The 55626-nt window shown below is 71.8% G+C and carries 58 protein-coding genes (2 of these 58 running past the window's edge); 36 read left to right on the forward strand and 22 right to left on the reverse strand.

The features are described 5' to 3' along the window. Positions 1-540 carry the final stretch of a leucyl aminopeptidase gene (locus ABT294_RS37585; RefSeq protein ID WP_350811174.1) on the forward strand. Its footprint begins 870 nt before the window's first position, so 540 of the gene's 1410 nt are visible here — the last part of the coding sequence; its start codon lies beyond the left edge, outside the window; its stop codon occupies positions 538-540. 52 nt (positions 541-592) lie between these two features. On the opposite strand, the gene ABT294_RS37590 is transcribed toward ABT294_RS37585, so the two are convergent. Beyond that, positions 593-1231 carry an O-methyltransferase gene (locus tag ABT294_RS37590; protein WP_350811175.1) on the reverse strand — a complete coding sequence of 213 codons (639 nt, stop codon included), beginning with the start codon at positions 1229-1231 and terminating at the stop codon, positions 593-595. 161 nt (positions 1232-1392) lie between these two features. Between ABT294_RS37590 and sigE the strand changes: the two genes are divergently transcribed. The 4 genes from sigE to ABT294_RS37610 all read left to right on the forward strand — a co-directional run bounded on the left by sigE (position 1393) and on the right by ABT294_RS37610 (position 5069). Next, a complete protein-coding gene (gene sigE / locus ABT294_RS37595; protein WP_350811176.1) occupies positions 1393-2037 on the forward strand; it encodes an RNA polymerase sigma factor SigE in 645 nt (214 codons plus the stop codon). 1 nt (position 2038) lies between these two features. Continuing rightward, the gene (locus tag ABT294_RS37600; protein WP_350811177.1) at positions 2039-2563 is read left to right on the forward strand and encodes an anti-sigma factor family protein; all 525 of its coding nucleotides are present in this window, start codon (positions 2039-2041) and stop codon (positions 2561-2563) included. A gap of 208 nt (positions 2564-2771) precedes the next feature. Then, positions 2772-4394, forward strand: a complete 1623-nt coding sequence (locus ABT294_RS37605) for a S1C family serine protease (RefSeq protein ID WP_350811178.1) — start codon at positions 2772-2774, stop codon at positions 4392-4394. A 315-nt stretch (positions 4395-4709) separates the two neighbouring features. Then, positions 4710-5069: a sec-independent translocase gene (locus ABT294_RS37610; RefSeq protein WP_350811179.1), complete on the forward strand. Its 360-nt coding sequence runs from the start codon at positions 4710-4712 to the stop codon at positions 5067-5069. Positions 5070-5301: 232 nt separating this feature from the next. On the opposite strand, the gene ABT294_RS37615 is transcribed toward ABT294_RS37610, so the two are convergent. Next, positions 5302-6441: an Mrp/NBP35 family ATP-binding protein gene (locus ABT294_RS37615; RefSeq protein ID WP_350811180.1), complete on the reverse strand. Its 1140-nt coding sequence runs from the start codon at positions 6439-6441 to the stop codon at positions 5302-5304. Between the two features lie 157 nt (positions 6442-6598). Here ABT294_RS37615 and ABT294_RS37620 point away from each other — a divergent pair, with 157 nt between their 5' ends. Beyond that, a complete protein-coding gene (locus ABT294_RS37620; RefSeq protein ID WP_350811181.1) occupies positions 6599-7054 on the forward strand; it encodes a MarR family winged helix-turn-helix transcriptional regulator in 456 nt (151 codons plus the stop codon). On the opposite strand, the gene ABT294_RS37625 is transcribed toward ABT294_RS37620, so the two are convergent. Together ABT294_RS37625 and ABT294_RS37630 are read right to left on the reverse strand one after the other, a co-directional pair. Next, entirely contained in the window at positions 7044-7505 is a 462-nt protein-coding gene (locus ABT294_RS37625; RefSeq protein ID WP_350811182.1) for a DUF1003 domain-containing protein, read from the reverse strand. The genes ABT294_RS37620 and ABT294_RS37625 overlap by 11 nt on opposite strands. Further along, positions 7495-8706, reverse strand: coding sequence for a magnesium transporter MgtE N-terminal domain-containing protein (locus tag ABT294_RS37630; protein WP_350811183.1), 1212 nt, complete (start codon positions 8704-8706; stop codon positions 7495-7497). Before ABT294_RS37630 ends, ABT294_RS37625 begins: the two co-directional genes overlap by 11 nt. 94 nt (positions 8707-8800) lie before the next feature. On the opposite strand from ABT294_RS37630, the gene ABT294_RS37635 reads away from it, so the two are divergent. Beyond that, positions 8801-9748: an EamA family transporter gene (locus ABT294_RS37635; RefSeq protein ID WP_350811184.1), complete on the forward strand. Its 948-nt coding sequence runs from the start codon at positions 8801-8803 to the stop codon at positions 9746-9748. Here the strand turns inward: ABT294_RS37635 and ABT294_RS37640 are convergent. Then, positions 9732-10100: a hypothetical protein gene (locus ABT294_RS37640; protein ID WP_350811185.1), complete on the reverse strand. Its 369-nt coding sequence runs from the start codon at positions 10098-10100 to the stop codon at positions 9732-9734. The genes ABT294_RS37635 and ABT294_RS37640 overlap by 17 nt on opposite strands. Before the next feature lie 23 nt (positions 10101-10123). Between ABT294_RS37640 and ABT294_RS37645 the strand changes: the two genes are divergently transcribed. Then, on the forward strand, positions 10124-10789 hold the full coding sequence (locus ABT294_RS37645) for a phosphotransferase (RefSeq protein ID WP_350811186.1): 666 nt from the start codon (positions 10124-10126) through the stop codon (positions 10787-10789). 17 nt (positions 10790-10806) lie between these two features. Here ABT294_RS37645 and ABT294_RS37650 read toward each other — a convergent pair whose 3' ends face one another. Then, a complete protein-coding gene (locus ABT294_RS37650; protein WP_350811187.1) occupies positions 10807-11649 on the reverse strand; it encodes an SMP-30/gluconolactonase/LRE family protein in 843 nt (280 codons plus the stop codon). A gap of 127 nt (positions 11650-11776) precedes the next feature. Then, the gene (locus tag ABT294_RS37655; protein WP_350811188.1) at positions 11777-12253 is read right to left on the reverse strand and encodes a nucleoside deaminase; all 477 of its coding nucleotides are present in this window, start codon (positions 12251-12253) and stop codon (positions 11777-11779) included. 118 nt (positions 12254-12371) lie between these two features. On the opposite strand from ABT294_RS37655, the gene ABT294_RS37660 reads away from it, so the two are divergent. The 3 genes from ABT294_RS37660 (at position 12372) to ABT294_RS37670 (ending at position 14924) form a co-directional block, all read left to right on the forward strand. After that, positions 12372-12968: an RNA polymerase sigma factor gene (locus tag ABT294_RS37660; protein WP_350811189.1), complete on the forward strand. Its 597-nt coding sequence runs from the start codon at positions 12372-12374 to the stop codon at positions 12966-12968. After that, positions 12961-13914, forward strand: a complete 954-nt coding sequence (locus ABT294_RS37665; RefSeq protein WP_350811190.1) for a CU044_5270 family protein — start codon at positions 12961-12963, stop codon at positions 13912-13914. The genes ABT294_RS37660 and ABT294_RS37665 overlap by 8 nt, the downstream gene beginning before the upstream one ends. Positions 13915-13976: 62 nt before the next feature. Beyond that, the gene (locus ABT294_RS37670) at positions 13977-14924 is read left to right on the forward strand and encodes an HpcH/HpaI aldolase/citrate lyase family protein (protein WP_350811191.1); all 948 of its coding nucleotides are present in this window, start codon (positions 13977-13979) and stop codon (positions 14922-14924) included. Here the strand turns inward: ABT294_RS37670 and ABT294_RS37675 are convergent. Both ABT294_RS37675 and ABT294_RS37680 read right to left on the reverse strand, forming a co-directional pair. Continuing rightward, positions 14899-15441 carry a DUF6529 family protein gene (locus ABT294_RS37675; RefSeq protein WP_350811192.1) on the reverse strand — a complete coding sequence of 181 codons (543 nt, stop codon included), beginning with the start codon at positions 15439-15441 and terminating at the stop codon, positions 14899-14901. The genes ABT294_RS37670 and ABT294_RS37675 overlap by 26 nt on opposite strands. Continuing rightward, positions 15438-16115, reverse strand: a complete 678-nt coding sequence (locus tag ABT294_RS37680; RefSeq protein WP_350811193.1) for a hypothetical protein — start codon at positions 16113-16115, stop codon at positions 15438-15440. The genes ABT294_RS37675 and ABT294_RS37680 overlap by 4 nt, the downstream gene beginning before the upstream one ends. A 98-nt stretch (positions 16116-16213) precedes the next feature. On the opposite strand from ABT294_RS37680, the gene ABT294_RS37685 reads away from it, so the two are divergent. Beyond that, entirely contained in the window at positions 16214-17203 is a 990-nt protein-coding gene (locus tag ABT294_RS37685) for a CPBP family intramembrane glutamic endopeptidase (RefSeq protein WP_350811194.1), read from the forward strand. A gap of 244 nt (positions 17204-17447) precedes the next feature. Next, complete coding sequence (locus ABT294_RS37690) at positions 17448-20300, forward strand: chromosomal replication initiator protein DnaA (protein WP_350811195.1); 2853 nt, start codon at positions 17448-17450, stop codon at positions 20298-20300. A gap of 11 nt (positions 20301-20311) precedes the next feature. Here ABT294_RS37690 and ABT294_RS37695 read toward each other — a convergent pair whose 3' ends face one another. Beyond that, positions 20312-20710 carry an NUDIX hydrolase gene (locus ABT294_RS37695; RefSeq protein WP_350811196.1) on the reverse strand — a complete coding sequence of 133 codons (399 nt, stop codon included), beginning with the start codon at positions 20708-20710 and terminating at the stop codon, positions 20312-20314. A gap of 74 nt (positions 20711-20784) precedes the next feature. On the opposite strand from ABT294_RS37695, the gene ABT294_RS37700 reads away from it, so the two are divergent. The 9 genes from ABT294_RS37700 (at position 20785) to pqqE (ending at position 27440) form a co-directional block, all read left to right on the forward strand. After that, positions 20785-21411, forward strand: coding sequence for a DUF6758 family protein (locus ABT294_RS37700; protein ID WP_502912197.1), 627 nt, complete (start codon positions 20785-20787; stop codon positions 21409-21411). 80 nt (positions 21412-21491) lie between these two features. Beyond that, positions 21492-22211 (forward strand): MBL fold metallo-hydrolase, encoded by a 720-nt coding sequence (locus ABT294_RS37705; RefSeq protein WP_350811197.1) that lies wholly within the window; start codon positions 21492-21494, stop codon positions 22209-22211. After that, a complete protein-coding gene (locus ABT294_RS37710) occupies positions 22189-23097 on the forward strand; it encodes a RecB family exonuclease (RefSeq protein WP_350811198.1) in 909 nt (302 codons plus the stop codon). The genes ABT294_RS37705 and ABT294_RS37710 overlap by 23 nt, the downstream gene beginning before the upstream one ends. A gap of 51 nt (positions 23098-23148) precedes the next feature. After that, on the forward strand, positions 23149-24324 hold the full coding sequence (locus tag ABT294_RS37715; protein WP_350811199.1) for an MFS transporter: 1176 nt from the start codon (positions 23149-23151) through the stop codon (positions 24322-24324). 101 nt (positions 24325-24425) lie between these two features. After that, positions 24426-24581, forward strand: coding sequence for a pyrroloquinoline quinone precursor peptide PqqA (gene pqqA, locus ABT294_RS37720; RefSeq protein WP_350811200.1), 156 nt, complete (start codon positions 24426-24428; stop codon positions 24579-24581). A 12-nt stretch (positions 24582-24593) separates the two neighbouring features. Then, positions 24594-25406: a pyrroloquinoline quinone biosynthesis protein PqqB gene (gene pqqB / locus ABT294_RS37725; protein ID WP_350811201.1), complete on the forward strand. Its 813-nt coding sequence runs from the start codon at positions 24594-24596 to the stop codon at positions 25404-25406. After that, positions 25403-26071 carry a pyrroloquinoline-quinone synthase PqqC gene (pqqC, locus tag ABT294_RS37730; protein WP_350811202.1) on the forward strand — a complete coding sequence of 223 codons (669 nt, stop codon included), beginning with the start codon at positions 25403-25405 and terminating at the stop codon, positions 26069-26071. The genes pqqB and pqqC overlap by 4 nt, the downstream gene beginning before the upstream one ends. Beyond that, positions 26071-26310 (forward strand): pyrroloquinoline quinone biosynthesis peptide chaperone PqqD, encoded by a 240-nt coding sequence (gene pqqD / locus ABT294_RS37735; RefSeq protein WP_350811203.1) that lies wholly within the window; start codon positions 26071-26073, stop codon positions 26308-26310. The genes pqqC and pqqD overlap by 1 nt, the downstream gene beginning before the upstream one ends. Further along, on the forward strand, positions 26307-27440 hold the full coding sequence (gene pqqE, locus ABT294_RS37740; protein WP_350811204.1) for a pyrroloquinoline quinone biosynthesis protein PqqE: 1134 nt from the start codon (positions 26307-26309) through the stop codon (positions 27438-27440). The genes pqqD and pqqE overlap by 4 nt, the downstream gene beginning before the upstream one ends. Here the strand turns inward: pqqE and ABT294_RS37745 are convergent. From ABT294_RS37745 to ABT294_RS37755, 3 genes are all read right to left on the reverse strand, one after another. After that, complete coding sequence (locus ABT294_RS37745) at positions 27391-28302, reverse strand: oxygenase MpaB family protein (protein ID WP_350811205.1); 912 nt, start codon at positions 28300-28302, stop codon at positions 27391-27393. The genes pqqE and ABT294_RS37745 overlap by 50 nt on opposite strands. Positions 28303-28315: 13 nt before the next feature. Beyond that, on the reverse strand, positions 28316-29206 hold the full coding sequence (locus tag ABT294_RS37750; protein WP_350811206.1) for an alpha/beta fold hydrolase: 891 nt from the start codon (positions 29204-29206) through the stop codon (positions 28316-28318). A 228-nt stretch (positions 29207-29434) separates the two neighbouring features. Then, positions 29435-31135: a DEAD/DEAH box helicase gene (locus tag ABT294_RS37755; RefSeq protein WP_350811207.1), complete on the reverse strand. Its 1701-nt coding sequence runs from the start codon at positions 31133-31135 to the stop codon at positions 29435-29437. 339 nt (positions 31136-31474) lie between these two features. Here ABT294_RS37755 and ABT294_RS37760 point away from each other — a divergent pair, with 339 nt between their 5' ends. After that, the gene (locus ABT294_RS37760) at positions 31475-32119 is read left to right on the forward strand and encodes a ferritin-like fold-containing protein (protein ID WP_350811208.1); all 645 of its coding nucleotides are present in this window, start codon (positions 31475-31477) and stop codon (positions 32117-32119) included. Positions 32120-32414: 295 nt separating this feature from the next. Here the strand turns inward: ABT294_RS37760 and ABT294_RS37765 are convergent, their stop codons facing one another. Next, positions 32415-33521: a hypothetical protein gene (locus ABT294_RS37765; protein WP_350811209.1), complete on the reverse strand. Its 1107-nt coding sequence runs from the start codon at positions 33519-33521 to the stop codon at positions 32415-32417. 93 nt (positions 33522-33614) lie between these two features. On the opposite strand from ABT294_RS37765, the gene ABT294_RS37770 reads away from it, so the two are divergent. Beyond that, complete coding sequence (locus tag ABT294_RS37770) at positions 33615-34862, forward strand: sensor histidine kinase (RefSeq protein WP_350811210.1); 1248 nt, start codon at positions 33615-33617, stop codon at positions 34860-34862. After that, entirely contained in the window at positions 34855-35514 is a 660-nt protein-coding gene (locus ABT294_RS37775) for a response regulator (RefSeq protein ID WP_350811211.1), read from the forward strand. The genes ABT294_RS37770 and ABT294_RS37775 overlap by 8 nt, the downstream gene beginning before the upstream one ends. Before the next feature lie 182 nt (positions 35515-35696). Here ABT294_RS37775 and ABT294_RS37780 read toward each other — a convergent pair whose 3' ends face one another. The 5 genes from ABT294_RS37780 to ligD (ABT294_RS37800) all read right to left on the reverse strand — a co-directional run bounded on the left by ABT294_RS37780 (position 35697) and on the right by ligD (ABT294_RS37800) (position 38721). Then, on the reverse strand, positions 35697-35927 hold the full coding sequence (locus ABT294_RS37780) for a DUF3107 domain-containing protein (protein WP_350811212.1): 231 nt from the start codon (positions 35925-35927) through the stop codon (positions 35697-35699). Between the two features lie 87 nt (positions 35928-36014). After that, positions 36015-36635 (reverse strand): TetR/AcrR family transcriptional regulator, encoded by a 621-nt coding sequence (locus tag ABT294_RS37785; RefSeq protein ID WP_350811213.1) that lies wholly within the window; start codon positions 36633-36635, stop codon positions 36015-36017. 63 nt (positions 36636-36698) lie between these two features. Continuing rightward, positions 36699-36917, reverse strand: coding sequence for a hypothetical protein (locus ABT294_RS37790; RefSeq protein ID WP_350811214.1), 219 nt, complete (start codon positions 36915-36917; stop codon positions 36699-36701). Between the two features lie 32 nt (positions 36918-36949). Continuing rightward, positions 36950-37822, reverse strand: a complete 873-nt coding sequence (gene ligD, locus ABT294_RS37795) for a non-homologous end-joining DNA ligase (protein ID WP_350811215.1) — start codon at positions 37820-37822, stop codon at positions 36950-36952. Next, positions 37819-38721, reverse strand: a complete 903-nt coding sequence (gene ligD, locus ABT294_RS37800; RefSeq protein ID WP_350811216.1) for a non-homologous end-joining DNA ligase — start codon at positions 38719-38721, stop codon at positions 37819-37821. Before ligD (ABT294_RS37800) ends, ligD (ABT294_RS37795) begins: the two co-directional genes overlap by 4 nt. A 61-nt stretch (positions 38722-38782) precedes the next feature. Between ligD (ABT294_RS37800) and ku the strand changes: the two genes are divergently transcribed. After that, positions 38783-39664, forward strand: a complete 882-nt coding sequence (ku, locus tag ABT294_RS37805; RefSeq protein WP_350811217.1) for a non-homologous end joining protein Ku — start codon at positions 38783-38785, stop codon at positions 39662-39664. Positions 39665-40072: 408 nt separating this feature from the next. Here ku and ABT294_RS37810 read toward each other — a convergent pair whose 3' ends face one another. Then, positions 40073-40459 carry a hypothetical protein gene (locus ABT294_RS37810; RefSeq protein ID WP_350811218.1) on the reverse strand — a complete coding sequence of 129 codons (387 nt, stop codon included), beginning with the start codon at positions 40457-40459 and terminating at the stop codon, positions 40073-40075. Between the two features lie 447 nt (positions 40460-40906). Here ABT294_RS37810 and ABT294_RS37815 point away from each other — a divergent pair, with 447 nt between their 5' ends. The 9 genes from ABT294_RS37815 to ABT294_RS37855 all read left to right on the forward strand — a co-directional run bounded on the left by ABT294_RS37815 (position 40907) and on the right by ABT294_RS37855 (position 50765). Further along, the gene (locus ABT294_RS37815; protein WP_350811219.1) at positions 40907-41806 is read left to right on the forward strand and encodes an alpha/beta fold hydrolase; all 900 of its coding nucleotides are present in this window, start codon (positions 40907-40909) and stop codon (positions 41804-41806) included. Positions 41807-41850: 44 nt separating this feature from the next. Next, entirely contained in the window at positions 41851-43032 is a 1182-nt protein-coding gene (gene moeZ / locus ABT294_RS37820; protein ID WP_350811220.1) for an adenylyltransferase/sulfurtransferase MoeZ, read from the forward strand. Positions 43033-43089: 57 nt separating this feature from the next. After that, positions 43090-43809, forward strand: coding sequence for a hypothetical protein (locus ABT294_RS37825; protein WP_350811221.1), 720 nt, complete (start codon positions 43090-43092; stop codon positions 43807-43809). Then, the gene (locus ABT294_RS37830; protein WP_350811223.1) at positions 43803-45017 is read left to right on the forward strand and encodes a S8 family serine peptidase; all 1215 of its coding nucleotides are present in this window, start codon (positions 43803-43805) and stop codon (positions 45015-45017) included. Before ABT294_RS37825 ends, ABT294_RS37830 begins: the two co-directional genes overlap by 7 nt. A 57-nt stretch (positions 45018-45074) precedes the next feature. Beyond that, positions 45075-45977 carry a hypothetical protein gene (locus tag ABT294_RS37835; protein WP_350811224.1) on the forward strand — a complete coding sequence of 301 codons (903 nt, stop codon included), beginning with the start codon at positions 45075-45077 and terminating at the stop codon, positions 45975-45977. After that, entirely contained in the window at positions 45971-47128 is a 1158-nt protein-coding gene (locus tag ABT294_RS37840) for a S8 family serine peptidase (RefSeq protein WP_350811225.1), read from the forward strand. Before ABT294_RS37835 ends, ABT294_RS37840 begins: the two co-directional genes overlap by 7 nt. Positions 47129-47150: 22 nt before the next feature. Continuing rightward, positions 47151-47507, forward strand: coding sequence for a hypothetical protein (locus ABT294_RS37845; protein ID WP_350811226.1), 357 nt, complete (start codon positions 47151-47153; stop codon positions 47505-47507). Then, entirely contained in the window at positions 47495-47809 is a 315-nt protein-coding gene (locus ABT294_RS37850; protein ID WP_350811227.1) for an MGMT family protein, read from the forward strand. The genes ABT294_RS37845 and ABT294_RS37850 overlap by 13 nt, the downstream gene beginning before the upstream one ends. Before the next feature lie 103 nt (positions 47810-47912). Further along, positions 47913-50765, forward strand: coding sequence for a CDP-glycerol glycerophosphotransferase family protein (locus ABT294_RS37855; RefSeq protein ID WP_350811228.1), 2853 nt, complete (start codon positions 47913-47915; stop codon positions 50763-50765). A 3-nt stretch (positions 50766-50768) separates the two neighbouring features. On the opposite strand, the gene ABT294_RS37860 is transcribed toward ABT294_RS37855, so the two are convergent. Both ABT294_RS37860 and ABT294_RS37865 read right to left on the reverse strand, forming a co-directional pair. Beyond that, the gene (locus tag ABT294_RS37860) at positions 50769-51341 is read right to left on the reverse strand and encodes an NUDIX domain-containing protein (protein ID WP_350811229.1); all 573 of its coding nucleotides are present in this window, start codon (positions 51339-51341) and stop codon (positions 50769-50771) included. A 153-nt stretch (positions 51342-51494) separates the two neighbouring features. Then, positions 51495-54821 (reverse strand): AfsR/SARP family transcriptional regulator, encoded by a 3327-nt coding sequence (locus tag ABT294_RS37865; protein WP_350811231.1) that lies wholly within the window; start codon positions 54819-54821, stop codon positions 51495-51497. A gap of 142 nt (positions 54822-54963) precedes the next feature. Between ABT294_RS37865 and ABT294_RS37870 the strand changes: the two genes are divergently transcribed. Then, a protein-coding gene (locus tag ABT294_RS37870; RefSeq protein ID WP_350811232.1) for an MFS transporter crosses the window boundary here: on the forward strand, positions 54964-55626 show its 5' portion. It continues 537 nt past the right edge of the window; 663 of the gene's 1200 nt are visible here — the first part of the coding sequence; its start codon is at positions 54964-54966; its stop codon lies beyond the right edge, outside the window.

Below are 55626 nucleotides of genomic sequence, written 5' to 3' on the forward strand. Positions count from 1 at the left end.
ATGCCGTCCGGCACGGCGCAGCGGCCCAGCGACGTCATCACGCACTACGGCGGGCGCACGGTCGAGGTGCTCAACACCGACGCCGAGGGGCGGCTGGTGCTCGCCGACGCGCTCGCCTACGCCGACGCCGAGCTGCACCCCGACGCGGTCGTCGACATCGCCACCCTCACCGGGGCGATCAGCGTCGCGCTCGGCCGCAACATCGGCGCCGTCTACGCCTCCGACGACGCGCTCGCCGGCCAGCTCGTCGAGGCGGGGCGCGACAGCGACGACCGGCTGTGGCGGATGCCGCTGATCGACGACTACGCGCCGGCGCTCGAGTCGCAGGTCGCCGACCTGAGCAACGTCGAGGCCGGGTCCACCTACGGCGCGGGGTCCATCACGGCGGCGCTGTTCCTGCGCGAGTTCGCGGGCAAGCGGCCGTGGGCGCACCTCGACATCGCGGGCGTCGGCAGGAGCACGGTCGACGAGGGCACGCTCAGCAAGGGCGCGACCGGGTTCGGAGTGCGGGTGCTGCTCGACTGGCTGACCCGCCGCTGAGGCGTCCCCGCCCAGGAATGCCCGCCCCGCGGTCAGGGGCGGGCAGGCCGGTTCAGTCGGCGGTCTTGACGGCGGCGAGCAGGCCGTCGCCCAGAGGGATGAGGAGCGAGCGCAGGCGGTCGTCCGCCTGCACGAGCTTGCCCACCTCGCGCAGCGCCACCGTGTCGGGGTCGCGCTGCGACGGGTCGGCGACCCGGTTGTGCCAGAGCACGTTGTCGAAGGCCACCACGCCGCCCACGCGCAGCAGCCTGACGGCCTCGGCCAGGTAGTCGGCGTACTCCTGCTTCGCGCCGTCGGCGAAGACCATGTCGTAGCCGCCGTCGGAGAGCCTGGGCAGCACGTCCAGGGCCCGGCCGGTGATGAGCCGGACCCGCCCGCCCGAGAACCCGGCCTCGGCGAAGGCCTGCCTGGCCAGGCGCTGGTGCTCGGGTTCCACGTCCACGCTGGTCAGCGTCCCGTCTGGACGCATGCCGCGCAGCAGCCACAGACCCGACACCCCGCACCCCGTGCCGACCTCCACGATCGACCTGGCGTTGACGGCCGTGGCGAGGAAGCAGAGCGCGGCCCCGCCTCCGGGAAGGATGGGCGGGGCACCCATCTCCAGCCCGCGCTGCCGCGCCGCGTGCAGGATCTCATCCTCATGATGGAACTGCTCCGCATAGGCCAGAGTGGCCTCTACCGGACTGGTCATCGGCCTCCTCCCCCCACTTTCGTGCGATTGGTCACCGATCGCAGCCTAGGGGAGTCACGCCGGGACGGGAACTCTGGAGCACCCCGAGGCGTTGCAGGTTTAAACGGGCTTTGCCGGTCCGGAAGGCAGTCAGTGCGCACGAAGGGACGAAACCAGGCACTATGGCGGTAGCGGTGGTCCCAGAGAGAGGAGTTCTGGTGGACGAAAGCGACCACCAGACCGATACTCCCGTGTCGTCCGAATGGACGCCTCCCACATGGGAGGAGGTCGTGCGGACGCACTCCGCACGCGTGTATCGGCTTGCCTACAGGCTTACCGGCAACGTCCATGACGCCGAAGACCTCACACAGGAGGTCTTCGTCAGGGTTTTCAGGTCCTTGTCGAGTTACACCCCCGGCACGTTCGAGGGGTGGCTGCACCGGATCACGACCAACCTGTTCCTCGACATGGCGCGGCGCAAGCAGCGCATCAGGTTCGAGGGGCTGGCCGACGACGCCGCCGAGCGGCTGCGCGGTCGTGAGCCGTCGCCGCAGCAGGCGTTCGACGACGCCCATCTCGAACCGGACATCCAGGCGGCGCTCGACGCGCTCGCGCCTGAGTTCCGGGCCGCGATCGTGCTGTGTGACATCGAGGGCCTGTCGTACGAGGAGATCGCGGCCACGCTCGGCGTCAAGCTGGGCACGGTCCGGAGTCGTATCCATCGTGGCCGGGCGCAGTTGCGGGAGGCGCTCGATCATCGGGCCCCCCGTAGTTCCCAGTTCCCCCCGCCAGCATTCCCGTCGGGGACCCGTGGGGAGGAAGTCTGATATGTCGCATCTTGGTGAACGTGTATCCGCGCTCGTCGACGGTGAACTCAATCACACCGAACGCGAGCGCGCCCTGGCCCATCTGACCTTCTGTGGCGACTGCAGGCGTGAGGTGGAGTCGATGCGGGCGCTGAAGTCGCGCCTGCGGTCGCTCGACGGCCCGGCGATGCCGGCCGACCTGACGATGTCGCTGCTGCGGATGGCCGAGCCTGGTGGCCCGCTGCCCCCTCGGGAGCGGCCTTTCCCTACCAGGACGTTCGGAGGGGTGCCGCTCCCAGGGCCGCACAGCATCGCCCCTTTGGACAACCGCCCTCGCAGGGACGCCACTGGTGGAGCATCGGGCCCTGGTCGAGGGGGTAGACGGCGCAGCACGTACGTGGCGGTCGGCGTGGTTTCGGCGGCCGTCGCGCTCGGCACCTTCTTCGCGGCCTCCGGGGTCGGCCAGACCACGAACGCTCCGCCGGTCGAGCTGTTCCACCCGGCGCCGCGCACGCCCGCGACGCCGCCCCCGACCGCCACGCCCTGACGCAGGCACGCGCGGGGTGCTCTCGCCTGGGATACTCGGGATGGCGTAGTCGCCGACGTCAGGGGCATACGATCTGGGTTCGGGATTTGTCAGGAGATTGTGGCAGGTTTTCCTACCTGTCCGGAATTTCGTTGACAATCGCTTTACGACTCTCGTATGCCGCCGACGCCAGGATTGCGGTGTCCGAGCAAGGAGTGGTGAGATCTAGATGACCGACGAGACGCGCCCCGACGATGGACGCACGCCGTCGGACTTGCCCGAGCCACAGGGGCGGCCGGACTTCCTGCCCTCGGACGAGCAGCGAGAGCAGCCCGGCCGGCGGTCCGAGACGGTCTCGTCCGAGTGGGGCGACCCGTCGGGCCGTCCCGCCTTCGGCGCCCAGGGCTCCCCGGACGACCGCACACGCCCGTCTGACGACCCGCACCGCGGCAGGCCGCCCTACGGCGCCCCAGACTCGTTCAGCGCTCCCGGTTCCTTCAGCACTCCGGACTCCTTCGGCAGGCCGGACTTCGTCGGGCACACGCCCGGTGACGCCGCCCGCGGGAACCCTCCCCACGACAACTCGACACGCGTGTTCGAGAACCCGTCCTTCGGCGGTCCCGCCGGGCCGCCGCCTCCGAGCAACGCGCTCGGGATGGGCGCGGGCTGGGCGCCGCCTCCCGCGCACGGTGCAGGCCCGTCCGGGGCCGCGGCCGGCCGCCGGGGGCCCAGCACCGGAGTGCTGGTCGTCGTTGCCGTCATCATCGCCCTGGTGGCCTCGCTGGCGGGCAGCCTCGGCACGTACCTGCTGACCAGGTCGTCCGGCAGCACCGACCCGAACTACAGCCTCGGGCCCGCCCCCACGGGCGCCACGAACCGGCCGCCGGACTCGGTGGCGGGCGTCGCAGCCAGGGTGCTGCCCAGCGTGGTCTCGCTGGAGGTCGGCAACGGCAGCAGCACCGAGGGCGCGACAGGCTCCGGCTTCCTGATCAAGGACGGTTACGTGGTGACCAACAACCACGTGGTCGTCATGGCCGCCAAGGGCGGCGAGATCCGGATCATGTTCAACAACCGCAAGACCACCACCGGGCGCATCGTCGGCCGCGACCCCGGCTCCGACCTGGCCGTGGTCAAGCCCGAAGAGACCTTCGGCACCCCCGAGATCACGCTCGGCAACTCCGACCAGGTGGTCGTCGGCGACCCGGTCATCGCGATCGGCTCCCCGCTGGGCCTCACCGGCACGGTCACCACGGGCATCGTCAGCTCGCTCAACCGTCCCGTCATCGCGGGCGACGAGAGCGGCACCAGCACCGAGGAACCCGCCTACATCAGCGCCATCCAGACCGACGCCGCCATCAACCCGGGCAACTCGGGCGGCCCGCTGGTCAACGGCCGAGGCGAGGTCGTCGGCGTGAACTCCGCGATCGCCACCCTCAGCCGCAGCGTCACCAGCCAGAGCGGCAGCATCGGCCTCGGCTTCGCGATCCCGGTCAACCAGGCCCGGCGCGTCGCCCAGGAACTCGTCACCACCGGCAAGGCCAAGCGTCCCAAGATCGGCATCGTCCTCGACAAGGACTACAAGGGGCCCGGCGTCCGCATCGCGTCCGACTCGGTGGAGGGCCGCCCGCCCGTCGACGCCAACGGGCCCGCCGCCAAGGCCGGGCTCAAGGGCGGCGACGTCATCATGGAGCTCGACGGCCTGCGCCTGCAGGACGGCAACGAGCTCATCGCCCTGATCCGCAGCAAGGCGCCCGGCTCCAAGATCAGTGTGAAGTACCAGCGAGCAGGCCAGGAACGCACCGCCACCCTGACCGTCACCGCCGAAGGCGACCCGGCCCCCACCCCGTCCTGATCCCTTGTGCCCGGTGGGGGTTCTGCGAGCTGAGTGGTCCTTGCGGCGGTGAGGGGTCTTGCGGGCGGGCTTTCCGTTCCGGCGTGAAGATCTTTTACGGCAGGCAGGGGAAGACCCGCCCGCCGACCGTGGCCGGTGGCGTTCCAGGGGTACGGTCACCGGCCGCACGCCCGGCCCGCCGTGACGAGACGGTGAGACCATCTGAGCGGTTCGTGGTCATCCGGGGGGCGGAGGGCCTACCCATCCATGAATGCCTTTAGTCTGGAGGAGACCGGGGTTGTCCTCGGAGCGACTGGACTGCGGTAGGAGCTCACGGTGTTCGGACTCGGGTGGATGGAGGCAGGAGCGCTGATCGTCATCGCGCTGCTGGTCTTCGGTCCCGACAAGCTGCCCCAGGCGGCCTCACAAGCAGGCAAAACGCTGCGCAACCTGCGCCGGATGGCCAACAACGCCCGCGACGACCTGCGCGCGGGCCTTGGGCCTGAATTCCAGAACTTCGACCCGAACGACCTCAACCCTCGGAACTTCGTCCGCAAGCACCTTCTGGACGACCTCGAGGACGACTGGAACAACACCCCGCGAAGCCTGGAGCCCGCCACCGCCCCGTACACCCCGGAGCCGGTGGACGAGCTCGGCTACGGCGAGCTCCCGCCCTACGACTCGGAAGCCACCTGACGCCACGCTCCGGATTCGCCGGCAGGGCAGGAGTCTTCCTCGTCCGACGCCGCCTGGCGGGCGGTGGGTAAGCGCACACCTGAATGACATCGGCCCCAAGAAGCTTCTTCTTGGGGCCACTTTCGTGATGAAGGCGATCCGGCGGAAAGCCGCACGGAGACGATCGCCGGTCCTGTCGTGAAGACAGGTCGGGCCCGCTCGAGATGAGCGGGCCCGAAACCAGTGCCTCGGTTCAGTGGCGGGTCGGGGCGAGGCCGAGTTGGAGGCCCTTGATGCTGGAGGAGCGCTTGCTCAATGCTCCGGCGATCTTGTCGAGCTCCATCGCCGCCGGCGAGTCGGGGTCGGTGAGGACCAGCGGCTTGCCCTCGTCGCCGCCCTCGCGCAGCCGCAGGTCGATCGGCACCTGGCCGAGCAGCGGCACGCGGGCGCCCAGCGTGCGCGTCAGCGCGTCGGCGACCGTCTGGCCGCCGCCCTCGCCGAAGACGGAGATGCGCTCGTCGCAGTGCGGGCAGGGCAGCCACGCCATGTTCTCGATGACGCCCGCGATCTGCTGGTGGGTCTGGGCGGCGATCGAGCCGGCCCGCTCCGCCACCTCGGCGGCGGCCATCTGCGGGGTGGTGACGACCAGGAGCTCCGCCGACGGCAGGCGCTGCGCCACCGAGATGGCGATGTCGCCGGTGCCCGGAGGCAGGTCGAGGAGGAGGATGTCGAGGTCGCCCCAGTAGACGTCCGCGAGGAACTGGTGGAGCGCGCGGTCGAGCATCGGGCCGCGCCAGACCACCGGGGTGTTGCCTTCTGGCTTGAACATGCCGACCGAGATGACCTTGATGTCATGCGCCACCGGCGGCATGATCATGTCCTCGACCTTGGTGGGGCGCTCGGAGGCGCCGAGCATGCGCGGCACGCTGTGGCCGTAGATGTCGGCGTCGACGATGCCGACCTTGAGCCCGTTGGCGGCCATGGACGCCGCCAGGTTGACCGTCACGGACGACTTGCCGACGCCGCCCTTACCGCTCGCCACGGCGAAGACCCGGGTCAGCGAGCCCGGCTGGTTGAACGGGATCTCCTTCTCAGGGCCCCGGTTGCCGCGCAGCTTGGTCTGGAGGGCCTTGCGTTGCTCGGTGCTCATGACGTCGAGCTCGACCTCGACGCCCGTGACTCCGTCGAGGTTGGAGACCGAAGTGGTGACGTCGCGGCGGATGGTGTCCTTCAACGGGCAGCCGGACACCGTGAGGTAGATGCCCACGCGCACGGCACCGTCGGGCGCGATGTCGACGCTCTTGACCATGCCGAGGTCCGTGATCGGACGACGGATCTCGGGGTCGATGACGGTGGCGAGAGCGGCCGTCACCTGTTCCTGGGTTGGTGCCATCGAAGTCTCGGCACGAGGGAGTGCCGTCCCTCCTTTGTCGGTATATGTATGACAGGCGCTGCACGCCAGTGGAGATGCCCTCCATGGTATGAACCAGCGGTGCAACCCGGTTAATCCGAGCCTTTTAGGTGTCCGTGCAACGTCTTAAGGTTACTCCGTGACTCTTCTGGGCGACGAGGGCCTGACCACCGAGGAGCTGACGGTCTGGCGGATGCTGCAGCGCGCCCAGGTGCGGATCACCCGCCATCTGGAGGCGGAGCTGCTCGTCGCCCATGACCTCCCGCTGGCCTCCTACGACGTGCTCATGCAGCTCGCCGAGGCCCCGGAGCGGCGGCTGCGGATGAACGACCTGGCGGGCCGGGTGCTGCTCTCGCGCAGCGGTCTGACCAGGCTCATCGACCGGCTGCAGCGCGACGGGCTGGTGGCGCGCGAGGCGTGCGCGAGCGACGCGCGGGGGCTGTTCGCGGTGCTGACCGACGCGGGCGCGGACCGGCTGGCCGAGGCCACGCCCACCTACCTGCACGGGATCAGGAGCCAGTTCCTGGACATGCTCGGGCAGGGCGAGCTCGGCCAGGTCCGGGCGATGCTGGCGAAGCTGGACCTCACCTCCTGAGGTCCTCCGCCAGCTGCTGAAGCTCCGAGCGCAGGTAGTCGCGGGTGGCCACCTCGCCGACGGCCAGCCTGAGCCCGGCGATCTCGCGGGTGAGGTACTCGATCTCGGCCTGGTTGCGCCGGTCGACCTCACGGTCGTGCTCGTACTGGACGCGGTCCCTGTCGGACTGCCGGTTCTGGGCCAGCAGGATCAGCGGCGCGGCGTAGCTGGCCTGGAGCGACAGGGCGAGCGTGAGGAAGATGAAGGGGTAGGGGTCGAACCTGAGGGGCGCGGGCAGGACGACGTTCCACACCATCCAGACCATGACGAACACGGTCATGTAAACGAGGAAGCGGGCAGTGCCGAGGAAGCGGGCGAACCGTTCCGCCCAGCGGCCGAACACCTCCGGGTCGTAGTGCGGGCGCAGCGAGCGCCGCAGGGCCCTGGGCTGGTCGAGGCGTTCAGTCGTCATGGATCACTCTTTCTCGCCAGTCCTCGGGAAGCAGGTGGTCGAGCACGTCGTCGACGGTGACCGCGCCGACGAGCCTGCCCAGTTCGTCGACGACCGGCGCCGCCACCAGGTTGTAGTTGGCCAGGTAGGACGTGACCTCCTGCAGCGGCAGCTCCGGCCTGATCGGGTCGAGCGCGGTCTCGATCACGCTGCCCAGCAGGGTGGACGGCGGTTCGCGCAGCAGCCGCTGGAAGTGGGCCACGCCCAGGAAGGCGCCCGTCGGGGTCTCGGTGGGCGGGCGGGTGACGTAGACCTGGGCGGCGACGGCGGGCGTCAGGTCCTGCTGCCGGATGTGCGCGAGCGCGTCGGCCACGGTGGCGGTCGGCGGCAGGATCACCGGCTCGCTGGTCATCATGCCGCCGGCGGTGTCGTCCGGGTAGGTGAGCAGCCGCCGCACGGGCGCCGCCTCGTTGGGCTCCATCAGCGCGAGGAGCCTGGCGGCCTGCTCGGCGGGGAGGCCGTGCAGCAGGTCGGCGGCGTCGTCGGGGCCCATCTCCTCCAGGACGTCGGCGGCCCGTTCGGGCTCCAGCTTGCCGAGGATGCCGATCTGGTCGTCGGGCGGCAGCTCCTCCAGGACGTCGGCGAGCCGCTTGTCGTCGAGCGCGTGGGCGATCTCGACGCGCCGCTTGGCCGGCAGTTCGTGCAGGGCGCCGGCCATGTCGGCGGCCCGCAGCGACTCGAACGCGGCGATCAGCCCTGCGGCGCCCTGGTCCTGCTGCAGGATGTCGAAGCCGGACACCTCGCTCCAGTCGAGGATCCGCATCTCGCGCCGCCTCCTGCCCCGGTAGGCGGCGATCTTCGTGACGTGCCAGGCCGAGGGGCTGGTCTCCTCCATGGCGACGTCGTGGACGGTCATCGGCTCGCCGCCGACCTGGACGGTCAGGTCCAGCATCTCCCCGATGACGAGGGTCTCGGTGGTGCGCTTCTCGAACCTGCGCATGTTGATGCGTCCGGTGAAGACGACCGCGCCGGCCTCGATGCCGCGCACCCTCGTGATGGGCAGGAACACGCGACGGCGCGGCTGCATCTCGACCACCATGCCGTGCACGTTGGGCGGCAGGTGGTCGTGCAGGCCGACCACGACGTCCCTGATGCGGCCGATCTGGTCGCCCGCGGGGTCGAAGATCGGCGTCCCGGCCAGGCGGGCCACGAAGATCTTCACTACAGCAGGCTAACAGTGCTGGGGCATTGCGCTCTGGACGCTGGTCGTGTCAGTATCAAACCCGTTTAATGGTAATTACCCGAATGGTGTGGCTATGAGGTATACGGGACTGGCCGTCGCGTTTGTGTCGGCTTGTTGCTTCGGGTTCTCGGGGCCCATGGCCAAATACCTGATCGCCGCCGGCCTCACCCCGATCGAGGCGGTCTGGGCCAGGATGGCGGGCGCGGGCCTGCTGCTCCTCGCCGTGCTGGCGGTGGCCAAGCCCAGCGCGCTGCGCATCCCGCGCTCCCGGCTGCCGTTCCTCGTGCTGTACGCGGTCGTGGCGGTCGCCGGGGTGCAGTCACTCTATTTCGTCGCCATCACCCGGCTGCCGGTGGGGGTCGCGCTCCTGCTGGAGTTCATGGCGCCGGTGATGGTGGTGCTGTGGGTCCGGTTCGTCCGCAAGGTGCGGCTGGCCCGCGCGGCCTTCGTCGGCGCGGTGACCGCCGTGGTGGGGCTGGCCATCGTGGTGGAGGCGTGGCAGGGGCTCCGCCTGGACGCCCTGGGGCTGCTGCTCGGCCTGGTGGCGGGCGCGTGCTGCGCCGGATATTTCCTGATGAACGATAGTTTCGGGGACGACGTGGACCCCCTCGGGCTGATCGCCTGGGGCATGACGGGCGCCGCCGTCGTCCTGCTGCCGTTCTCGCGGCCGTGGAACATCCCCTGGCAGGCGTTCACCGTCCAGGCCACCCCCGAGGGCGGGCAGACGCTGCCGGTGCTGGGCGCGTACCTATGGATGGTGCTCATCGCCACCGTGGCGGCCTACATCCTCGGCGTGAACGCGGTCAGGCGGCTGTCGGCGGCGGTGGGAGCGACGGTCGCCTCGCTGGAGGTCATCGGCGGCGCGGTGGTGGCCTGGGCGCTGGTGGGCGAGACGCTGGGCCTGTTCCAGATCGTGGGCGGCCTGATCGTCCTCGTGGGCGCGCTGCTCGCGCAGACGGCCACCTCCGCCGCCCCGGTGCCGTCGCTGGAGCCGGAACCGCAGGTCAGAGCCGGGGTGTGAGCCGCAGCACGGTCGACTCGCGGGCCCAGCGGTCGGTGAGGTGCTCGCTGTCGGGGGCGTTGAGCCGCTCCTTGGCCAGAGCGGCCACCGCCTCCGCCTCGGCGGCCTGGTCGACGACGTGCACGTCGGCCTCGAAGTCCGCCAGCTGGGCGCCGTTGTCCTTGCTGCGCAGCGTCACCCGGACGGTGCCGAGCCGGTCGAGCCCGGGCAGGCGCTGCTCGCCTCCGCCGGTCACCAGATAGATCGCGCCGTCGTGCCAGGCGTGCCAGGCCAGGCGCGGACGGTCGAGGCCGACCCAGAGGACGCCCGACTTCTTGGCGCCCTCCTCGATGACCGCGCTGGTGTCGCTCACGACCCCGACTGTAGCTTCGAGCCATGCGCATCGGCCACCTACTCGCCTCAGGACGCAGCGCGGACGTCTACGCCCTCGACGAGGGCCGAGTGCTGCGCAGGTACCGCTCCGGCCACGACGCCACCGGTGAGGCCGTGCTGATGGCCCACCTGTCGGCCAGCGGCTTCCCGGTGCCGCGCGTCCATCCGGGCGGCGAGGCCCGCACGGACCTGGTGATGGATCGGCTGTCCGGGCCGACGATGGCGCAGGCACTGCTGTCGGGGTCGATGGCGGCCGAGGAAGGCGGCGAGACCCTCGCCCGGCTGCTCGGCCACCTGCACACCGTCCCCGCACGGGCGGGGAACGGTCCTGGAGACCGCATCCTCCACCTCGACCTGCATCCGGAGAACGTCCTGCTGACTCCGGAGGGGCCGGTCGTGATCGACTGGTGCAACGCCGAGGAGGGGCCGCCCGGCCTCGACTGGGCCATGTCGGCGCTGATCCTGGCCCAGGTCGCCGTCGCCGCGGCGCCGGAGCGCGCCGCGGCCGTGCGTGCCGTGCTCGTGTCCCTGCTGGAGAACCGCGGCACCGAACCCGGCGGGCACGTCGGTGAGGCCCGCGCCAGGCGGGCCGCCGACCCGAACCTCACCCGCGACGAGATCGACCGCCTTGACGAGGCGGTGGCCCTCGTCCGAGCCGGGCTCGGGTGAGAGCGCGGCGCGGACGGCTACGCCCTCGACGGGACGTTCACCTGGCAGGTGAGGATGCGGGCCTGCTGCTTCGTCTCCGCCTCCTGCTGGTCGTAGGTCGGGGTGGCGCAGAGGAACAGCGTGCGGCCGTCCTCGCCGCCCAGTGCGCAGGCCACCAGCTTGAGGTCGCCGGTGCCGACCTCGTCCACGATCTCCCCGCCCTCGCGCACCCGGACGGCCCGGTTGCCGCCCGCGTCGGCCACCCACAGCGCGCCCTCGGCGTCCAGCGCGATCCCGTCGGGGGCGATCTGGCCGGGAGCGCCCTCGGGGAGCGCGAAGTCCGCCCACACACGCCGGCCGGTCAGGGAGCCGTCGGGCCGGATGTCGAACGCGGTCAGCCGCGGCGCCCAGGACTCGGCGACCACGAGGGTCGAGCCGTCGGGCGTGATGACCGCGCCGTTCGGGAACGCCATGTCCTCGGCGACCACGGTCACCGCGCCGTCGGGGTCCACCCGCACCAGGTTCGTGGGGCCCATGGTGGTGAAGTCGATGCCACCGACGTAGGCACGCCCGCTCGCGTCCACCACCATGTCGTTGGCCATCCCCCCGACGTGGGCGGACAGGTCGGCGTGCTCGGTGGTCCGCCCGTCGCGCACCCGCAGGAGCCTGCTGTCGCGCATGGAGACCACCAGCAGGCTGCCGTCGGGCAGCCAGCCCAGCCCGGACGGCGACCCCGGCACCTCGGCCACCACCTCGGCGTCGCCGTCGAGGGAGATGGCCGTGACCCGGTAGCGCCAGAAGTCCGACACCCACAGGCGGCCCTCGTGCCAGCGCGGCCCCTCGAAGAAGGCGCCGCCGTCGATCAGGGTTTCCAGCTTCATGCCGCTCTCCTCGTCGTGGAGCGCCCCTTTCGGGCGCGTCTCACGGGGGACGTCGCAGCCGTGCGACCGGTCTCGACATCCCTGACGAAGAATTTCCGCGCGAGGCGCCCGGAGGGAGAGCGGTAGCTCAGGAGCGGTAGGAGCGGCGGTGCAGCTCGCGCACCTGCTGGGCCAGCTCGGGCGCCGGCCCGTCCACCTGGGCGCCGGGTACGACGTCGCGGATCGGCAGGGTCCGCACGGGCGGCGGGGGCGCGCCCATCTCGCTCAGCCAGCCCGCCAGCTGCTCGGAGGACGCGGCGTAGACGATGCGGCCCAGCCCCACCCAGCCGTGCGCGGCGGCGCACATCGGGCAGTGCTCGCCGGACGTGTAGACGGTGGCCACCGCCCGCTCCTCGGGGGTGAGGTGCGTGGCGGACCAGCGTGCCAGCTCGAACTCGGGATGGCGGGTGTGGTCGCCGCCCGCCACCCGGTTGTGGTCTTCGGCCAGGACGGTCCCGTCGCCGGAGACGAGGACCGAGCCGAACGGCTCGTCGCCCTCCTCCAGGGCCTCGGTCGCCAGTTCCACGCAGCGGCGCAGGTGGCGCAGGTCGGTCTCGTCCACCATGACGGGCTCCTCACATGCGATCTTCGAGGCCATGCTAGCCAGCGGATGGACGAGAACTCGATTTCCGCCATCGGGTGAAAGGGGGTGTGCCGATCCCGAGAAACGGAGCCCGAGCTTGATGACCGATACCGAACCGGACGACGCGGAGGTGATCGACCGTGCCCGGCGTGACCCTGCCGTCTTCTCCGTGCTGTTCAACCGGCACGCTCCCGCCCTCCACCGTTACGTGACCCGGCGTCTGGGCGACTCGCTGGCCGACGACGTCGTGGCCGACACGTTCCTGGCGGCCTTCCGACGGCTCAAACGCTACGACACCGCCCACCGCGACGCCCGCCCATGGTTGTACGGCATCGCCGCGAACCTCATCGGCACGCACCGCCGCGCCGAGGTCAGGGCGTACCAGGCGCTGGCCAGAACCGGCGTGGACGAGGTGGCGGAGAGCTACGCCGACCGGGTGGAGGCCCGGGTGTCGGCCTCGGCGGCGCACCGTGAGCTGGCGGGGGCGCTGGCAGTGCTGTCGCCCGACGACCGCGAGGTGCTGTTGATGGTCGCCTGGGCCGACCTCAGCTACGAGGAGGTGGCGCGGGCGCTCGGCATCCCCATCGGCACGGTGCGGTCCCGCCTCCACCGTGCCCGGAGAAAGACCCGTGAAGCCCTGGGCGGAACGGATCCGTCCGCTGTCGAACCGGAAGGCAAGGAGGTCACTCGTGGATGAGCTGAAGCTGCTGAGCGAGATGCGGGCGGACGCGCCGGAGCCCGATGCGGAGCGGCTGCGCTCGCTGCGCGCCCGCGCGCCGAAGCGCCGGCGCCGGTTCTGGCTCGCGCCCTCCCTGCTGGCGGCGGCGACGGCCGCGACGGCGGTGGCGGTCGCCATGTCCGGCCCGCAGTCTCACGCTGTCCGGCCGACGGTGACCGCCGAGCCCCGGCCGGTGAGCGCCGAGACCGTGCTGCTGCGGGCCGCTCAGGCGGCGGAGCGGCGGCAGACGCCCGAGACCCCCCGTCCCGATCAGTGGATCTACCGGAAGGTCGCCGTCAAGGAGGCGGACGGGTCCGCGGCCAGAGTTCAGGAGGTCTGGCTGCGCTACGACGGCACCCGCGAGGCCGTGCGCGTGGGCGACGGACGTCTCGAGACGAGGAAACTCGCCCCGGGCCTGTCTCCCAGCAGGTTCGCGGCCAAACTGGCCCAGCTGCCCACCGACCCCGGCGAACTCCTGGCGCAGGTCAAGAGTGACCCGTACTGGGCGACCAGGTCGGCGGAGCGCCCCGACGAGCGCGCCTACCGCGCGCTGGCGATCTACCTCGACCACGACGTCCCCGTGCCGCCCAAGCTCCAGGGGGCGATGTACCGCGCCCTCGCCCAGATCCCTGGTGTCCGGGTCGACAGCGGCGTACAGGACGTGTCGGGCAGGACGGGCATCGGGCTCGCGTACGAGTCGGGCAGCGCGGGCACCTTCGGGACGGACCGCGACTCCGCGGGGCAAGTGATCTCCCGGACCTATCTCATCCTCGACCCCACGACCTACCAGCTCCTCGGCATGCGGGTGGACTACCTGAAAGACAAGATCGTCCGGGATCGGGTGGCCTTCCGCGCCGGAACCACGTACGCGACCGCGAACCTCGCCGCGGGCGTCGTCGACCGGCCCGGTGACGTCCCCCGGTAGCCGCCGGAGGAACGGCCGGGGTGGCGGCCGCCCGGCCGGGACGAGCCACTAGCGTGTGCCGCATGCGCTCACGTCGTTCTGTACTCGCGGTGCCCGGCAGCAACCCGCGCTTCCTGGAGAAGGCCCAGACCCTCCCCGCCGACGAGGTCTTCCTGGACCTGGAGGACTCCGTCGCGCCGCTGGCCAAGGAGGAGGCGCGGCAGAACGTCGTGGCGGCGCTGCGCGGGGGCGACTGGACGGGCAAGACGCGGGTGGTCCGGGTCAACGACCTGACGACCCAGTGGACCTACCGCGACGTGATCGAGGTCGTCGAGGGGGCGGGGGAGCACCTCGACTGCCTGATCCTGCCCAAGGTGCAGGACCCCACCGAGGTCGTCTGGCTCGACACGCTGCTCACCCAGATCGAGAAGACGATGGGCCTGGACGTGGGCCGCATCGGCATCGAGGCGCAGATCGAGAACGCCCGGGGCCTGGTCAACGTCGACGCCATCGCCGGGTCGTCACGGCGGCTGGAGGCCCTGGTGTTCGGCCCCGCCGACTTCATGGCCTCCATCAACATGCGGACCCTCGTCGTCGGCGAGCAGCCGCCCGGCTACACCGAGGGCGACGCCTACCACTACATCCTGATGCGCCTGCTGATGGCCGCCAGGACGCACGACCTCCAGGTGATCGACGGCCCTTACCTGCAGATCAAGGACGTCGAGGGCTACAAGCGGGTGGCCCGCCGCGCCGCCGCGCTCGGCTTCGACGGCAAGTGGGTGCTCCACCCGCTGCAGGTGGACGCCGCCAACGAGGTGTTCTCCCCGGCCCAGGACGACTACGACCACGCCGAGCTCATCCTGGAGGCCTACGACTACTACACGACGGTCGAGCGGCGCGGCGCGGTCATGCTGGGCGACGAGATGATCGACGAGGCCTCGCGGAAGATGGCGCTGGTCGTGGCGGCCAAGGGCCGGGCCGCGGGGCTCCGCCGCACCAGGAGCTTCACACCTTCAGACCGATCGTCGTGAAGAACCAGAACGAGGACGTCAGCCAGAGCCCGACCAGCGCGGTGAAGGCCAGCGAGCCGAGCACGGGCAGGGTCCAGCCGGGCGTGCCCCGCCTGGGCAGGGCCAGCATCTTCGCGGTGAACACGCCGTAGAAGAAGCAGCCGAGCAGCGAGTGCGCGAGGACCCTCGGCACGTCGTACTGCAGGCCCAGGGCGTACAGGCAGTGGAAGGCGACCGGGATCGTCAGGACGAAGGCCATCCGGCCCGACCAGCGGTGCACCGCCGGGGGGATGGTGACGCCGAGCCTGCCCCACATCGACAGGGCGGAGACCACCTGGACGACGGCGAGCGTGCACGCGCCGGTCGTCAGCCAGGCCTTCATCGGCAGCGCCCCGGAGAACCCGGCGGGACCGACGGCGAAGCCGGTCGGGGCGTGGACGCGTCCGAAGACGCCGAGCGCGATCATCACCAGGCCGCCTGCCAGGAGCGGCGCCAGCAACGGGGTGAGGCCGCGAGCGTGTCGCGCGGTGGCGGTCACTGGATCTCCTGGATGAAGCCGTCGACGTCCTTGGGGTAGAGGGTGGCCTGGTCGAGGGCCACGGGGTTGGTGGGCCGGTCGCCGTCCAGTTCGGGGATCCGGAGCTGCCTGTCGTCCTCGTAGGCGGCGCCGACCTGGTAGAAGCCGCCCTGCGGGCGCTTCAGCACGATCCAGCCGGCCCTGATCTTCGCGCCCCTGACCTGTGCGGTGGCCCGGTAGAGGCCGGACGGCTTCCTGACGGTCCCGGCGGTGAAGGTCCACTTCTTGCCGCCGAGCGCGAGCCAGCCCCTGGCCTGCCCGCCGCCGAGCGTGGCGCTCGCCGTGGCACCGCCGAAGCCTTTCAGCGTGGCCTTTCCGGCCGCCGCGCCGCCCTTGAGCCAGGCTTCCGTCCGGCCGTCGCAGAAGTAGCCGACGGCCTTGCCGTCGCGGACGGAGATCGCGATCAGGCCGCCGTCGCCCTTCACGTAGCCCGCGTAGTCGGCCTTGTCGACGGTCTGTTTCGCGGTCGGCGTGGGAGCGGCAGGAGCGGCGGCCGGGGTGGCCGGCGCCGGTTCGGAGGGGGTGTTGGCGGCGGCGGTGTTCGCCGCCGGTGTCGCGTTCATGCTGGCGACACCGAGCCCGGCGGCGAGCACGGCCCCCGCCGCCAGGGTGATGACAGGTCCCAGCCTTGACATGGACTGCTCCCGGGGTTGACGTTCCTATGCCCTGAGCATCCGCCTAATTGGCCGTACCGTCTGTGAAGTTTTGCGCACCCACCGGACACAATAAACGAATGCAGGAAAATCCCGGTTCACAGGTTCCGTACGGCCCGCAGCCCGGAGCGCCCGCCCAGCCGTACCCGCAGCGGACGCAGCCCTGGCTCCTGCCCACGCCCTCCGGGGAGAGGTACGACCACCTGGCCAGGAACGCGGCCACCACCCGGATGTGGCGGCAGATCGTCGGCACGATCACCGTGGGCGGCGGGTTCTTCGTCATCGGCCTGGTGGTGCTGTTCGTCGGGATGGTGATCGCGGCCATCGTGGGCATCCCCGTGTCGCTGAAGCCGGACCAGCTCTTCGGCGACCCGGTGTTCGGGCTGGTCTTCCTGCTGCTGTCGATCGCGGCGGTGCTGCCCCTGGTGTTCGGCACGGCCGCGCTGATCCAGCACCGCAGGCCGGGGACGCTGTCGTCGGTGGCGGGCCGGTTGCGCTGGTCGTGGCTGCTGAGCTGTGTCGGCGTGGCCGTGGTGGCGTTGCTGCTGGGGCAGGTCGCGCAGGTGCTCGCGCTGATGGCGACCGGGCAGCAGATCTCGGACATGTTCGGCTGGAAGGGCTGGGCGGCCTTCCTGCCCGCGTTGATCGTCATCGTCGTGCTGGTGCCGTTCCAGGCGGCCACCGAGGAGTACATGTTCCGCGGCTGGGTGCTCCAGGCGTTCGGGGCGCACCTGCGCAACCCGGTGTGGGGCATCCTGCTGGGGTCGGTGGCGTTCGCCTCGCTGCACGGCTACACCTGGGTCGGCCTGCTGGACGTGTTCAGCTTCGGCGTGGTCATGGGCTGGCTGGCGGTGCGCACGGGCGGGCTGGAGGCGCCGATCGCGATGCATGTGGTGAACAACATGCTGGCGTTCGGGCTGAGCGCCGCGGCCGGGCAGCTCGACAGGGCGCTGCAGCAGGGGGAGGTGCCCTGGCAGTCGCTGGCGGGGACGGTGGTGCAGCTCGCGGTGTTCGCTTTCGGCGTGCTCCATCTGGCCAAAAAGCGGGCAGTAAGCACGATTTCCGGATGAATCGCCGCAGAGGTGCCAGGAATCTCGCTAGAGAGGTCTCGCCATTCGGGCTCCGGCGTGTTGCTCTGGATCCTGTGAGTGGGCGAGGATTGCGGAGGTGATCTTGGGGATCGGACGAGCCGCATGGGGATGGTGAGCCTGGAACGGTCCCCAGGCCCCGGGCCGGTCCGGCCGGGTACGACCGCTGCTCGACCGGCTCGACGAGCGCGACCGGTTCGACTAGTTCGGCTAGGAGGTGCGACGCGTGGCATCCGGTCCCAGTGACCCGCCACGGCGGACGCCGGGTGACGACGACCCGCGTCCCGAGGACGCGCACGGTCAGGACGAGCCCAGGATCCGGCACACCCCGCCGGGCCCCACCGACGACCGGGCTCGGGGCTTACCCCTGGCCTCCCCCTGGGGCATGCCGCCCTTCTCCGCCCCCACGCCTGAGGACGAGCCTCCGGACCCGCCCAAGGGGCGCAGGCCGTACAGCTCGCCGACGTCCGAGACCGAGGCGCCCCGCCGCTCGCGTCGCGTGACCCATCCCGACAAGCTCGTCGCCGGCACCCCGACGCGTCCCCGGCCCGAGACGGAGGCCGAGCCTCCCCACCGCGAGCCCCCGTACCACCTGCCGCTTCCCGAGGAGGCGGAGCCCGAGGCCGCCGAGCCGGACGAGCCGCCTCAGCCCGGCGAGGCCCCCGGTGAGGACCCCGGTGAGGACGGGGTGCGCCGGGTCGGGAGGCCGCCCGGCGGGCGTCCCACCAGACCTGACCTGCTCGTCGCGTCGGGGCCGGCCCGCCCCGGCGGCGCGGGCGGCAGGCACCACCGGGGCCCCGCGCCGGCCGCCGTCCGCAGATCCAGCCCCGTCGCGCGGAGGCGCCTCGGCAGGCCGCTGGCCCTCGTCACGGCCCTGGTCCTGGTGGTGGCGGCCGGAGTGGTGGGATGGCAGTGGTGGAACTCCTCCCAGCGCGACGGCCTGCGCCTGGCGGCGGGCACCGGCCGCTCGGGCGACGACCTGTTCACCGTCCCCTCGGCCGGTGACGGCTCGAACCAGAAGCTCAACGACATGGCCTCGGCCGGACGCGCCGTGGTCGCCGTCGGCAGCGACACGACCAGCCCGACACCGCGTCCGCTGTTCCTGTTCTCGCCCGACGGCGGCAGGAACTGGCAGCTCGGCCAGGTCACCGGCACGAGCACTCCCACCGTCCGGCGGGTCGTGGGAGGCGGCGGGCGCTGGCTGGCCAGCGGCGGCGACGGCGCGGGCGGCGAGCGCGGCCTGTGGACCAGCTCCGACGGGTTCAGCTGGGCCGCCGTGGAGCAGGCAGGGTCGGCCGCGTTCAGGCCCGGCGACCAGATCGCCGACATCGCCAGGACGGCGTCCGGCTTCGTCGCCGTCGGCCGCGCCACCCGCGAGGACGGCGGCTCGGCCCCCGCGGCCTGGCAGTCGGCCGACGGCCGGGCCTGGCAGCGGGTGCAGACCCGCGGCCTGGGCGTGCGCGAGCTGAACGCCCTGGTGGCCAAGGGCGACACGGTCGTCGCGGCCGGTCAGCCCGAGCAGGGGGCGGGCTCCCGGGTCGTGCGCTCGGCCGACGGCGGTAAGAGCTGGCAGCCGACCGGCTTCCAGCTGCCGGAGGCGATGCCCAGGATCGGGTCGCTGGCCGTGCTGCCCAAGCAGTTCGTCCTGGCGCCGACCAGGCAGCGCACGATCTCCGGGGACGTCCGCGTCTACTGCTCGCCCACGGGCGCGCGCTGGTCGCAGTGCGGCTCCATCCGCGGCCTGAGCGGGGAGAGCCCCGGCGTGGAGTCGCTGATCTCCTACGCCTCGGGCGTCGCCGCCGTCAGCCAGGCCGACCTCGGCAAGTACTCGGTGATGACCAGCACGGACGCCCGCGCCTGGACCAGGCGCGCCGACCTCGGCAACCTGGCGGGCGCCACCCTGCGCGGCTTCACGATCTCCGAAGGGGGCACCCTGTTCGCGGGCGGCGACCAGGCGGCCGCGGACGTGGACAACCAGCTCGTCCTCATCTCGGCCCCTGCCAAGGGGGCGGCCGCCCGTGTCCGGCTCGACCGGATCGACGGGCTGTCGCGCATCGCCCGCCAGACCAACCGCCTGGCCGCCCACGAGGGCAGGTACGTCGCGGTCGGCTCGGCCTCCGGCGACGCGGGCATCTGGACCAGTCTCAACTGGCAGACCTGGACGTCCATCAGCCTGGGCGGCGCGCACCAGCAGTCCCTCGACGACGTGGCGTACGGCCGCCGCGGCTGGCTGGCGGTCGGCGGCACCCAGACCGACACCTCGGCCACCGAGCCGCTGATCGTCAGCTCGCAGGACGGCCGCGCCTGGAAGCGGGTATCCGGCGCGGGGGACCTCGCCCGCCCGCAGGACCACCCGTACCTGGCCGCCCACGCGGTCGCCGCCGACGACAAGGGGTACGTGCTGGTCGGAGAGGACAGGAGCCCGTCCGGGACGGCCGCGGCCCTCTGGTTCAGCCCCGACCTGCGCGCGTTCACCCGCTCCAAGAAGCTGCCGCAGGGCGGCTCGGACGTCCACCTCCACGACGTGACGGCCACCTCGTCCGGGTACGTCGCGGTGGGCGGCGCGGGCCAGGGCGACCAGGAGAGCGGTGTCGTCTGGTTCTCCGAGGACGGCGTCAACTGGAAGGCCCGCAAACGCGTCACCCCACCGGACGCGACCTCGGCGGGCTTCCGTCAGATCGCCGCCTACCAGGGCAAGCTCGTCGCGATCGGCACCGCCCAGACGTCGGGGACACACCGCGCGTTCGCCGCGGTCTCGGACGACGACGGTGTCACCTGGCGCACGTCCTGGCTCCCCACGGGGCAGGCGGCGGCGGTCTTCGACCTGGCGGCGGCCGACGACGGCCTGGTGGCGGTCGGCTGGAACGGCACCCCGGCCGACGGCGACAGCGCCGCCTGGACCTCCCAGGACGGTCTCACCTGGAACCGTCAGGACCTGACCGAGGACCGGCTGGCGGGCCCGGGGATGCAGTGGCTGGCGGCCGTGACGATCGCGGGCTCGGAGGTGGTGGCCCTGGGCCGCTCCACGACGTACGACGCCGACCACCTCATCCTGTGGACCAGCACGCTGTCGCGCTGACAGCGTCTCACTCACGGCGGCCGGAGCGCGTCCCACTCCGTCAGCGTGTCCAGCAGGCCGTGGATGAGCGGGAGGCGGGCCACCTCGTCCAGGGGGTACCAGCGGGCGTCGACGGCGTCGTCTCCCGCGGTGAGCGTCCCCGACGCCACCGTGGCCCGGTAGTCGCGGATCGCGTACGTGGCCCCGCCGGGCCCCGGACGGTCCACCGCGCCCATCAGGGCTCCCACTGTGACCCGCAGCCCGGTCTCCTCCAGCACCTCGCGGCGCACGGCCGCCGCGTCGCTCTCCCCGGGCTCGACCCGTCCGCCGGGGATCGACCAGAGGCCCTCGTCCGGCGGCCGCCCGCGCCGGATCAGCAGAAGCCGGGCGGAGGCGTCGAAAATGATCGCGCCGACACAATTTACGCGCACATGGTCAAGATTACGACGGGATATCGGGATGCGGCCTTGACGGAGAGCCGCCGGAGGAAGCACCGTGGGTAGCTGTGAGAGCGGCCCCGACCTGCCCGCGATGTTTCGGCCCCGTGCACGAGCCGAGTGTGTGGTCAAGCGCATGGCGTTGTGACGCACACGGCGACGTAGCCCCCTATCAGCCGCCGCACCCACCGTCGGGCGAATCCCTGGAAATCGTACGTAAGGCCGCCGTGGTCCCGGTGTGGCTGCCGTGGCCGCTGCCGTCCGGATGGCTGGTGACCGGGTTCGCCTCGGCGGGCGACCAGCGGACGGGGGCCAGAGCCAGCGTGGTCGCGCTGAGCGGGCCCTCCTTCGTGGAAGGGCCCGCCGACCTGCTGGTCGTCGCCGAGGAACCGGGCGTGGGGCTCGGCGCGGCCTTCGCTGGGCTGGAGGGCACCGACCCCGGCAGCGGGTTCGACTCGGGCCCGCCGAACGCCAAGATCGAGGTGCTCGGGCATCCGACGCCGCTGTGGTGCGTGAAGGGCGCCGCCGACAGGGCCGTCTACGTGGGCGAGGCGCTCGGCAACTGGCTGTGGGTCATCGCCTGGCCCTTCGAGGCGGGCTGCCTCATCGCGCTGGCCGAGCTCAGCCTGTGGGATCTGCGCGACCACGACCTGGACGTGCCCTTCGGCGCGCTGTCGCCCAGACTCGGCGGCTAGCACCGAAACGGCCGGTTCTTTCGGTACTCGCCGGGCGACGCGATTCGCTCTCTCATCCAGACGGACTAGAGTGCGGAGGCGTGACAGCGCGTATCGAGCGAGTGGTGACCGAGGGCGTCGTCGACACCGACGGCACCCATGAGAAGGTCGAGAACAACACCTGGATCGTGGGCGACGACGACGAGGTGATCGTCATCGACCCGGCGCGTGACGCCGAGAAGATCCTGGAGCAGGTCGGCGAGCGTGAGGTGCTGGCCGTCATCTGCACGCACGGCCTGCCCGACCACGTCGGCGCGGCCATCGAGGTCGCGAGCCGCGACGAGGCGGTGATCGCCCTCCATCCCAAGGACAAGCCGCTGTGGCGCGAGACCTGGCGCGAGACCTGGCCCGACATCGACATGGAGGACGACGGCGCCTTCGGCGTGGCCGACATCCAGCTCGACGTCATGGAGACGCCGGGCGTGACTCCGGGCGGGGTCTCGCTCTACAGCGAGGCGCTCGGGGCCGTGTTCACCGGCAAGACCCTTCTGGCCGACGGCCCCGGCAAGATCGGCGGCGAGTACCCGGCCCTGGCCGACCAGCTCACCGCGATCGGCGGGCGGCTGTTCACGCTGCCCGGCGAGACCCGCGTGCTGGGTTGCCACGGTGAAGAGGTCACCGTCGGCGACCTCGAGCCGCACTTCGACGACTGGGTGTCGGGCTCGCTGACCCGTACGGAGCCCGAGGAGGAGGGGCCGCTCATCGACGGCACCAAGGCCTCCGGAATCAGGCTCAACCATGGCGACGACCAGGGTGCATGACCAGCTTCCGCTGGAGGGGATGCCGCGGCGGCTCTACTCGTGCACGCCGTCGCGGTTGAACACCTGGCTCGACTGCCGGCGCCGCTACCGGTTCACCTATCTCGACCGGCCGCAGCCGCCCAAGGGGCCGGCGTGGGCGCACAACAGCGTCGGCGCCAGCGTGCACAACGCCCTCGCGGGCTGGTGGCGCGAGCCGTACGAGCGACGGACCCCGCTCACCGCGGCCATCCTGCTCACCAACGGCTGGATCACCGAGGGCTTCAGAGACAGGGAGCAGTCGGCCCACTGGCTGGGGCGCGCCCGCGACCTCGTGTCCGGATACGTCGCGACCCTCGACCCGTCCGACGACCCGGTGGGCGTGGAACGCACGGTGGCGACCCGCACCAAGGTCATCGCGGTGTCGGGGCGCATCGACCGTCTCGACCGGCGCGGCGAGGAGCTGGTCGTGGTCGACTACAAGACCGGACGCCGGCCCCTCACCCAGGACGACGCGCGCTCGTCGCTCGCGCTGGCGATCTACGCGGTCGCGGCGTCCCGGATGATGCGCACGCCCTGCCACCAGGTGGAGCTGCACCACCTGCCCACGGGTGAGGTCATCGAGTGGCGGCACACCGACGAGTCCCTCGCCCGCCACCTGGGGCGCGCCGAGGAGATCGCCGACGAGGCGGCGGCGGCCGACGAGCGCTACCGCGACAGGATCCCGGCGAAGAGCACGCGGGGAGCACCGGCAGGGGCCGCTGCGGCGCCCGCGGTGCCGCCCGAGCTCGACGAGCACTTCGCCCCCAGCCCCGGCCCCCTCTGCTCGTGGTGCGACTTCCGCCGTCACTGCCCCGAGGGCCTGGCAGCGGCCCCCGACCGCACGCCCTGGGACGGCCTGGCCGACTGAGCCCCTCCCGGCGGTCTCGGCACGCGCGAGATCGCCGGTTATGGTCGTGATGTGGACCGCATAGGGCGATTACCGATGGCGGTGGCGCTCGGCGCGCTGTTCAACCCGCTGAACTCGTCCATGATCGCGGTGGCGCTCGCCCATATCGAGGCCGAGTTCCACGTCGGGATCGCCGCCGTCACCTGGCTCGCCGCCGGGTTCTACCTGGCCGCCGTCGTCGTGCCCCCGTTCATGGGGGCGCTGGCCGACAGGCTCGGGCCGCGGCTGGTGTTCTGCGCCGGGCTCGTCACCGTCGCGGTCACCGGCCTGCTCGCCGCCCTGGCCCCGACCTTCCCGCTGCTGGTCGCGATGCGGCTGCTCCAGGCGTTCGGGAGCTGCGCCACGTTCCCGGCGGGCATGGCGATCATCAGGGCGAAGCAGGACGGCAGGCCGCCCCCGCGGGTCATCGCCATGATCTCGATGGTGCTGACGGCCAGCGCCGCCGCCGGGCCGGTGCTCGCCGGGTTCCTGGTGACGCTCTGGGGCTGGCGGGCCGTCTTCCTGGTCAACCTGCCCCTGGCGGCGGTCGCGCTGGTGGCGGCGCTGCGCTGGCTGCCCGAACTCGGCAGGGGAGCGGGACGGCAGGCGTGGCTGCCCCGGCTGCGTCCCGCGCTGCTGGCGACCTGCGGGCAGTACGCGCTCGTCAACGTCGTCTTCTACCTGGCGTTCTTCGCTGTGCCGCTGTGGGCGCAGCGTTCGGCGAGGCTGCCCGCGCACGTCGCGGGGCTGCTGCTGCTTCCCATGGCGGGGCTGGCGATCGTGGTGACGCCCGTGGCCGTGGCGCTGGCCGCGCGGGCGGGGCTGCGAGTCGTGCTGGTCGTGAGCTCGGTGCTGCTGGCGGCAGGGTCCTGCGTGATGTTCCTGGTGGGGCCGGTCGGGGTGGTGCTGGTGGCGACGGGGCTGCTCGGGCTGGCGTCCGCGTTCAGCCAGTTCGCCCTGAACTCGCTGGTGTTCGTGCACGCGGACCGGCGCGACACGGGCGTGGCGGTGGGCTTCTTCCAGGGCTCGCGGTTCGTGGGCGCGGCGGCGGCGTCCTCGGTTACGGGGGTGCTGTTCGATCCGTCCGGGATGGGGGCCAGCGGGTGGGCGATGGTCGCCGCCTCGGTGGCCGTCCTGGTGGTGGGGGCCGTGCTGCCGGTCAAGACATCGGATGAAGAACCCCGCTTGAAGGGGCAACCAACCCCATAAGTTGAAATTTCCGGGGAAAAGCTCCGATCTAAGCATTGACTATCTTGCTCTTCTCTCGTCATATCGGTGGTAACCACCTATGGAAGGCAGGTGCACGTCGCATGGCCCAGCCGACGGAAAAGGGCAAGAAGCAGCCGCCCAGGACGCATGCGAAGAAGGTCCGCTCCCGTGGCGAGGAGACCACCTGGCACAAGCCCGACTACCAGGTCGTCGAGGCGTCCATGGAGATGACCGCGTACTTCCTGGCCACCAGGTAGGGCGCGGACGCCATGCGACTGCAGGTGCTCGGCACCGCGGCCGGTGGCGGCGTGCCCCAGTGGAACTGCGCGTGCCCCGGCTGCTCCGGGGCGCGCGCCCACCCCGCCCGCGTGCGGCGTCACGCCAGCCTCGCCGTGCGGCTGGCATCCGGGTGCTACGTCGTCAACGCCACCCCCGACATCACCGACCAGATCGAGAGCTGCCCGTGGCTGCGTCCCGGCCCGGGCCCACGCGAGTCGCCGCTCCGCGGCGTCATCCTCACCGACGCCGAACTCGACCACACCATCGGCCTGCTCCGCCTCAGGGAGGCCGACACGCTGGAGATTCACGCCACCCCGGCCGTGCGGCAGGCGTTGCGTCCCTTCGCCGACATCCTGGCCCCGTACGTCCAGCTCGCCTGGCACGACGCCGACGCCCTCCCCATCTCGGACAAGCGCCCCCGCTACGCGACGGAGCCGGGACCGTCCGGCTGGGTGTCGGCGCTGAGGATCACCGACGGCGACTCCACCCTGATCTACGCGCCCGCGATGGGCGCCTGGCCCGACACGGAGGCTCTCGAACAGGCCGACTGCGTGATCGTCGACGGCACGTTCTGGGACGACGAGGAGCCCCGCCGCACCGGCATCTCCAGCAGGACCGCGACCGAGATGGGCCACCTCCCGATCGAGGCCACCATGGAACGCCTGTCACGGCTGGACACCCGCTGCCTCTACACCCACCTCAACAACACCAACCCCCTCGTGGACCCGGCCGCCGAGCAGCACAAGGTGCTGGCCGAGCTGGGCGTCGAGGTGGCCGCCGACGGGATGGTGATCGACCTTTGAACGCCTTCGAGGCCGAGCTGCGCGCCGTACCGGAGAAGCGCTACCACCACCTGCACCCGTTCAACCAGCGGATGCACGCGGGCGGGCTGAGCCGCGACGAGCTGCGGGGCTGGATACTCAACCGCTTCCACTACCAGCGGCACATCCCCATCAAGGACGCCTACGTCCTGGCCAAGCTGGAGACGCCGGAACTGCGCCGGATGTGGCTGCGCAGGATCCAGGACCACGACGGCGTCAGGCCGGGCGAGGGCGGCATCGAGCGGTGGCTGCGCCTGGGCGAGGCCGCCGGGCTCGACCGCGGCCTGCTGCTGTCGGGCGAGGGGGTCCTGCCGGGCGTCCGGTTGGCGGTGGACGGCTACGTGAACCTGTGCCGCAACGGCTCGACGCTGGAGGCCGTGGCCGCCTCGCTGACCGAACTGTTCGCCCCCGACCTGATGCGCACCAGGATCGCCGCCTTCGAGCGGCACTATCCGTGGATCGACCAGGACGGGCTGCGCTACTTCCAGATCCGCGTCACCCAGGGCCGCCAGGACAGCGGCGAGGCCCTCGAGCTCGTCCTCGACTGGGCGCGCAGCCGCGCCGACCAGGACCGGGCGATCGCGGCGCTCGCCTTCAAGTGCGACGTGCTGTGGGCGCTGCTCGACGCCGTGGACGGAGCCTACTGATGACCTGGCGTCCCGCCCTGTCACCCGCGGCCGTCCTCCGCCACGACCGGGTACGGCAGGCGGACTTGCTCATCGTCCCGGAGCGGATCGTCGTGCTGAACGAGGAGGCGGCGGCCATCGTCGGCCTCTGCGACGGCCGGCGAACCGTCGAGGAGATCGTCGCCGAGTTCCCCGAGGCCGGAGAGGGCGACGTGGAGGGGTTCCTGGAACGCGTGCGCGGGGAGGGCTGGCTGCGATGAACCCGTTGGGGAAGGCTCCGTGGGCCATGCTGGCCGAGCTCACCCACGCCTGCCCGTTGCGCTGCCCGTACTGCTCCAACCCGGTCGAGCTGGCGGCCAGGTCGGGCGAGCTCGGCACGGCGGAGTGGCAGCGGGTCATCGAGGAGGCGGCGGCGCTCGGCGTCGTCCACGCGCACCTGTCGGGCGGCGAGCCGTTGCTCAGGGCGGATCTGGCCGACATCGTGGCGACCGCCGAGCAGGAGGGCGTCTACACGCAGCTCGTCACCAGCGGCGTCGGCCTCACCGAGCGGCGGCTGGGCGAGCTGGCCGCGGCCGGGCTGCGCAGCGTGCAGCTGTCGGTGCAGGCGGCGACGGTGGGCGAGTCCGACCGGATCGCCGGGCGCAGGTCGTTCGCGCGCAAGGAGCGGGCGGCGGCGCTGGTGACCGCCCGTGGGCTGCCGCTCGGGCTCAACGTGGTGCTGCACAGGGAGAACCTGGACGCCGTCGGCGAGATCATCGAGCTGGGGCTGTCGTGGGGGGTTGAGCGCATCGAGCTGGCCAACACGCAGTTCTACGGGTGGGGGCTGGTCAACAGGTCCGCCTTGCTGCCGACGAGGGAGCAGCTCGCGCGGGCGGAGGCGGTGGTCCAGAAATATCGTGAGAAGACGGATGTCGAGCTGATCTGGGTGATTCCGGATTACTTCGATGGGATGCCGAAGCCGTGCATGGGCGGTTGGGGGGCGATCTCGCTCACCGTCGCACCCGACGGCCGGGTGCTGCCCTGCCCCGCCGCCTACGACCTGCCGCTGGACCTCCCGAACGTCCGCGACCACGCGCTGAGCTGGATCTGGGAGCGCTCTGCCGCCTTCGACGCCTACCGGGGCACGTCCTGGATGGGCGAGCCGTGCCGGAGCTGCCCGCGCAGGGAGGTGGACTTCGGCGGCTGCCGCTGCCAGGCGTACGCGCTGACCGGCGACCCCACGCGCACCGACCCGGCCTGCGCCCTGTCACCCGACCACCACCTCATCACCGACCTGGCAGCCGGCGGCCCCTGGACGTACCGGAGCCCCGCGCCCGGCCGCGCACCCACGGACGAACCGGTCAGGCCGCCTGCGCCTTCGGCCAGCGCCGAGGGTCGGTCAGGCCCCTGAGGCCCCTGCTGACGTCGTACCCCGCGGCGGCGCAGCGCTCGCGCGAGCGGCGCAGCATGTCCCTGGTGGACGGCGTGAACGCGTGGTCGTGCACGCTCTCGGGCAGCGCGTTCATGCCCAGCCTGAACGCCTTCAGCGCCGCCGTCACCGTGGCCGGCGGGACCTCCGGCAGCACGCCGTACATCCGCCTCGCCCACTCCGGCAGCGTGTAGTAACACAGCGCGCCGAACGGGAAGTAGGCGGGCTTGCCCGGCGACAGCATCCGCAGCTCCGCCGGCAGCCTGGGCCAGAGCAGGAACCGGACCGTGGAGGCCGCCTCCTCGGTGACCCGCAGGCCGGGGCGGGCCTGCTTGAGGAAGGCGTCCATCTCGGCGCACGAGCCCGGCACGTCGTCGGGGTGCAGGCCGACGTACGAGGCGCTCTTTCGCTGCTCGTTCAGGTAGCGGTCGGCCTCGCGCTCGGTCAGCGCGAGCCCGCCGCGCCTGGCCACCTCCAGGTAGGACGAGACCTCCGCGCAGTGCACCCAGAGCAGCAGCTCGGGGTCGTCGACCCGGTAGGTCCGGCCGGTGTCGGGGTCGTTGACGCGCAGCCGCTTGTGGATGCCGCGCACCCGCATGCCGATCTCGTCGGCCTCCTCCGGGCTGCCGAACGTCACCCTCCCGACGAAGTCGGCGGTACGGCGGAGCCGCCCGAACGGGTCCTCCTGGAAGTTGGAGTTCTGCCAGACGCCGCGCATCGCCACCGGGTGCAGCGCCTGGAGCATGAGCCCTCGGACGCCGCCGACCCACATCGAGCGGTCGAGGTGGACCTGCCAGGTCGCGCTCTGTGGCGGTTGGGCGGCGAGTTCTTCGCTGATCGCCATAGTAAGTGCATCATTACATGACATTGGACCGAGTGTCCAAGTAGTGGGTTTCTGCGGTGTTCCAGAACCCGACCAGCGCCGCCGCCGTCGTCTCCGGCGCCTCCACGGCGGGAGAGTGGGCCGCGCCGGGCAGCACCATGAACTCCGCGCCCAGCCTCGCCGCCATCTCCGACTGCAGCTCCGTCGGCCAGCCGTCGTCGTGCTCGCCGAACAGCACCAGCGTGGGCACCTCGATCTGGCGCAGCTCGTCGGTGCGGTCGTGCATGGTGAGCACCTGCTCGGCCATCGTCGCCAGGCCGACGGGGGAGTTGGCGAGCAGCCGCTTGTGCAGGAACTCCAGGATGTCGTCGGGGACCCCGTTGGCCAGCGCCTCGGGCTCGAACCCGGTGGCCCACACGTGCTCGAGCCCCCTCGCGGGGACCTCCTCCATGATCTTCCTGCCGTGCTGGGCGCGCGGCCCCACGATGGCCGCCGGGCCCGAGCTCATCAGCGTGAACGAGGCGAACTTGACCCGTCCGTCGATGACGGCCTCACGCGCGACCAGCCCGCCGAAGGAGTGGCCCACCAGGTGCACCGGCTCGCCGCCCGCGATCGCCTGGGCCACCAGGTCGACGTCGGCGCCGAGCGCCGCGCAGGTGTACGCCCCGGGGTCGTCGGGGCCGGCCGTCTCGTACTGGCCGCGCAGGTCGACGGCGACCACCCGGCGCCCGGACTGGGCCAGCGTCTGCAGGACCGCGATGAAGTCTTCCTTGCTGCCCGTCAGGCCGGGCACGAGGAGCGCGGGCCAGCGTTCCACCACACCGCTGACAGGAAGCGCCTCAAGAGCCGCGAACGTGCCCTGGGGCGTCTCGAGCTTCCGGGGCGCGACGCCAGGAGGCAGATTGAGGAATCGCGGCGTACTCACGTGGGGCAACAATACCCCGAGGTCAGCGCCTCGACACCGGCGAACTGTGCACACTGGTCCGGATTCTGGTGACTTGTCGCGTATGAGCGAACCGGCATGCCTGGACGGCGGTTCCGCCGATCTGGACGGCGATGGCGCCTCGCGACGGGGCGTCCGAAGAACCGAGAAGCGCGCGTCGTGGTATGCGACGCGCGCCTCAGGCGTGCCGTGCGGGTGCCTCGGTTGAGGTCAGCCCGCGCGGCGGCGGTTGTTGTTGTTGTTGCCGCGCGGACGGGAGCGACGCTGCTGCTGCCGCTCGCTCGCCGCCGACGGGGCGATGTCGTCGTCGTCGGACGCCAGGTCAGGCGACTGGAAGATCACCGTGAACGGGCTGGCCGGGACGATGCGCTCCGGCTCCGAACGCACCGGAGCAGGCGGCGTGGTGAGGAAGCTCGGCTCGGGCTCGGCGACCGCCTGAACCTGCTCCCGGACGGGGGCCTGCTCGACGGCGGGCTCCGTGACCGGCGCCTGGTCGGCGACCCGGGTGCGAGTCCGGGTACGGCGCGGCTCGGCGGCGGCCTCGATCTCGTCCGCGGAGATGATCGCAGGCGTCTCCTCGGACCTGCGGGGACGGCGGCGACTGTCCATCAGCTCGACCTCCGGCATATCGACGGCTGTGACCTCTTCCGTGGGTTGGCCGCCGCGCGTGCGGCGGCGCTGGCGTGGCGTGCGGGGCGGACGCTCCTCGCGCTCGTCGCGGCGCTTGCCGCCACGGGCGCGGGCGCGACCGGTCTCGCCGAGGTCCTCGATGCGTTCCGCCGACAGCCCCGCCCGCGAGCGGTTGGCGTGCGGCAGGACGCCCTTGGTGCCCTCGGGGATGCCCAGCTCGCTGTAGACGTGCGGTGAGGTGGAGTAGGTCTCCTCGGGCTCGGCGAACTCGAGGCCGAGCATCTGGTTGATCATCTTCCAGCGGGTCAGCTCCTCCCACTCGACGAACGTGACCGAGATGCCCGTGCGCCCGGCCCGGCCGGTGCGGCCGATGCGGTGCACGTAGGTCTTGTCGTCGGTGGGGCAGTCGTAGTTGACCACGTGGGTGACGTCGTCGATGTCGATGCCGCGCGCGGCCACGTCGGTGGCGACCAGCACGTCGATCTTGCCGTTGCGGAAGGCGCGCAGCGCCTGCTCGCGCTGGCCCTGCCCGAGGTCGCCGTGGACGGCCGCGACCGCGAAACCACGCGTGTCGAGCTGCTCCGCGACCATGTCGCAGGCCCGCTTGGTCTCGCAGAAGACCATGGTGAGCCCGCGCCCCTCGGCCTGGAGCAGCCGCGAGACGATCTCGATCTTGTCCATCCGGTGGGCGCGCCAGACGAGCTGGCGGACCTGCGGAGTGGTCTCACCCTCGCCGCTGTCGTGCTCTGCGCGGACGTGCGTGGGACGGTTGAGGTACTTGCGCGACAGCGAGACGATCTCGCCCGGCATCGTCGCCGAGAAGAGCATGGTCTGCCGCTGCGCGGGGATCAGCTTGAAGATGCGCTCGATGTCGGGCAGGAAGCCCAGGTCGAGCATGCGGTCGGCCTCGTCGAGCACGAGCGAGGTGATCTGGCCCAGGTCGAGGTGCTTCTGCTTGACCAGGTCGAGCAGACGGCCCGGGGTGCCGACGATCACGTCGACGCCGGCCTTGAGCGCCTCGATCTGCGGCTCGTACGCGCGTCCGCCGTACACGGTCAGGACGCGGGAGCCGAGCTTGCCCGCGGCGGTGACGAGGTCTTCACTGACCTGCACCGCCAGTTCGCGGGTCGGGACGATGACGAGCCCGCGCGGCTTCTTGCGGTTCTTGCGCGGCTTGCCGATGCTCTGGAGCATGGCGATGCCGAACGCGTAGGTCTTGCCGGTGCCGGTGCGTGCCTGGCCGATAAGGTCCTGGCCGCTCAGGGCGAGGGGAAGGGCCATTTCCTGGATCGGGAATGGCGTGGTGATGCCCTCGGTCTCGAGGGCATCGGCGATTTCTGGTGTGACTCCCAGGTCTCGGAAAGTCGTCAGCTTGGCCTGCCTCAGTCTCAAATGAAGGCGGGCCTGCCGGGACCGACGGGCGGTGGAATTCGCCGTACTTGGGTCCTCGCGGTAGAGCCAGCCCTCTCATGTCATCAGCGACCGCTGACCCGGGGAACGGGGGCTATCGGGGCAGATCGCCCCGAATTAACACAGTGCGGTCGCACTTTCACAGAGCAGTGTACTCGATACCACAACGCAGGCCGAGTTTCCCGTTGTTCCCGAAGTACGCTGCGTTCCATGAACGAGTCCCCTGGTGTCGTCGACCTGCTCGGTGTGCTGGCCTACGCGGAGCTCAGCGCGTTCGCCCGGATGACCGAGGACGCCGCGGTCCTGGCCCCCTCGCTGGCCGACCAGGCCGCGCTGAGCGAGCTGGCCGTGGCCGAGTACGCGCACTTCCGCCTGCTCCGCGACCGGCTGTCCGAACTGGGCGCCGACCCCGAGCAGGCGATGTCGCCGTTCGCCCCGGCGCTGGACGCCTGGCACACCCAGACCAAGCCGGGCGACTGGCTACAGGCGCTGGTCAAGGCGTACGTGGGAGTCGGCATCGCGCTCGACTTCTACCGCGAGGCCGCCAGCCACCTGGACCCGTCGATCGGCAAGCTGGTCGACGAGGTCCTGGCCGACGAGGGCCGCTCGGAGTTCGCGGTGGAACGGGTCAGGGCCGGGCTGCGGGCGGATCCGACGGCGGCCGGACGGCTGGCGCTGTGGGCGCGCCGCCTGGTGGGCGAGGCGCTCAGCCAGAGCCAGCAGGTCGCCGCGGCCCGTCCGGAGCTGGCGCGGCTGCTCGTCGAGGCGGCGCCCGACGACCAGGCCGAGATCTCCCGGCTGTTCGCCAGACTGACCGAGGCGCACAACAGGCGGATGGCCGCGCTCGGCCTCTGAGGCGGCCGGTCCGCGTATCGAGCGGCGCGAGAGCGCGAACGGTTGTACCGTGCGAACATGAGGGCCTCGCGCCGCTACGGCAGTTCCCTGACCAGATGTGGGCCGAATCGCTGGACCTCGCGCGCCGTGTTGTGGAGGGGGAGCGCGGCCTGCCCGACCATCGAGCCGAGCCACGACGACGTCCCCCGGCGCCGGCGACCTCGCGGATGCCGGATCGGCGCGCCGCGCGCCTGCGCCGAAGGCTGACGCCTACGCGGCGGGCCGGGCCTGGTGTTCGACCGCCGAAGGCTGACCCCTACGCGGCGGGCCGGGGCCTGGTGCTCAACGCTCCGGCGGCGGCCCGCCCATCTTCCGGACGGCAGTGCGCGCACTGCCCCCTGCGCCGGTGGTAGTAGGCGAAGGCCGCCACGCCCAGCGCGACGCCCCACACCAGGAACGCGGGGCCGGGCAGATAGTAGACCGCGTCGATGCGGTAGCCGTCGAGGTCGGAGACGAACCCGTCGGCGACGACCCGGTAGAAGCCCCGCGACCACGACAGCCCGGTGGCCGTCAGGCTGAAGGCGGTCACGCCCGCGAACGCGATCGGGAACGCGGGAGGCACCCTCCCGCCCGCGAGCCCCGGGACCCATCGGGGCCACACCTCGCCCCAGCGCCGGATCAGCCCGACCGTCAGCAGCGAGCCGCACGCGCACATGCCGGCCAGCGAGAGCTCCATGATCCTGGTGCCGTTGCCGCCGCCGTTCCCCGAGTTGATCAGGTCGAGGAGCGCCTGCTCCGTGCCGATGGGGACGTCCAGCGCCCACAGGACGCGCATCGACGCGTAGGCCCACGGCGCGCCGACGGCGACGTAGGTCACCACCCGCCCCCACCGGGCCAGCCACGCCGCCACCCGGCCGGAGCCGCCGCGCCCGCAGTTGGCGCAGCAGCCCGCCACGGCCCGCTGGTAGCCGAGCGTCGCCGCCGCCCACACGAGCCCGCCGACCATCAGCACGACGAAGTTCCCCGTCGGCCAGTCGGGACGCAGGTTCGGCAGGAAGAAGGCCAGGAGCCCGAGCGGCGGCATGTACTTGACCGCCCGGATCTCCGGCAGCACGACGGCCAGCAACGCCGCCATCGCGTACCCGTAGCAGAGCAGCGCCGGACGAAGCGCCCTTCGACGCCCGGCCATCGCCGCGGCCACGACCGTCCCGCCGAGGCCGAGGCCCGCGACGACCCAGCCGGTCACCGGCGCCGTCACGCCCGCCAGCAGGTCCCCGTTGCTCGCGGCGTTGACGTCCGCCGCGCCGAACGGGAAGCCCGCGCCTCCCAGCGCCCAGTACGTCCCCAGGACGGTGTAGACCATCGACCACAGCAGCGCCGCGTACGCCGTCCAGAACGGCCACCGGCTCCAGATCCCTCTCATGCCGCCATCGTCGGCTCCGGCCGCCCACCGGCGGATCCCCTCCCGAGGGGAGCGGGGTCGGCCAGGGGGAGGAGATTCCGTAGGCTCGTGGCCGTGTACGGCAAGCTCTCGGCGGCGGTGCTCGTCCTGGCCGTGGTGGTGGTCGTCGGGCTGCTGACGGTTCCTGCCGCGTCCCCCTGGGCGGTGGCGTCCTCCCTGGCGGCCTGCTCCGCCACGGCGGCGGTGGCGGTGTGGTGGCCCCGGACGCGTCGCCGGGCCGCGCCGGTCCTGCTCGCGGTCGCGCTGCTGTCGGTGAGCGCGACGCTCGCCGGAGCCGGGCGCGGAGGCGCGTGGCTCTACCCGGAGACGCTCGCCTTTCTCCTGCTGCTGGCCACCGTGGTCAGGACGGCGCCCGTCCGCCAGGCGGTCGCCGCGGGAGTGGCGGGAGGGATGGCCGAGTCGCTGCTCGCGCTCCGCATCGTCGCCCCGGGGTCGCTGCTGGAAGGCGCGGCGCTCTGCGCGTTCTGGGGGCTCGGAGGCGTGGGGGCGGCGGCGATCGGCGCGCACCTGCGCTGGCTCGACGCCGAGCGGGGACGTTCCGTGGCGGCCGCGCGGCGCGCGCAGCTCCTGGAACTGGCCAGGGACCTGCACGACTTCGTCGCCCACGACCTGACCGAACTCGTCATCCAGGCACAGGTGGGGCAGGTGCGGGCGGGGAGCGAGCAGGACATGCTGCGCCGCATCGAGTCCACCGGGCAGCGGGCGCTGGCGTCGCTCGGGGCGACCGTCCGGGCGCTGCACGACGAGGGGCGCGAGGAGGGGACGGCGGAGCAGACCCCGACGCTGGAGGACCTGCCCCGCCTGGTCGAGGACTTCTCCGCCGCCGGTACCTGCGTCGCCACGCTCGCCCTCGCCCGGGCGCCCGTCTCGCGCCGGGTCAGCAGGACGGCGGCCAGGATCGTCGTGGAGGCCCTGACCAACGTGCGACGGCACGCGCCACGGTCGCCGCACGTGGCCGTGACGGTGACGCCGACGTCCACCACCCTCACCGTCACCGTGACCAACACCCCACCCCCGGCTGCCGCGACCGCCGATGGCCTCCTCCCGGACGCCGCCGTCGGGGAGCCGGCGGCGCGGTCCGGGGCGGGGAAGGGGAGCGGGCTGGGGCTGGCGGGGCTGGCAGAGCGGGTGCGGTCGCTCGGGGGCGTCCTCAGGGCGGGCCCCAGCGAGCCCGGCGGCTGGACGGTGACCGCAGCGCTACCGCTCGACGGCGTGGCCCCGGACCTCGCAGGTGCGGCGCCGGACGTCAGTGCGGCGGATCTCGGCGGGGCGGGGCTCGGTAGAGTGCGCGGCGATGACTGACACGCCCGGTCCGACGGCGGCCGAACCGCCCGTCCGCGTCCTGCTGGCCGACGATCAGGAGATCGTCAGGGCGGGGTTGCGGCTGATCCTGGAGAGCAGGCCCGGCGTGAGCGTCGTCGCGGAGTGCGGCGACGGCGCGGCGGCCGTCGAGGCGGCCAGGAGGCTCCGGCCGGACGTGGTGCTGTGCGACATCGAGATGCCCAAGCTCGACGGCACCGAGGTCACCAGGGTGCTGGCGGCCGAGGGGCTGCGCGTGGTGGTGCTGACGGCGTTCGACCACGACGAGTACGTCCACGCGGCGCTGCGCAACGGAGCCTGCGGGTACGTGCTCAAGCACTCGGGCCCGGCGCTGCTCCTCGAAGCCGTGCGGGCCGCCGTGGCGGGTGACGCGCTGGTGAGCCCGTCGATCACCGTCAAGCTGCTCAAGCGGGTGGTGGGGAAGCCGTCGGCCCGGGACGTCCCCTTGACGGAACGGGAGGAGGACGTGCTGCGCCTGCTGGCACGCGGCCACGCCAACGGCGAGATCGCACAGGAGCTGTTCATCGCGCCGAGCACGGTGAAGACGCACGTGCAGAGCCTGCAACGCAAGCTGGGTGCGCGCAACCGCGTCGAGATGGCCGCATGGGCGTGGCGAACCGGGCTGGTCGAGTAGCCGGGCAGGGGTACGGCCCGCGAGCCGCACCCCGACGACAAATTCCGTCACACCCTCGGCGTGCGGCTCTCACGACAGGCAGGGGACAGCCGCACGCTCGCCTGGCAGGCGTGGAACGGAACTCTGCCGGTGGGGCCGACGACAGCCTTGGTCATGCGGACCCGGGAGTGGGGGCCGGGCGGCTACAGGGTGCCGCCGAAGCCGACGGGCCTGGCTTCGTCCTCGCCGATCTCGATGAACCCGATCGAGGCGACCGGGATGATCACGCGCCTGCCCTTCACGTCGGTCAGCGCGAACAACCCGCGTTCGACGGCGAGCGCGCTCCTGATTTCCTCTTCGACCTGCTCGGACGAAAGCTCGGTCTCGACAACGAGCTCACGGTGTACGGATCGTACGCCGATCTTCACTTCCATCGTGTTCCCTTTCGACGGGCACCAGCTCACCCCATCGTCGCGCGTGGCCAGCGCGAAAGCGCAGAAGATCCGCGCCGAGCGAACGAGTTAAGCCGTACGCGGAAAACCGCTGATGCCGCGCCAGGCCAGCCGGGCCATCAGCTGCTCGGCCGCGTCCTTGGGGATGGAGCCGTGCGTGGTGACCCAGTAGCGGGCGCTCACCTCGGCCATGCCGACCAGCCCGATGCCGAGCAGGTGGGCCTCGTCGCTGGTGCAGCCGGTGTCCTCCTGGATCACCGCGCTCACCATCTCCGCGCACTCGCGCAGCGAGCGCTCCACGCGCTGCCGCACGGGCGCCACGTTGCGCAGGTCGGACTCGAAGACGAGGCGGAACGCCTCGCCCTGGGTGGAGACGAAGTCGAAGAACGCGCTGAACGTGGCCTGGACGCGGAGCTTGTTCTCGTGGGTGGAGGCCAGCGCCTCGCGACAACGGTTGATCATGTCGTCGACGTGGAGGTCGAGCAGGGCCAGATACAGTTCGAGCTTGCCGGGGAAGTGCTGGTACAGGACGGGCTTGCTGACCCCTGCCCGGTCGGCGATCTCGTCCATGGCGGCGGCGTGATAGCCGTTTTCCACGAACACTTCCTGCGCGGCGCTGAGGAGCTGACGGCGGCGGGCTAGCCGGGGCAGCCGTGTGCCCCGGGGTTTGGCATCCGGGGTGGCGGTCACGCGGGTCTCCAGTGGGTTCTCATGGGGTTGGTTGGGACATCCTACGGGCGAGGCACCGGCCGCTCATCGATAGTCGTCATCATCGTCCTGGCCGACCAGGCGATCCTGTTCGGCGGCGTCGGCCGGGTTGACCTCGAGCGGAAGCTCCTCGCTCAGCCTGCCGGCCTCTTCGCGCATCTGGCTGTACTGCTCGGCCGCGTCGACCTCCGGAGCCTCGATCGGCCGTTCCCGCTCGCCCTCGAGGATGGTGCTGTCGTTCCCGCGGGTGTCCATCTCCGACATCAGGTCCCCCTCTAGGTGTGGACGGGTCCAGACTACGCCTGAGCGAAAAGGTCGCCGTGTTCCTCCACTCTGGCGAGCACGTCCGGTGCGGTGAACACCAGGTCGTCGGGGTGCTCGCAGCTTTCGACCTCCTTCCACAGCAGCGGCGTCGAGACGGCCGGACGCCGCACGGCGCGCAGCGAGTACGGCGCGACGGTGGTCTTGGCCGGGTTGTTCTGGCTCCAGTCGATGAACACCTTGCCCGGCCTGAGCTTCTTGGTCATCACGCTGACCACCTGCTTCGGCCGCTCCTTCTCCAGGAACCTGGCGATCCGCCTGGCGTACACGGACGGCTCCTCGCGGCAGTCCCAGTCGGCGTAGAGCTGCATGCCCTTGTTGCCGCTGGTCTTCGGCCTGGCGGCGAGGCCCTCCGCCTGGAGGACCTCCCTGAGCATGAGCGCCACCTGGCAGCACTCGACGACGGTCGCGGGCGGGCCGGGGTCGAGGTCGAAGACGAGCGTGTCGGGCGGCAGCGCCTCGCCGTCGTCCGAGACCCGCCACTGCGGCACGTGCAGTTCCAGGGCGGCCAGGTTGGCGTAGAAGGCGAGCGTCGGCAGGTCGTTCACGATCGCGAAGTCGATGGTCTCGCGGTTCTTGGTGCTGCCCGGCACGGGCAGCCTGACCTTCCTGATCCACCTGGGGGTGTGTTCCGGGGCGTTCTTCTCGAAGAAGAACGCCGCGTCGACGCCGTTGGGGTAGCGCTTGGCGGTCAGCGGACGGCCCCGGAGGTGGGGGAGGATGGCCGGGGCCACGCGGCTGTAGTAGTCGATGACCTCGGCCTTGGTGAAGCCGATCTCCGGGTAGAGCACCTTGTCCAGGTTGGTCAGTACCAGCTCCCGGCCGTCCACCCTGACCGGCACCTTCACCGTGTCACCTCCGCGGGGATCCTGTCGGGACGCAGCCCGCGCCACACCGGATGGCGCAGCCTCAGCTCGTCGGTCCACATCGTGTAGCCCACCTCCCCGACCAGTTCGGGTCTAACCCAGCGGTTGCGCCAGGGCGGCTCGTTGCGGAAGGGGTTCTTCGGCACCTCCAACGGTCGCAGGAGCGTGTGCAGCCGGTCCAGCGCGGCGTCGGTGAAGCCGGTGCCGACGTGCCCGACGTAGGTCAGCCCGTCGCCGGTGAACACGCCCATGAGCAGCGAGCCGATCCCGCCCGCGCGGCGGCCCTTGCCGGGTTTCCAGCCGCCGATCACGACCTCCGTGGTGCTCAGGTGCTTGACCTTCACCCACCACGGGGAGCGCACGCCCGGCCGGTACGGCGAGTCGAGCCGCTTGGCGACCACGCCTTCCAGCCCCTGCTCTCGGGTGGCGGCCAGCAGGTCGGAGTCGCCGGGGAAGTAGGGCGGGGCGCCGATGTCCAGCTCGTCGAGCAGGCTGCGCCGGTCGCGGTAGGACAGGTCGAACAGGGGCAGGCCGTCCAGGTAGAGCAGGTCGAAGGGCAGGTACGCGACGGGGTACAGCTCCAGCATCCGGGGTTCCGGGTCGGTCAGGTGCATGCGGTGCTGCAGGCGGACGAAGCTGGGCCTGCCGCGCGGGTCCAGCGCCACGACCTCGCCGTCGATCACCGCACTCTTCACCCCGAACCCCGAAATTTCGGGGTACCGGCGGGTGTAGTCGGCTCCGTGCCGTCCCGTCACCCTCAGCCCGCCGTTCAGGTGGACGAGCGCCCGGATGCCGTCCCACTTGACCTCCAGGCCGTACCGCTCGCGATCCAGGGGAAGTTCCCCAGGTACGGCCAGCATTGGTTCGATCTGGGTTGGCATTGGTCGCCCCATGACGGGTATGTGCCCATCTGGATCCGCGCTACAGCTGAGGAGTTGCCCCATGCGCAGCATCTGGAAAGGTGCGATCTCCTTTGGGCTGGTCACCATCCCGATCAAGGTCTACTCCGCGACGGAGCAGAAGGACGTCACCTTCCACCAGGTTCACCGCGAGGACGGCGGCAGGATCCGCTACAAGCGCGTGTGCACGCTAGACGGTGAGGAGGTCTCGTACTCCGACATCGCCAAGGGCTACGAGCTGGCCACGGGCGAGATCGTGGTGCTCACCGACGAGGACTTCGAGGACCTCCCGCTCAGCACCTCGCGCAGGATCGACGTCCTCCAGTTCACCCCCGCCGACCAGATCGACCCGATCTACTTCGCCAAGTCGTACTACCTGGAGCCCGACGGCCAGGGGGCGAAGCCGTACACGCTCCTCAGGAACGCGCTGGAGAGCTCGGGGCAGGTCGCGGTGGTCAAGGTGGCGCTGCGCCAGCGCGAGTCGCTGGCCACGCTGCGGGTGCGCGACGGCGTGTTCGTGCTGGAGACCATGTTCTGGCCGGACGAGATCCGCAAGCCCGACTTCGCCTTCCTGGACGAGGACGTCGAGGTACGGCCGCAGGAACTGCAGATGGCCGAGTCGCTGATCAGCACGATGGAGGCGGACTTCGACCCGACCGAGTACCGCGACGCCTACCGCGAGGCCCTGCAGGAAGTGATCGAGGCGAAGGTGGCGGGCAAGGAGGTCATCGCGCCGCCGGAGGCCGAGGAGGAGGCCGGCCCCGCCGTGGACCTCATGGCCGCGCTGCGGGCGAGCGTCGAGGCGGCCAAGCGGGAGCGGACCGGCGAGCCGGCCAAGCCAGGCAAGTCGGCCAAGGCGTCGAAGGAGACCGCCAAGGACGCCGAGGAGAAGGCCCCGAAGCGCAAGCCCCGCAAGTCGGCCTAACTGGCAAGTCGGCCTGACCGGGTCGTCGCGCTCGCGGGTCTCCCTTCAGGCTTCGCGGCCGCGCAGGGAGAAGACCGCCGGGATAAGACAAGAAAAAGGCGCCTTCGGCGACATTGCCGAAGGCGCCTTTGAAGAGTTTCCGAGGGAGAGATGGGACGAATCCACTATCCATTCCGCCGGAACGCCATGGGAGAACGAATTCTCCGGGCGAATTCCGGGCCGGCGGCCTTTTTAGAGTGCCTGTGTTCTGTACGGGGTCATCGCCTGCCGTGGCGAAACGATGATCCTGGAGAACACAGGCACTCAGCCGCGCGTCCGGAACTCACCTCGACCGGGAGCCGGTCACATGGCTACGTCCTCGACTGGCCTCTGCGGGGGACGCCCACGTGGGGCGCCACCGCGCGGTGACTAGTCCTCTTCCTGCTCGTTCTCGTCGTCGTTCCGGTTGAACTGGAACTGACGCTCCTGCTGACGCTGACGCGCCTCCGCCTCGTTGTCCTGGCGCTGGCGGGCGTCAGCGTCCGAGAAGCCGCGGACGTTGTTGGTGTTGTTGTTGTGGATGCGGACCCTGACCTTCACCCGCTGACGGCCCTGACGACCGCCCCAGCCACCGCCGCCGCCCCAGCCGCCGCAGCGGCGGCCGCAGCCCCAGGTGAGGACGGACGTGCCGGTGCTGGCGGAGGCAGTCGTGGCGTTGGCGGCGCTCGCAGTGGCCAGCCCGCCCAGGCTGACGATTCCACCGGTCATGGCGGTGCTGACCGCAAGGCCCGCGAGGACACTCTTGAACTTGGGCATTGAATTCCCCCCTAAAGGATCGGTTGCCCCGTTCTAGATATTTTCCGGACTGATCGAAAAATATCTCGGATGACGACTAATGCGTCATCCATGCGATTTCATTTCCGGCGCGCAGGCCACGCAAACGGCAGTCGTCCTCTTTTGCTATACACTAACAATCTCATTGCTTGCATTAAGTATTTATGAAATGAAATGACAGGATTTGTCCGTTTTCGCCCCTGTCTCTCGGATGCCTGCGCAACCACTCCGATTGACAGGGAGGGGGTTGCGGATGCCGCCGTCTCGTGGTTCGCCCGAGGCGGTGGCGACGCACTCCGTGGCGAACGGTTGAGGCAAGGTCCAATGCGTAGAATGTCCGAATAAGTACCAGTAAATCCGTATTTGTGTGAAATGGGAATTATGGCGGGCCGGGGCCGGTTATCGTGGACTGAGCGAGAAGGAGGTCGCATGCCAACAGCGCCGATCCCGCACTGGCCAGGACGGACGATCGGCTCGGTACACGTCAGATCCACCCCGGACGGCGCTCCGGAGCAGGCCGTGTTCGTGCACGGGCTGGCCGGTTCCGCCACCAACTGGACAGACTTGATGGACGAGCTGAAGGACGTGGTCACGGGCCACGCCATCGACCTGCCGGGCGCCGGGTTCTCCCCCGCCCCAGCTGACGGCGACTACACCGTCGCCGGTCACGCCCGCGCCGTGGCCGGGCTGCTGGAGGAGACGGGCCCCTCCCACCTGTTCGGCAACTCGCTCGGCGGCGCGGTCGCCGTCCGGGTCGCCGCCACCCGTCCGGACCTGGTGCGCTCGCTCACGCTCATCTCGCCCGCGCTGCCCGACCTGATGCCCAGGTACGGGCCCGCCCGCATCGCCGCCGCGGCGACTCCCAGGCTGGGGGAGTGGGTGGCGGCCAAGATGAGGATGATCCCGGCAGAGCAGCGGATCAGCGCGAGCTTCGCGATGGTCTGGGCCGACGCGGAGTCCGTGCACCCGGAGCGGCTGCGCGAGGCCGTCGACGAGCTGCGCAGGCGCGACGGCCTGCCGCACGCGGGCGCGGCCATGATCGGCTCGGCCCGGGGCATCGTGGCGGAGTACTTCCGCCGGGGCGAGGAGAACCTGTGGCGCCAGGCCGGGAGGATCCAGGCGCCGACCCTGATCGTCCACGGCAGGCGCGACCGCCTGGTCCGGCCGGCGATGGCCGCCAAGGCGGGCAGGACCTTCCGCCAGGTCAGGCTGGTGCTGCTGCCGCGCGCCGGGCACGTGGCGATGATGGAGATGCCGCAGGTCGTGGCCGCCGAAGCGCGCCGTCTGATCGGTGAGACGCGATTGGGGAATGCCCCACTCGCCAAGTAGGTTTCAGTGAGGGACAGGACCCCCTGGAAACGGGAGCGTAGAAAGTGTCGTTGCCACCGCTGGTCGAGCCGGCCGCCGAGCTGACCGTCGACGAAGTGCGCCGCTACTCGCGCCACCTGATCATCCCCGACGTGGGGATGGCCGGGCAGAAGCGGCTGAAGAACGCCAAGGTGCTGTGTGTGGGCGCCGGGGGGCTCGGCTCGCCCGCGCTCATGTACCTCGCGGCGGCGGGCGTCGGCACGCTCGGCATCATCGACTTCGACGTCGTCGACGAGTCCAACCTGCAGCGCCAGATCATCCACGGCCAGTCCGACGTGGGCAGGCTGAAGGCCGAGAGCGCCGCCGCCTCGGTCCGGGAGATCAACCCGCTGGTCGACGTCGTCATCCACAACACGGCGCTGACCACCGAGAACGTGATGGAGATCTTCTCCGGCTACGACCTCATCGTCGACGGCACCGACAACTTCGCCACCCGCTACATGGTGAACGACGCCGCGGTGCTGCTCGGCAAGCCGTACGTCTGGGGCTCGATCTACCGCTTCGACGGCCAGGCCAGCGTCTTCTGGGCCGAGCACGGCCCCTGCTACCGCTGCCTCTACCCCGAGCCCCCACCTCCCGGCATGGTCCCGTCGTGCGCCGAGGGCGGCGTGCTCGGCGTGCTGTGCGCGTCGATCGGCTCCATCCAGGTCAACGAGGCCATCAAGCTGCTCACCGGCGTCGGCGACCCGCTCGTCGGCCGGCTGATGATCTATGACGCCCTGGAGATGAAGTACCGCGACGTCAAGGTCCGCAAGGACCCCGAGTGCGTGCTCTGCGGCAAGAACCCCACGGTCACGCAGCTGCTCGACGACTACGAGGCGTTCTGCGGCACGATCTCCGACGAGGCGGCCGAGGCCGCCAGCGGCTCCACGATCACCGCCCGGGAGCTCAAGGCGATGCAGGACAACGGCGAGAACATCTTCCTCGTCGACGTCCGCGAGCCGAACGAGTACGAGATCGTCTCCATCCCCGGCGCCACGCTGATCCCCAAGGGTGAGTTCCTCAACGGCAACGCCCTGGAGAAGCTGCCGCAGGACAAGCGCATCGTGCTGCACTGCAAGTCGGGCGCGCGCTCGGCCGAGGCGCTCGCCGTGGTGAAGAACGCCGGGTTCTCCGACGCCGTCCACGTGGGCGGCGGCGTGCTGAGCTGGGTCAAGACCGTCGACCCGAGCCTGCCGACGTACTGAGACCCATACCGCCCTTAATGCGGATGACATCCGGTCCTCCGCATTAAGGTCGTTGGCGTGAACAACGCCCGCCCCTGGCCCGCCCTCGTGGCCGCCTCCGCGCTGACCCTGGTCTGCGCGGTGGCCACCGGAGTCGCGGGCAGCGCGGCGGGCTCCGAGCTCACCCGGGGGCCCAGCACGTCCGAGCTGCACGCGGCGGCGAAACGGGAGGTGGCCGAGCGGTGGCGCACCTGGCAGGCGGGCCGGATCTTCCCCGCCACGCTCCCGTACTCCGCGGAGCAGGGCGGCGAGGAGCGGGCCAGCCGCGTCGGCATCTCCCCGCGCACCGCGTGCGCCGGCTCGGTCGACGCCAAGGCGGCCAGGACGCTGCGCGCGACGGGCTGCCGCGCGGTGCTGCGCGCCACCTACATCGACGCGCTACAGGGAGTGATGGTCACGGTCGGCGTGGTCGCGCTGCCCGACGAGGTGGACGCCGCCCGCGCCAAGTCGGCCTTCCCCGAGACGGGCAAGCCGGTGCCGGGCCTGCGGCCGCTGGCCTTCGAGGGCACGATCGCCGACCGGTTCACCCCGCCGGTGCGGCAGGTGGGCTCCGTCCGGCAGGCCGGCCCCTACCTGGTGCTGACCACGGCCGGGCAGGTGGACGGCCGGCCCGCGAAGGCCGTGGGCGAGCAGCGTCCGACCATCTTCGCGTTCGCCGCGGAGATCTCCGAGCACGTCCTGGCCGACCTGAGCACGCCGCGGATGCCCGACTGCGCCTCACCGGAGTGGCAGTGCTGAGGCGTGTCGGGGTGCTCGCCGTGGCCGCGGCGGCGCTGCTCGGCGCGGCGACGCCCGCGCTGGCCGACGACGTGCGCGGCGGGCAGCAGCCCGTGATCAGCACGCTCGACCTCCCGAAGGCGTGGCGGGAGAGCAAGGGCACGGGCGTCACCGTGGCCGTCCTCGACTCCGGCGTCGATCCGCGCCACCGCGACCTGGCCGGCTCCGTGACGGTGGGCAAGGACTTCACCGAGGGCGCCAACCCGCCGGGGGTGCAGCCGCGCCGCCTGCACGGCACCTACATGGCCTCGCTGATCGCCGGCCACGGCCACGGGCCCGGTGGAGAGCGGGGTGTCATCGGCGTCGCCCCCGAGGCCAAGCTGCTGTCGGTCCGGGTCATCCTGGAGGACGAGGAGCCGGGGTTCCGCGAGTTCAACTCGGCCGAGCAGTTCGAGGACGTGGTGGCCAGGGGCATCCGGTACGCGGTCGACCAGGGCGCCGAGGTGATCAACATGTCGATCTCCAAGGAGCTGGCGACCAGGGAGGAGCGGGCGGCGATCCGCTACGCGATCTCCAGGAACGTGGTGCTGGTGGCCGCCGCGGGCAACGACGGCGACGGCAAGCCCGACGCGAGCGGGTTCGCCCCCTACTCCTATCCGGCGGCCTTCCCGGGGGTGGTCTCGGTGGGGGCGACCGACCGGAGGCTGCGACGGGCGACGTTCTCGAACTGGAACTCGTCGGTGGTGCTGGCCGCGCCGGGCGTGGACATCATGGGCGCGGGGCCGGGCGACGAGTACTGGGTGGGCCGGGGCACCTCGCAGGCGACCGCGCTGGTGTCCGGAGTGGCCGCCCTGATAAAAGCGAAATATCCGGATATGTCGCCGCCGCTGGTCGTGCAGGCCCTGACCGCCAGTGCGACCGACCGCCCGCCCGGCGGCTACGACACCGGAACCGGGTTCGGCGTGGTCAACGCCGCCAAGGCGCTGGCCGAGGCGGGCAAGCTGGCCACGCACACCCAGACAGCCGAGGGCGCGCAGGCGCAGGACCCCGCCCAGCGCGTCGGCGGCGGTTCCGCCGGCCCCGTCAAGGTCATCACGAGGGACCACGGCCGCGTCACGACCTACGGCGTGGTCGCCCTCGTGGCGGCCATGGGCGCGCTGGCGTCGCTGGGGTTCATCTTCGCGCTGGTCAGGCGGCTACGCCGGGCTCAGGATGGGCAAGACGCATGATCCGCCCCCCCAAGGGGGACGAAAGAGACAACGAGCGAACCGAGGATCGAGGCGGTGGTGAAGGGACGTAGGTCGACCTCAGGGCTGCCACGCGGCGGGGGAGGAGCCACACCGGGACGGAGGAACCCGCTCGGCGCCACCACCGGCCGCAGGTCACGCGTGCGCTCCTGGCCCGCGGCGGGCACCCGTGTCACGGCCGCCGCCAAGGAACGCGCCGAACAGGCCGCGCTGCGCCAAGGCGTCCGCTACCGCCGCTGGTTCGTCATGCTGGTGGGCGCCATCGTCGCGGTGTCGGCCGTGGTGGTGCTGCTCGGCACCGTCGGGCTGTTCCAGGAGACCAGGGCGCGCCCGCTCACCCCGGACGAGCAGAACCGCTACAAGCAGGAGGAGATCGCCAGGCGCTGGCAGGCGTGGCCCGCCTCGGGCGTCTTCCCGGACGAGGTCAAGTACGTCGGCCTCGACCGGGCCCAGCAGTACGCCAGGCGCGTCGGCATCGCCCCCGAGACCGAGTGCGGCAAGGCCGTGGACTCCGCGGTGGCCGGGGTGCTCGCCGAGCACGGGTGCGTCACCGTCCTGCGCGCGACCTACGTCGACCAGACGTCCACGTTCGTCATCACCGTCGGCGTCGCCGTCCTGAAGGACGAGCAGTCCAGGGTCTCCGCGACCGAGCAGCTCGGCCAGGACGACCGGGTCGGCGTGCTACCCGTCTCCTTCCCCGGCACGGTGACCGAGCGGTTCGGCGTCGAGCAGCGGCAGCGCACCGGCTGGGTGGGCGCGGGCCCGTACATCGTCTTCTCCACCGCGGGCTACGCCGACGGGCGCACCAGGGCCGCCATCCCGCCGGAGGAGATCCTGCACAGTGAGCTCTGGCCGGCGGCCAAGTCCATCGGCGGCCAGATCGCCTACTTCCTGGCGGATCCGCCCAAGGTCCCGCCCTGCACCCAGGGGAACGTGTGCTGAGCGCCGTCCGCACGCTGACCGCCGTGCTGCTCGCGATCCAGGGCCCCGCGGCGGCGCCCGTCAGGGAGCAGCAGCAGTGGGTGCTCGACGCGCTCAACGTCCAGCAGGCCTGGACGCTCACCAAGGGCAAGGGCGTCACCGTCGCCGTCGCCGACACCCGCGTGGACGCCGGGCTCAAGGAACTGCGCGGCCGCGTCACCCTCGGGCCCGACATGACCTCGCCCAGCCTGGAGAAGCAGGTGACCCCCGGCGAGCACGGCACCGCCATGGCCGCGCTGATCGCCGGGTCCGGCACCGACAAGGGGCTGGTCGGGGTCGCGCCCGAGTCCCGCATCCTGTCGCTGCCGCTGTCGGTGGAGGAGGACGACCCGCTCAACTCGGTCGCCCCCCAGGAGGACCAGCAGTCCGCGCAGGACAGCCCGCTGGCACGCGCGCTGCGATACGCGGCCAACCACGGCGTGCAGGTCGTCAGCATGTCGATCGGCTCCTACGGGCCGCTCAGGTCGGAGCGCGAGGCGGTCTCGTACGCGCTCGGCAAGGGCGTCGTGCTGGTCGCCGCCGTCGGCAACGACGGCCAGACCAAGTACGCCAAGGACAACAGCACCTCCTACTGGAGCTTCCCCGCCGGGTATCCGGGGGTGATCGGGGTGGCGGCCGTGGACAAACAGGGCAAGGGCGCGGCCTTCAGCAGCGACAACCTGTCGGTGCTCGTCTCAGCGCCGGGCGTGGGCGTGCCGCTGGCGAAGCGGGCGGGCGGCTACGAGCTGTCCGCGGGCACCAGCTCGGCGGCCGCGCTCGTCGCGGGCGTGGCCGCGCTGATCAAGGCGCGCCACCCCCGGCTGGGGCCCGAGCAGGTCGCGCAGGCGCTGGCCGCCAGCGCCAGAGGCCGCCCGGCCATCGGGTACGACGACAAGACCGGGTTCGGCGTGGTCGACGCCGGCGCGGCGCTCAACGCCGCGGCCCGGCTCGCGGGCGAGCGGCGCGGCGTCGCGGTCCCCGACGACCAGCACTTCGGGGCGGGGGAGAACTCGCCGGTGCCGTCGCGTCCAGGGCCTGATCCGTGGCGGCTGTGGCTGTACGGCGGGGGCGTTCTGCTGGCACTTGTGACCTTCTGCGGCGGGATCATCGTGCTCAATCAGCGGAAGGGGTAAAGATCCGCTATGGTCCCGCGTCATGGGATACGAGCTGCGGGTGGTCCGCGAGTCGCCGCTGGCGTTCGCGGAGCTCGCGAAGGCGATCGCGCCTGCCGGTTTCGGGCTGCGCGAATCTGAGATCGTCGCCAGGCACGGCGGCGGCACGCACGCTGTCGGACGCTGGCAGGGCCAGGTCGTCGGCGAACCCGGTTCCGACTGGCACGTGGCCCAGCTCGTCCGGCTCTCGTCCGTGCTCGGCGGCAGCCTCGTCGGTGAGGACGGCGAGGTCTACGCGCTCCGCGACGGCGTCGTCGAGGTGGCCGCCGACGGCATGGTGGGCGAGATCGGCAAGTTCGAGGAGATCATCGAGGCGGGGCCGGCCGTGTGGACCCCCTGAACCCGTACGCGGAACGTGTCCTCGAGGTCGTCGAGCGGATCCCGCCCGGCAAGGTCATGTCGTACGGCGACATCGCCGAGTACCTCGGCGAGGGCGGCCCGCGCCAGGTGGGACGCGTGATGTCCACCTGGGGTGGCGGCGTGCCCTGGTGGCGGGTCGTGCACGCCGACGGCACCGGCGCGGCCCCCGACCATCAGCAACGCTGCCTGGCGCACTGGCGCGAGGAGGGCACGCCGTTGCGCGGCGAGCGGGCCGACATGCGGCGGGCCCGCTGGGACGGGCGTTCAGCGGATTTTAAGTAACCGCCTTGAGCTGCGGTTTCCGGTTCGGGGCGAATACGCAGCCTGTGACTCCCATTACCATGGCCTGAACAGTGATGGCGGTCCGAAAGGCGGTGCCTCCCCGATGGCAACCGGCGTCACAGCCCAGGTGCCGAGCGGCGATCTGCTCGCCGACCGCCTGAAGGCTGTCCAGGACCTCTGCGATCGGGGTGAACCGCTCGAAGCCGTCATGAAGGCGGTCGGCCCGGGTGGCCGAGACTCCGCGTTCGACTCCGAGGTTCTCAGCGGCCCGCTGGGCGGGCGCATGGATCTCGCCGTCAAGCGCGGCGCGGCCCGGCGGCGCGAGCTGGTCGCCCTGGTGCGTCCCTACCTGGCCGCGGTCGACGCCGGGGTCAAGCGCGACCTGCCCGTGGCGCGCAGGCTGATCTGCCATCTGATCGAGCACCGTCCCGACGAGGAACTGGTCGACGGCGAGACCCTCACCACGGTGGTGGCCGCGGCGGCCGAGCCGTCCAAGCGCATCCGCAAGGGCCTGCGCTGGTACGCCGACCTGCCTTACCGTGACGAGCTGTCGCCTGACCTGTTCCGGCTGCGCCGCGCCGACCTGGTGCCGGTCACCCACATCGACGACATCGTCTGGGTCGACGGCAGGCTGCGCGTCACCGGCTTCGCCTACCTGGCGGGCCTGTCGGTCCGCAGCCGCCGCTTCAACCGGGCCACGGTGGTGCTGCGCGGGCCGCGCTGGCTGCCGCCCGTGCGGCTGCGCACCCGCCGGGTGTTCGCGCCCGAGGCGACCCACGGTGCCCGCGAGCCCGGCTGCAACTACGACTGGTCGGGCTTCACCGCCGAGCTGAACCCGTTCGCGCTGCGCTGGCGCGGGGCGGTCCGCGCGATCGTCTCCGGCGTGCGGCGGCGGCTGCGTCACCGTCCCGCCGTCCGCGACACCACCACGTGGCGGGCCGAGATCGTGTTCTGGAGCCGTGGCGCGCGGGCGACCGGCCTGCTGCGCGGCGCCTCACCGGGCCGCACCGAGCGGCCCGCCGGGCTCAAGCTGCGTCCCGGCTGGTGGGCCAGGCCGGTCTGGACGTCCGACCGGGCCCTTCAGGTCGTGCTCCAGCCGAACAGGGCCGAACTGACCGGCGTCTCGGTCGACGGCGACCGGCTGGAACTGAAGATCTTCCTGCCCGGCCGCACCCTCACCAAGGGGCACGCCAGGCTGGGCGGCCACCGCATGGCCGCCGACTTCGCGGCCGTCGCCGGAGGCACCGAGGTGTCGATCGGCCAGGCCGTCTCCGCCCTGTTGCACGAGAAGGACGGCCGGCGGCTCTGGGTGGAGCCCAAGGGCGACCCCGCCGCGTCCGTCATGCTCGGCGACCTGGTCGAGACCAGGGCGCAGGTCGGCGACCGCGAGATCACCGTGCTGGGCGACCGGCGCGACCGCGTGCTCGTCTCGGCGCACCGCATCAGACCCGTGATCACCTCAGCCGTCTGGGAGGGGGCGACGCTGGTGCTGCGCGGCCGCTACCCCGACGCGGCGGGCCCGCGCCTGCTCTCGCTGCGGCATCGCTCCGGCCTGTCCTACACCGTGCCGATCGATCGCGACGGCGACGACTTCACCGTGCGGCTCGCGCCCGCGTCCATGGACCGCTTCGGCGAGCCGGTGCCGCTGGCGTCCGGCACCTGGAACATGTCGGTCCGCCACCCGTCGGGAGAGATCGTCCCGGTCCGCATGGACCACGCCGCGCTGCCGGGCCTCGACGAGGAACCGCGCGCCTTCGACGGACGCTCCTACCGGATGCTGTCCACCCGCTTCGACGTCCCGGTGCTCGTGGCCGAGGAGGACCGGCCCGCCGACGAGAAGGGCGTGGCGGGCACGCACGTGCTGCGCCGCGTCTTCTACCCGGCGCAGCGCACCGAGCCGCTGAACGACGCCACTGTCTACGTGGTCAACGACGGCCGCCTGTACGCCGACAGCGTCCGCTCCATCTACGAGGAGCGGCTGCGGCGCGGCGACGACCGCGAGCACATCTGGATCGTCAAGGACGGCGCGTTCACCCCGCCCGAGGGCGCCACCGTGGTGCGGGCCAACAGCCGCGAGCACCACGCGGCGCTGGCCAGGTCCCGGTACATCGTGACGAACGCGTTCCTGCCCGCCTGGTTCCGCTCGCGCGAGGAGCAGGTCGTGGTGCAGACGTGGCACGGCACGCCCGCCAAGCGCGTCGGCAACGACCTGCCGCACATGTCACGCGACCCCAGGCCGCCGGTGTACCACCGGCAGGCGGCCGAGGTGCGCGGCTGGGACGTCCTGGTGTCGCAGTCGCCGTGGGCGACCCCGGTGCTGCGGCGGGCCTTCGGCTACCAGGGCGAGATCCTGGAGAGCGGGCTGCCGCGCAACGACGTCCTCACCTCGCCCGACAGGGACCAGTTGGCGGCGCGCATCCGCGAGCGGCTGGGGCTGGCCGAGGGCAAGCGGGTGGTGCTGTACGCGCCGACCTGGCGCGACTACGACCGCAAGAACGCGATGGTGAAGCTGGACCTCGCCAAGGCCAGGGAGGCGCTGGGGGCCGACCACGAACTCCTCGTACGCGGCCACCCGATGCAGGCGTTCCCCGCCGTCCCCGACATCGCCCACGACGTCACGACCTACCCCGAGATGGCGGATCTGCTCCTGGTCACGGACGTGCTGGTGACCGACTACTCGTCGGTCATGTTCGACTTCGCCGCCACGGGCCGCCCGATGGTCTTCTACGCCTATGACCTGGCCAAGTACACCGCCAGGCGCGGGCTGTACGTGGACCTGCCGGAACAGGCCCCCGGCCCGGTGCTGTCGACGTCAGCGGAGGTCGTCGACGCGCTGCGGTCGATCGACCAGGTCGCGGCGGCCCACGCCGACCGCTACGACGCCTTCCGCGCCACCTTCGCCCCCAGAGACGACGGCAAGGCCACCGCCCGCGTGGTCGACCACGTCTTCTCCTGACCGTCACATCCAGGGCGGCCGCACGGCGAGGCGGCCGCGCCGCTCGGGCAGCGGCTGCTCGGCCAGCAGGTAGAGCAGTGACGCCAGGGTGGTGCCGTCGACGACGTCTCCCAGGTCGATCAGGCCCGGGAGGCTCTGCACCGGGATCCAGTCGACCCGCTCGGCGTCGGCGGGCCGCGGCGCCGCGCTGACGTAGCTGGCGGTGTCGGCGCGGTAGACGTGGTGGACACTGTCAGAGGTGCCGTTGGACGGCTGCACGCAGAGCAGCGGGCGCAGCGGGCCGGGCCGCCAGCCTGACGCGCTCTCGAATCCGCGCCCTGCGGCGGCCGCGAAGTCCTCGCCCTCGTCGATGGCGCACAGCGGGATCTCCCAGCCCCACGAGTCGGTGATGAACCGGTGTCGCCAGATCAGCAGCACCCGGTCGCGGATGTCCGTCACGACCGCCCCGGCTTTCGGCGCGGTGCGGATGACGCGGTGTTGCAGGCGCCTGCCGTCGAAGAGTTCGACGTCCGCGAGGCGGACGTCCAGCCACGGGTCGGTGTAGAGCGGCTTCTCCGAGTGGACCTTCCAGAGCATGGGGGGACTCCTGGGGCAGGCTGCCGTTTCGACGGCACCACCGTACAGCGCTCTCACCAGGGCGGAAGGAGCACCACGTGATCAGCCGCGGCGTGTTGAACGCGTAGCCCGGTTCGCCCCGAGCGCGTGTCTCGCGGCGGCCGGCGCGAGCGGTCACCGCGAGGCGGCCCGGTTCGCTCCGAAGCGGCGCCCCACGTCGGCTGCGACCGCTGGGCCGGTTTCGGTGCCGCGGCGGAACGCCGCCGCGAAGGCCCTCTCGCCCAGGGCGGCCGTGGCGGCGGAGGCGATCCGGTCCACGTCGCCGCGTTCGGCGGGCGGGAGCGGGGCGTCCACGCTTCGGCGGGCCGCGTCCGCCGCGCCGAGCAGGAGGGCGGCACGGTCCGCGTCGCCGGACAGGGCCAGCGCGCCCGCCAGACCTTCCAGGGAGAGCGCCAACGCGCGCGGCTCCTGGAGGGAGAGCGCGATCTCCAGGCCGCGCAGGTGGTGCCCGGCGGCCCGGGCCTCGTCTCCGCGCAGCTCGGCGGTGAAGCCGAGTTCCGCGTGCAGCAGGTGCTCACCGATCTCCGACGACTCGTACTCGTCGCGAATGCGGAGCAGGTACGACTGGGCGGCGTCGAGGTCGCCGGAACGGCGCGCGCCGAGGGCGAGCCCCATCAGCGCGTGCATCTCGCCGTACCGGTAGCCCTGTTCGACGGCCAGCCGCCGTGCCCGCTCGTGCAGGTCACGCGCCCAGTCCCAGTGCCGCGCGAGCAGCGCCAGCCTGCCGAGGCCCGACAGGCGCGCGGAGACCTCCGTCTGCAGGCCCAGCTCCCTGGCGATGCGCAGACCGTCGCTCTGGCGGCGCTCGGCCTCCTTGTAGTCACCCCTGATCTCGGCGAGCGTGGCGAGCGGCGACACGGTCTGCAGCTCTCCCCAACGGTCGCCGAGCTCGTGGAACAGGGCCGCGGCGCGGGTACCGGCCTGCCCGATGGCGGTGAGGTCCCCCTGGACCAGCGCGAGCATCGCCCGCAGCCCGAGGGCGGCGGCGGTGCCCCAGCGGTCGCCGGCTCCGGTGAACAGGTCCAGCGCGCGGGCGTTGGCCTGCTCGCTCGCGGCGGGGTCACCGGCGTGGAACAGTCCGTACGCGTACAGCCACACGGCCCGGCCATGCCCCACCGGGATGCCTTCGACGTCCTCGCCCGCCCCGGACCGGTCACCCGTCAGCAGCGCGAACGCGGCCCGCAGCACGCGGAGCCCGACGTCCTGCGGGGCGACGTCGAGCACCGCTGACAGGGTGCGTCGAGCCTCGTGCAGGCGGCCGCGCAGCAGCCACCACCAGCACAGGGCTCCGGCGAGCCGCGCCGCCTCCTCTGCGGCTGGTCGCGGGACCGCGTCGTCGGCGCCCGATCGCCGTACTGCCTCGTTCACGGCTGATCGTGGGGCCGCCTCCTCTGTGGCCGATCGTCCTATCGCCTCGTCGAGGGCCGCGCGCAGGTTGGCGGAGTCAGCGTCGAGACGGTCGAGCCAGGTCTGCTGCTCGCCGTCGCGAAGGTGCGGCACGGCGCGTTCGGCGAGCTGGAGGTAGTGGCGTAGATGCCGGTCACGGGTGTCGGCGGGGTCCTCCGTCTCGTGCAGGCGTTCCCTGGCGTACGCGGCGACGGACTCCAGCAGGCGGTAGCGCGGCCCCGCCGCCCCCTCCACCATCACCACGAGGGACCGGTCGACCAACCGGGTGACCAGGTCGAGGACCTCCGCCCGGCGCACACCGTCACCCGCGCAGACCGCCTCGGCCGCGTCCAGGGAGCAGCCGTCCACGTGCACGGCGAGCCTGCGCAGCACGACGCGTTCGGGCGCGCTGAGCAGTTCCCAGCTCCAGTCGATCATCGCCCGCAGGGTCTGCTGGCGCGCGGGCGCGCCCCGCCGGCCGGTGGTGAGCACCCGGAACCGGTCGGTGAGCCGCGCCGCCAGCTCCTCCACTCCGAGTGCCCGGACGCGGGTCGCGGCCAGTTCGAGGGCGAGCGGAATGCCGTCGAGACGACGGCAGATCTCCGCGACGGCCTCGCGGCTTCCGGCCAGCGAGAACCCGGGGGCGGCGGCTGCGGCGCGGGCCGCGAACAGCTGTACCGCGTCGGCTTCCTGAAGCGGCTCGACCAGGTACACCGTCTCGCCCGTGAGCCCCAGCGGCTCCCGGCCGGTGGTCAGGACCCGCAGCCCGGCGGCGGTGCGCAGCAAGAGCTCCGTGAGCGCGGCGGCCGGTTCGACCACCTGCTCGCAGTTGTCGAGGACGAGAAGCAGCCGCCGGTCGCGCAGCACCGCCGCGAGCCGGTCGGCGGGCCCGGCGAACGCGTCGACTCCGGACACCCCGGCTGGCACCCCGGCTGGCACCCCGGCTGGCACTGCGTCGCGGATACCGAGCACGGCGGAGATCTCCTGAGCCAGCTCCGCCAGCCCTCCGCGCTGCCCGGCGAACTCAACGAGCCACACCCCGTCCGGGAAGCTCCCGTCAGCACCGGCAAGAGCGTTGGCGAGGCGGGTGGCGGCCTCCGTGGCGAGCCGCGTCTTGCCGACCCCGCCTGGCCCCGAGAGCGTCACCAGGCGCGCAGACCTGACGAGGTGGACGACCTCGTCCACGCACCGGTCGCGGCCGACCAGAGCGGTGAGCGGGACCGGCAGATTCGACCGCGGCGGCCCGGCAGCCGAGGCGGTCCCGATCGTCTCGGTGGTTCCGGCAGGCACGGCGGTAGCATCCGGTCTCGGTGCCGGGAGGAGTGAGGCGTCCTGACGCAGGATCGCCTCGTGCAGTGCGGCGAGCTCCGGGCTCGGATCGAGGCCCAGCTCGTCGGCCAGCAGTCGCCGCAGCTCGGCGTACGACGAGAGCGCCTCGCTCTGGCGGCCCGCCAGGTACAGCGCCCGCATCTGGACGGCACGCAGGTGCTCCCGCAGCGGATGACGCGCCACCAGGTCCGCGAGCTCCCCGACGAGCAGGCCGTGGTCCCCTGCTTCCAGACGGGCCTCGGCCTGCTCCTCCAGCACGGTCAGGCGCTGGTCGGTCAGGCGTTCGGCCGCCGCCCGGGCGAACTCCTCGTCCGCGAAGTCGGCGAACGCGGGCCCCCGCCACAGCTCCAGCGCCTCGGTGAGCAGCGCGGCCCGCGCCCGCGGATCGTCGATCGCGCGGGCCTGCGCCACCAGCGAGTGGAACCGGTGGGCGTCCACCTCGTCGCCGGGGCCGCCGAGACTGAGCCGATATCCGGGCGTCTGGCGCACCACGCGGTCCCGGCCGAGGGCCCGGCGCAGCAGGGAGACCTTGGCCTGGAGGGCGTTGGCGGGCTTGCCCGGCGGCTGCTCGCCCCACAGGTCGTCGATGAGCCGGTCGGCGGAGACCGGCCGTCCCTCGTGCACCAGCAGATCGGCCAGCAGCGCCCGGGCCTTCGCCTCGGGAATCCTGACGGGATCTCCCGCGCCGTCCCACACCATCAGCGGACCGAGCACGCCAAACCGCATGCCAGCACCGTACACACGGTGCCGCGGCGGACCGTCAGCGGACCGTCAGCACTCCCGAAGCGCCCCACGGCACAGTCGTCCCTGTCAGCGGGCGCGAACCGGAGCGACCTTCACGTACGGCAACAAGCAAGGACCGACCATCATGCGCAACGCGGCGCTGAACCCCGCCTCCCCAGGCCAGACCGACCGAAGACTGCCCCTGTCGGCGCTGCTGGCGCTGGCCACGGCCGTCTTCATCACCAGCCTGACCGAGACGCTGCCCGCGGGCCTGCTGCCCGCGATGAGCGCCGGCCTGCGTGTCAGCGAGTCCGCGACGGGGCAGGCCGTCACGATCTACGCGATCGGGACCGCGCTGACCGCCGTCCCGCTGACCGCCGCCACCGGGGCGTGGCGGCGCAAGCGCCTGCTGCTGACGACCGTCGCGGCGTTCGCCGTCGCCAACACCGTCACGGCGCTGTCGACGTCCTACCTTCTGACCATGACGGCCAGGTTCGCCGCCGGGGTGGCGGCCGGGCTCGCCTGGTCGCTGCTCGCCGGGTACGCGCGCCGGATGTCGCCCGCCCACCTGCAGGGCAGGGCGATCGCCATCGCGATGGCCGGCATCCCGGTCGCGCTGTCGCTGGGTGTCCCGGCGGGGACGTTCCTCGGCGCGGCGCTCGGCTGGCAGGTCGCGTTCCTGATCATGACCGGTCTGACCGTCGTCCTGTTCGGCTGGATCACCGCGGTCGTCCCGGACTTCCCCGGCCGGCGCCGGGACGGGCAGGCGGCGAGGCCGCGCGTCCTCCGTGTTCCCGGCGTGGCGCCC

Source organism: Nonomuraea sp. NPDC000554, assembly GCF_040300065.1.
In the GTDB taxonomy this organism is placed as follows: domain Bacteria; phylum Actinomycetota; class Actinomycetes; order Streptosporangiales; family Streptosporangiaceae; genus Nonomuraea.

Coding starts and splice junctions, on each gene's coding strand:
- ABT294_RS37590 (WP_350811175.1), bottom strand. CDS start 1,231: ATGACCAGTCCGGTAGAGGCCACTCTGGCCTATGCGGAGCAGTTCCAT.
- sigE (WP_350811176.1), top strand. CDS start 1,393: ATGGCGGTAGCGGTGGTCCCAGAGAGAGGAGTTCTGGTGGACGAAAGC.
- ABT294_RS37600 (WP_350811177.1), top strand. CDS start 2,039: ATGTCGCATCTTGGTGAACGTGTATCCGCGCTCGTCGACGGTGAACTC.
- ABT294_RS37605 (WP_350811178.1), top strand. CDS start 2,772: ATGACCGACGAGACGCGCCCCGACGATGGACGCACGCCGTCGGACTTG.
- ABT294_RS37615 (WP_350811180.1), bottom strand. CDS start 6,441: ATGGCACCAACCCAGGAACAGGTGACGGCCGCTCTCGCCACCGTCATC.
- ABT294_RS37625 (WP_350811182.1), bottom strand. CDS start 7,505: ATGACGACTGAACGCCTCGACCAGCCCAGGGCCCTGCGGCGCTCGCTG.
- ABT294_RS37635 (WP_350811184.1), top strand. CDS start 8,801: ATGAGGTATACGGGACTGGCCGTCGCGTTTGTGTCGGCTTGTTGCTTC.
- ABT294_RS37645 (WP_350811186.1), top strand. CDS start 10,124: ATGCGCATCGGCCACCTACTCGCCTCAGGACGCAGCGCGGACGTCTAC.
- ABT294_RS37650 (WP_350811187.1), bottom strand. CDS start 11,649: ATGAAGCTGGAAACCCTGATCGACGGCGGCGCCTTCTTCGAGGGGCCG.
- ABT294_RS37655 (WP_350811188.1), bottom strand. CDS start 12,253: ATGGTGGACGAGACCGACCTGCGCCACCTGCGCCGCTGCGTGGAACTG.
- ABT294_RS37660 (WP_350811189.1), top strand. CDS start 12,372: ATGACCGATACCGAACCGGACGACGCGGAGGTGATCGACCGTGCCCGG.
- ABT294_RS37670 (WP_350811191.1), top strand. CDS start 13,977: ATGCGCTCACGTCGTTCTGTACTCGCGGTGCCCGGCAGCAACCCGCGC.
- ABT294_RS37680 (WP_350811193.1), bottom strand. CDS start 16,115: ATGTCAAGGCTGGGACCTGTCATCACCCTGGCGGCGGGGGCCGTGCTC.
- ABT294_RS37685 (WP_350811194.1), top strand. CDS start 16,214: ATGCAGGAAAATCCCGGTTCACAGGTTCCGTACGGCCCGCAGCCCGGA.
- ABT294_RS37710 (WP_350811198.1), top strand. CDS start 22,189: ATGGCGACGACCAGGGTGCATGACCAGCTTCCGCTGGAGGGGATGCCG.
- pqqA (WP_350811200.1), top strand. CDS start 24,426: ATGGCCCAGCCGACGGAAAAGGGCAAGAAGCAGCCGCCCAGGACGCAT.
- pqqB (WP_350811201.1), top strand. CDS start 24,594: ATGCGACTGCAGGTGCTCGGCACCGCGGCCGGTGGCGGCGTGCCCCAG.
- pqqD (WP_350811203.1), top strand. CDS start 26,071: ATGACCTGGCGTCCCGCCCTGTCACCCGCGGCCGTCCTCCGCCACGAC.
- pqqE (WP_350811204.1), top strand. CDS start 26,307: ATGAACCCGTTGGGGAAGGCTCCGTGGGCCATGCTGGCCGAGCTCACC.
- ABT294_RS37745 (WP_350811205.1), bottom strand. CDS start 28,302: ATGGCGATCAGCGAAGAACTCGCCGCCCAACCGCCACAGAGCGCGACC.
- ABT294_RS37755 (WP_350811207.1), bottom strand. CDS start 31,135: ATGGCCCTTCCCCTCGCCCTGAGCGGCCAGGACCTTATCGGCCAGGCA.
- ABT294_RS37760 (WP_350811208.1), top strand. CDS start 31,475: ATGAACGAGTCCCCTGGTGTCGTCGACCTGCTCGGTGTGCTGGCCTAC.
- ABT294_RS37765 (WP_350811209.1), bottom strand. CDS start 33,521: ATGAGAGGGATCTGGAGCCGGTGGCCGTTCTGGACGGCGTACGCGGCG.
- ABT294_RS37775 (WP_350811211.1), top strand. CDS start 34,855: ATGACTGACACGCCCGGTCCGACGGCGGCCGAACCGCCCGTCCGCGTC.
- ABT294_RS37780 (WP_350811212.1), bottom strand. CDS start 35,927: ATGGAAGTGAAGATCGGCGTACGATCCGTACACCGTGAGCTCGTTGTC.
- ABT294_RS37790 (WP_350811214.1), bottom strand. CDS start 36,917: ATGTCGGAGATGGACACCCGCGGGAACGACAGCACCATCCTCGAGGGC.
- ligD (WP_350811216.1), bottom strand. CDS start 38,721: ATGCCAACCCAGATCGAACCAATGCTGGCCGTACCTGGGGAACTTCCC.
- ku (WP_350811217.1), top strand. CDS start 38,783: ATGCGCAGCATCTGGAAAGGTGCGATCTCCTTTGGGCTGGTCACCATC.
- ABT294_RS37810 (WP_350811218.1), bottom strand. CDS start 40,459: ATGCCCAAGTTCAAGAGTGTCCTCGCGGGCCTTGCGGTCAGCACCGCC.
- ABT294_RS37815 (WP_350811219.1), top strand. CDS start 40,907: ATGCCAACAGCGCCGATCCCGCACTGGCCAGGACGGACGATCGGCTCG.
- ABT294_RS37845 (WP_350811226.1), top strand. CDS start 47,151: ATGGGATACGAGCTGCGGGTGGTCCGCGAGTCGCCGCTGGCGTTCGCG.
- ABT294_RS37855 (WP_350811228.1), top strand. CDS start 47,913: ATGGCAACCGGCGTCACAGCCCAGGTGCCGAGCGGCGATCTGCTCGCC.
- ABT294_RS37860 (WP_350811229.1), bottom strand. CDS start 51,341: ATGCTCTGGAAGGTCCACTCGGAGAAGCCGCTCTACACCGACCCGTGG.
- ABT294_RS37865 (WP_350811231.1), bottom strand. CDS start 54,821: ATGCGGTTTGGCGTGCTCGGTCCGCTGATGGTGTGGGACGGCGCGGGA.